At 52.7% G+C, this 57671-nt stretch carries 60 protein-coding genes and 2 tRNA genes (2 of these 62 cut by a window edge); 10 read left to right on the plus strand and 52 right to left on the minus strand.

The genetic code is table 11. The features are described from left to right. Positions 1–618 carry the 5' portion of a M23 family metallopeptidase gene (locus IPJ68_02890; GenBank protein QQR79196.1) on the minus strand. The gene continues 102 nt to the left of window position 1, outside the view, so 618 of the gene's 720 nt are visible here — the first part of the coding sequence; it begins with the start codon at positions 616–618; the stop codon falls past the left edge of the window. A gap of 238 nt (positions 619–856) precedes the next feature. Between IPJ68_02890 and IPJ68_02895 the strand changes: the two genes are divergently transcribed. Next, positions 857–1483, plus strand: coding sequence for a transposase (locus IPJ68_02895; protein ID QQR79197.1), 627 nt, complete (start codon positions 857–859; stop codon positions 1481–1483). Positions 1484–2140: 657 nt separating this feature from the next. Here the strand turns inward: IPJ68_02895 and IPJ68_02900 are convergent. From IPJ68_02900 to IPJ68_02910, 3 genes are all read right to left on the minus strand, one after another. Further along, the gene (locus IPJ68_02900; protein QQR79198.1) at positions 2141–2779 is read right to left on the minus strand and encodes a hypothetical protein; all 639 of its coding nucleotides are present in this window, start codon (positions 2777–2779) and stop codon (positions 2141–2143) included. 155 nt (positions 2780–2934) lie between these two features. Further along, the gene (locus IPJ68_02905; protein ID QQR79199.1) at positions 2935–3123 is read right to left on the minus strand and encodes a hypothetical protein; all 189 of its coding nucleotides are present in this window, start codon (positions 3121–3123) and stop codon (positions 2935–2937) included. A gap of 135 nt (positions 3124–3258) precedes the next feature. After that, complete coding sequence (locus IPJ68_02910) at positions 3259–4455, minus strand: glycosyltransferase (protein ID QQR79200.1); 1197 nt, start codon at positions 4453–4455, stop codon at positions 3259–3261. A 39-nt stretch (positions 4456–4494) separates the two neighbouring features. On the opposite strand from IPJ68_02910, the gene IPJ68_02915 reads away from it, so the two are divergent. Next, positions 4495–5154 (plus strand): methyltransferase domain-containing protein, encoded by a 660-nt coding sequence (locus tag IPJ68_02915; GenBank protein ID QQR79201.1) that lies wholly within the window; start codon positions 4495–4497, stop codon positions 5152–5154. Then, a complete protein-coding gene (locus IPJ68_02920) occupies positions 5136–6536 on the plus strand; it encodes an O-antigen ligase family protein (protein QQR79202.1) in 1401 nt (466 codons plus the stop codon). Before IPJ68_02915 ends, IPJ68_02920 begins: the two co-directional genes overlap by 19 nt. A 155-nt stretch (positions 6537–6691) precedes the next feature. On the opposite strand, the gene IPJ68_02925 is transcribed toward IPJ68_02920, so the two are convergent. From IPJ68_02925 to IPJ68_03055, 27 genes are all read right to left on the minus strand, one after another. Continuing rightward, positions 6692–7435: a hypothetical protein gene (locus IPJ68_02925; protein ID QQR79203.1), complete on the minus strand. Its 744-nt coding sequence runs from the start codon at positions 7433–7435 to the stop codon at positions 6692–6694. 14 nt (positions 7436–7449) lie between these two features. Beyond that, entirely contained in the window at positions 7450–8004 is a 555-nt protein-coding gene (locus IPJ68_02930; protein QQR79204.1) for a hypothetical protein, read from the minus strand. Positions 8005–8254: 250 nt separating this feature from the next. Next, the gene (locus IPJ68_02935; GenBank protein QQR79205.1) at positions 8255–8965 is read right to left on the minus strand and encodes a hypothetical protein; all 711 of its coding nucleotides are present in this window, start codon (positions 8963–8965) and stop codon (positions 8255–8257) included. 235 nt (positions 8966–9200) lie between these two features. After that, a complete protein-coding gene (locus IPJ68_02940; GenBank protein QQR79206.1) occupies positions 9201–11114 on the minus strand; it encodes a LysM peptidoglycan-binding domain-containing protein in 1914 nt (637 codons plus the stop codon). A 147-nt stretch (positions 11115–11261) separates the two neighbouring features. Continuing rightward, entirely contained in the window at positions 11262–12116 is an 855-nt protein-coding gene (locus tag IPJ68_02945; GenBank protein ID QQR79207.1) for a hypothetical protein, read from the minus strand. A gap of 160 nt (positions 12117–12276) precedes the next feature. Then, positions 12277–12924, minus strand: coding sequence for a hypothetical protein (locus IPJ68_02950; protein ID QQR79208.1), 648 nt, complete (start codon positions 12922–12924; stop codon positions 12277–12279). A 235-nt stretch (positions 12925–13159) separates the two neighbouring features. Beyond that, positions 13160–14308, minus strand: a complete 1149-nt coding sequence (gene rseP, locus IPJ68_02955; protein QQR79209.1) for an RIP metalloprotease RseP — start codon at positions 14306–14308, stop codon at positions 13160–13162. Between the two features lie 35 nt (positions 14309–14343). Beyond that, positions 14344–14901, minus strand: a complete 558-nt coding sequence (gene frr / locus IPJ68_02960; GenBank protein ID QQR79210.1) for a ribosome recycling factor — start codon at positions 14899–14901, stop codon at positions 14344–14346. 11 nt (positions 14902–14912) lie between these two features. Further along, the gene (locus tag IPJ68_02965; protein QQR79211.1) at positions 14913–16076 is read right to left on the minus strand and encodes a hypothetical protein; all 1164 of its coding nucleotides are present in this window, start codon (positions 16074–16076) and stop codon (positions 14913–14915) included. A gap of 113 nt (positions 16077–16189) precedes the next feature. Then, positions 16190–16447 carry a hypothetical protein gene (locus tag IPJ68_02970; protein ID QQR79212.1) on the minus strand — a complete coding sequence of 86 codons (258 nt, stop codon included), beginning with the start codon at positions 16445–16447 and terminating at the stop codon, positions 16190–16192. Between the two features lie 50 nt (positions 16448–16497). Then, on the minus strand, positions 16498–17130 hold the full coding sequence (locus IPJ68_02975) for an HAD family hydrolase (GenBank protein QQR79213.1): 633 nt from the start codon (positions 17128–17130) through the stop codon (positions 16498–16500). Between the two features lie 36 nt (positions 17131–17166). Then, positions 17167–17787, minus strand: a complete 621-nt coding sequence (locus IPJ68_02980; GenBank protein QQR79214.1) for an HAD family phosphatase — start codon at positions 17785–17787, stop codon at positions 17167–17169. A gap of 94 nt (positions 17788–17881) precedes the next feature. Next, positions 17882–17957 (minus strand) — tRNA-Lys (locus IPJ68_02985). Beyond that, on the minus strand, positions 17948–18193 hold the full coding sequence (locus IPJ68_02990) for a GIY-YIG nuclease family protein (protein QQR79215.1): 246 nt from the start codon (positions 18191–18193) through the stop codon (positions 17948–17950). The genes IPJ68_02985 and IPJ68_02990 overlap by 10 nt, the downstream gene beginning before the upstream one ends. Before the next feature lie 147 nt (positions 18194–18340). After that, positions 18341–19669, minus strand: coding sequence for a serine--tRNA ligase (serS, locus tag IPJ68_02995; protein QQR79216.1), 1329 nt, complete (start codon positions 19667–19669; stop codon positions 18341–18343). Between the two features lie 120 nt (positions 19670–19789). Next, positions 19790–20365 carry an NUDIX hydrolase gene (locus IPJ68_03000; protein QQR79217.1) on the minus strand — a complete coding sequence of 192 codons (576 nt, stop codon included), beginning with the start codon at positions 20363–20365 and terminating at the stop codon, positions 19790–19792. 138 nt (positions 20366–20503) lie between these two features. Next, a tRNA-Val gene (locus IPJ68_03005) sits at positions 20504–20577 on the minus strand. Positions 20578–20667: 90 nt separating this feature from the next. Beyond that, complete coding sequence (locus IPJ68_03010; GenBank protein QQR79218.1) at positions 20668–20928, minus strand: nicotinamide mononucleotide transporter; 261 nt, start codon at positions 20926–20928, stop codon at positions 20668–20670. A gap of 58 nt (positions 20929–20986) precedes the next feature. Next, on the minus strand, positions 20987–22519 hold the full coding sequence (lysS, locus tag IPJ68_03015; GenBank protein QQR79219.1) for a lysine--tRNA ligase: 1533 nt from the start codon (positions 22517–22519) through the stop codon (positions 20987–20989). A 232-nt stretch (positions 22520–22751) separates the two neighbouring features. Further along, positions 22752–23213, minus strand: a complete 462-nt coding sequence (greA, locus tag IPJ68_03020; protein ID QQR79220.1) for a transcription elongation factor GreA — start codon at positions 23211–23213, stop codon at positions 22752–22754. Between the two features lie 90 nt (positions 23214–23303). Beyond that, positions 23304–25157 (minus strand): penicillin-binding protein 2, encoded by a 1854-nt coding sequence (gene mrdA, locus IPJ68_03025; protein QQR79221.1) that lies wholly within the window; start codon positions 25155–25157, stop codon positions 23304–23306. Positions 25158–25160: 3 nt separating this feature from the next. Continuing rightward, a complete protein-coding gene (locus IPJ68_03030; GenBank protein QQR79222.1) occupies positions 25161–25664 on the minus strand; it encodes a hypothetical protein in 504 nt (167 codons plus the stop codon). Beyond that, on the minus strand, positions 25661–26482 hold the full coding sequence (gene mreC, locus IPJ68_03035; GenBank protein ID QQR79223.1) for a rod shape-determining protein MreC: 822 nt from the start codon (positions 26480–26482) through the stop codon (positions 25661–25663). The genes IPJ68_03030 and mreC overlap by 4 nt, the downstream gene beginning before the upstream one ends. A 6-nt stretch (positions 26483–26488) precedes the next feature. Next, positions 26489–27574, minus strand: a complete 1086-nt coding sequence (locus IPJ68_03040) for a rod shape-determining protein (GenBank protein ID QQR79224.1) — start codon at positions 27572–27574, stop codon at positions 26489–26491. An 83-nt stretch (positions 27575–27657) separates the two neighbouring features. Next, positions 27658–28812 carry a glycosyltransferase family 4 protein gene (locus tag IPJ68_03045; protein ID QQR79225.1) on the minus strand — a complete coding sequence of 385 codons (1155 nt, stop codon included), beginning with the start codon at positions 28810–28812 and terminating at the stop codon, positions 27658–27660. Positions 28813–28872: 60 nt separating this feature from the next. Next, a complete protein-coding gene (locus IPJ68_03050) occupies positions 28873–29493 on the minus strand; it encodes a hypothetical protein (GenBank protein QQR79226.1) in 621 nt (206 codons plus the stop codon). Positions 29494–29502: 9 nt separating this feature from the next. Continuing rightward, entirely contained in the window at positions 29503–30648 is a 1146-nt protein-coding gene (locus IPJ68_03055) for a glycosyltransferase (GenBank protein ID QQR79227.1), read from the minus strand. A 170-nt stretch (positions 30649–30818) separates the two neighbouring features. Between IPJ68_03055 and IPJ68_03060 the strand changes: the two genes are divergently transcribed. Then, positions 30819–31241 (plus strand): hypothetical protein, encoded by a 423-nt coding sequence (locus IPJ68_03060; protein ID QQR79228.1) that lies wholly within the window; start codon positions 30819–30821, stop codon positions 31239–31241. Positions 31242–31318: 77 nt separating this feature from the next. On the opposite strand, the gene IPJ68_03065 is transcribed toward IPJ68_03060, so the two are convergent. Together IPJ68_03065 and IPJ68_03070 are read right to left on the minus strand one after the other, a co-directional pair. Further along, on the minus strand, positions 31319–32269 hold the full coding sequence (locus tag IPJ68_03065; protein QQR79229.1) for a matrixin family metalloprotease: 951 nt from the start codon (positions 32267–32269) through the stop codon (positions 31319–31321). 200 nt (positions 32270–32469) lie between these two features. Next, positions 32470–32688, minus strand: coding sequence for a hypothetical protein (locus tag IPJ68_03070; protein QQR78049.1), 219 nt, complete (start codon positions 32686–32688; stop codon positions 32470–32472). A 48-nt stretch (positions 32689–32736) separates the two neighbouring features. Between IPJ68_03070 and IPJ68_03075 the strand changes: the two genes are divergently transcribed. The 3 genes from IPJ68_03075 to IPJ68_03085 all read left to right on the plus strand — a co-directional run bounded on the left by IPJ68_03075 (position 32737) and on the right by IPJ68_03085 (position 34014). After that, positions 32737–33033, plus strand: a complete 297-nt coding sequence (locus IPJ68_03075; protein QQR78050.1) for a hypothetical protein — start codon at positions 32737–32739, stop codon at positions 33031–33033. An 11-nt stretch (positions 33034–33044) separates the two neighbouring features. Further along, on the plus strand, positions 33045–33335 hold the full coding sequence (locus IPJ68_03080; GenBank protein QQR78051.1) for a hypothetical protein: 291 nt from the start codon (positions 33045–33047) through the stop codon (positions 33333–33335). A gap of 160 nt (positions 33336–33495) precedes the next feature. Continuing rightward, complete coding sequence (locus IPJ68_03085) at positions 33496–34014, plus strand: hypothetical protein (GenBank protein QQR78052.1); 519 nt, start codon at positions 33496–33498, stop codon at positions 34012–34014. Between the two features lie 76 nt (positions 34015–34090). Here IPJ68_03085 and IPJ68_03090 read toward each other — a convergent pair whose 3' ends face one another. From IPJ68_03090 to IPJ68_03120, 7 genes are all read right to left on the minus strand, one after another. Further along, positions 34091–35104, minus strand: coding sequence for a hypothetical protein (locus IPJ68_03090; protein ID QQR78053.1), 1014 nt, complete (start codon positions 35102–35104; stop codon positions 34091–34093). 23 nt (positions 35105–35127) lie between these two features. Then, entirely contained in the window at positions 35128–36180 is a 1053-nt protein-coding gene (locus IPJ68_03095) for a GDP-mannose 4,6-dehydratase (protein ID QQR78054.1), read from the minus strand. Between the two features lie 13 nt (positions 36181–36193). Further along, positions 36194–36985 carry a class I SAM-dependent methyltransferase gene (locus tag IPJ68_03100; protein ID QQR78055.1) on the minus strand — a complete coding sequence of 264 codons (792 nt, stop codon included), beginning with the start codon at positions 36983–36985 and terminating at the stop codon, positions 36194–36196. 7 nt (positions 36986–36992) lie between these two features. Further along, on the minus strand, positions 36993–38171 hold the full coding sequence (locus IPJ68_03105; protein ID QQR78056.1) for a glycosyltransferase family 4 protein: 1179 nt from the start codon (positions 38169–38171) through the stop codon (positions 36993–36995). After that, the gene (locus tag IPJ68_03110; GenBank protein ID QQR78057.1) at positions 38168–39385 is read right to left on the minus strand and encodes a glycosyltransferase family 4 protein; all 1218 of its coding nucleotides are present in this window, start codon (positions 39383–39385) and stop codon (positions 38168–38170) included. The genes IPJ68_03105 and IPJ68_03110 overlap by 4 nt, the downstream gene beginning before the upstream one ends. A 58-nt stretch (positions 39386–39443) precedes the next feature. Further along, on the minus strand, positions 39444–41138 hold the full coding sequence (locus IPJ68_03115; GenBank protein QQR78058.1) for a DKNYY domain-containing protein: 1695 nt from the start codon (positions 41136–41138) through the stop codon (positions 39444–39446). A 249-nt stretch (positions 41139–41387) separates the two neighbouring features. Then, positions 41388–42260 carry a hypothetical protein gene (locus tag IPJ68_03120; GenBank protein ID QQR78059.1) on the minus strand — a complete coding sequence of 291 codons (873 nt, stop codon included), beginning with the start codon at positions 42258–42260 and terminating at the stop codon, positions 41388–41390. Here IPJ68_03120 and IPJ68_03125 point away from each other — a divergent pair. Then, positions 42240–42557 (plus strand): hypothetical protein, encoded by a 318-nt coding sequence (locus IPJ68_03125; GenBank protein QQR78060.1) that lies wholly within the window; start codon positions 42240–42242, stop codon positions 42555–42557. The two genes, IPJ68_03120 and IPJ68_03125, sit on opposite strands and share 21 nt — an antisense overlap. A 55-nt stretch (positions 42558–42612) precedes the next feature. Then, on the plus strand, positions 42613–43356 hold the full coding sequence (locus IPJ68_03130) for a transposase (GenBank protein ID QQR78061.1): 744 nt from the start codon (positions 42613–42615) through the stop codon (positions 43354–43356). Positions 43357–43646: 290 nt separating this feature from the next. Here the strand turns inward: IPJ68_03130 and IPJ68_03135 are convergent, their stop codons facing one another. The 12 genes from IPJ68_03135 to IPJ68_03190 all read right to left on the minus strand — a co-directional run bounded on the left by IPJ68_03135 (position 43647) and on the right by IPJ68_03190 (position 57572). Continuing rightward, positions 43647–44756 carry a M23 family metallopeptidase gene (locus IPJ68_03135; GenBank protein QQR78062.1) on the minus strand — a complete coding sequence of 370 codons (1110 nt, stop codon included), beginning with the start codon at positions 44754–44756 and terminating at the stop codon, positions 43647–43649. A 110-nt stretch (positions 44757–44866) separates the two neighbouring features. Beyond that, entirely contained in the window at positions 44867–45517 is a 651-nt protein-coding gene (locus tag IPJ68_03140) for a hypothetical protein (GenBank protein ID QQR78063.1), read from the minus strand. 147 nt (positions 45518–45664) lie between these two features. After that, entirely contained in the window at positions 45665–47005 is a 1341-nt protein-coding gene (aspS, locus tag IPJ68_03145; GenBank protein ID QQR78064.1) for an aspartate--tRNA(Asn) ligase, read from the minus strand. A gap of 21 nt (positions 47006–47026) precedes the next feature. Then, the gene (locus IPJ68_03150) at positions 47027–47869 is read right to left on the minus strand and encodes a response regulator (protein QQR78065.1); all 843 of its coding nucleotides are present in this window, start codon (positions 47867–47869) and stop codon (positions 47027–47029) included. A gap of 32 nt (positions 47870–47901) precedes the next feature. Next, entirely contained in the window at positions 47902–48987 is a 1086-nt protein-coding gene (locus tag IPJ68_03155) for a HAMP domain-containing histidine kinase (protein ID QQR78066.1), read from the minus strand. Between the two features lie 613 nt (positions 48988–49600). Then, positions 49601–50539: an EamA family transporter gene (locus IPJ68_03160; protein ID QQR78067.1), complete on the minus strand. Its 939-nt coding sequence runs from the start codon at positions 50537–50539 to the stop codon at positions 49601–49603. A gap of 9 nt (positions 50540–50548) precedes the next feature. After that, on the minus strand, positions 50549–51844 hold the full coding sequence (locus tag IPJ68_03165; GenBank protein ID QQR78068.1) for a hypothetical protein: 1296 nt from the start codon (positions 51842–51844) through the stop codon (positions 50549–50551). 8 nt (positions 51845–51852) lie between these two features. Then, on the minus strand, positions 51853–52317 hold the full coding sequence (locus IPJ68_03170) for a hypothetical protein (GenBank protein ID QQR78069.1): 465 nt from the start codon (positions 52315–52317) through the stop codon (positions 51853–51855). Between the two features lie 320 nt (positions 52318–52637). Further along, positions 52638–52784: a hypothetical protein gene (locus IPJ68_03175; GenBank protein QQR78070.1), complete on the minus strand. Its 147-nt coding sequence runs from the start codon at positions 52782–52784 to the stop codon at positions 52638–52640. A 185-nt stretch (positions 52785–52969) separates the two neighbouring features. Further along, positions 52970–53989: a hypothetical protein gene (locus IPJ68_03180; protein QQR78071.1), complete on the minus strand. Its 1020-nt coding sequence runs from the start codon at positions 53987–53989 to the stop codon at positions 52970–52972. 399 nt (positions 53990–54388) lie between these two features. Further along, the gene (locus tag IPJ68_03185) at positions 54389–55069 is read right to left on the minus strand and encodes a hypothetical protein (protein ID QQR78072.1); all 681 of its coding nucleotides are present in this window, start codon (positions 55067–55069) and stop codon (positions 54389–54391) included. Between the two features lie 52 nt (positions 55070–55121). Continuing rightward, complete coding sequence (locus IPJ68_03190; GenBank protein ID QQR78073.1) at positions 55122–57572, minus strand: ATP-dependent Clp protease ATP-binding subunit; 2451 nt, start codon at positions 57570–57572, stop codon at positions 55122–55124. A 96-nt stretch (positions 57573–57668) separates the two neighbouring features. Between IPJ68_03190 and IPJ68_03195 the strand changes: the two genes are divergently transcribed. Continuing rightward, on the plus strand, positions 57669–57671 hold the 5' portion of the coding sequence (locus tag IPJ68_03195; protein ID QQR78074.1) for a hypothetical protein. The gene runs 1737 nt beyond the window's last position; the window shows 3 of its 1740 coding nt (coding positions 1–3); its start codon is at positions 57669–57671; the stop codon falls past the right edge of the window.

Raw genomic sequence — 57671 nt, forward strand, 5'->3', positions numbered from 1 at the left:
ATCTTCAGCTGCAGCTACGGCATTGAACATGGGATGAAGGTCATCACAGATCTCTCTTCCAACTTCGAACATCCACGGGATACCCGCTCGAACGACTGGATCTGATAGGCCCTTGTACCACATCGTCGCAGTTTCACATGCGACAGTCTTGGGCGACCAACACACATGACCCTGACAGGCAACCTGCTTTTCTGTTGAGGGATTGAAGGCGAAGTGCGTTTGGATGAAGGCGACTGGGTTGGTGAAAGTGTTGGTGCAAGTACTATTTCCCTCGCACGGAGTCCTCCATTCTGAGTTTGCCATCATGCCCCAACCACTTTTCGCCATAGTGCGAAACGGTCCGTCATGAATGGCGAAATGCAAATGATCACCATAATCCCAGTGACCAATCTTTCCGATCGACACACCACCTTCTACTTCGGCGTACTTAGCTGGAAGGCTGCTACACTTGAGATGACCATACACAGCAGAAAACACCATGCTTTCGGTAGTTCTGTGCTCGATAACCAGGGCACAATTACCTACACCCCACTTTTTACCATCACCATCATCGTAGCTAATGTAGACTACTTTCCCATCCGCAATGGCATATGCATCTTTTCCAAGACCATGCATCATATCAACACCAACGTGGTAGAAGCCAGCAAAGTAGCTACCATATTTCGGTGCCCCGCCAGCTAACCAACCTGCCCCAGGCTGAAAATGATACCGTTACCTTTTCAGTTGATGGAAAGTGTTGTTCTTGTTAGACTAGAGCCTCAAACCGGCTGTAAAGTTGACTTTAAGCCTTAAATTTCATTCAGCATGTCAAAAAAAATGGTCACGTCACTGTCCCCGCTGCAGCAGTCGTGAGACGGTGAAGAATGGCTCCCAAGGCTACAGCCATCACTACCTGTGTCGTGCTTGTGAACATTCTTTTTCTCGTTACTTCGGGCATGATCCGAGACTGCTGTGGATCGAGCATATTGATGGGGTACCGTTTCGTAAATTAGGAGATGAATATGGTCTCTCGGGAAAACAAGCCTTCGTGAGAGTTACAAGAGAATTAGCACAACTTCCTTCCAATGACGCTCTGACGCAAACCCTCTGTGACCCGAGACGCTTCTCGGGCATCCTTGTCATGGATGGGAAGTATGTGGCGGTCAAAGGCTTTGCGAGAAAGATTCCTTTTCTCTACGGCATTGATTACTTGACCCACGATATTCCCTTCGGGGCTTTGTATACAGCGGAAGATGAGGTGTCCTTCTCACGTTTCTTCCATCAAGTGAAGCAACTTGGCTATGATCTTCAGATCGTGGTCGCCGATGACCGCTCTGGCCTGAAAAAGGCTCTCCTGAAGGTTTTTCCGTCGGCTCGGCTGCAGCTCTGCCACAACCACTACCTGGAGAATATCCGGGTGGCTTTACGGGTGCGGAGTGCAGAGCGAGACCGGCCCTTCTTTTACGCTCTCAAGGAGAGCGTGTTTGAGAACGAGAGGATGTGACGAACGCCATTCGATCTTTGCCGCGAGCATCAAGAGAGAGAAACGTCTGCTCAAAAACATCGTAAGTGAGATAGCGTACCGGCAGGAGGAACTCTTCAATTACTTGCTGCTGCCAGGCTGTCCCAACAACACCAATCTCATTGAACTCTACAATTCCCATCTCAATGGGAGGCTGAAGACGATCAAGGGTTTTCAGAGTTTTGCTTCGGCTCAGTGTTGGTTGAATGCGTGGATGATACGGAGGAGAACCAAGCCTTTTACAGATTGTGAAGCTAAATTTAAATATTTGAACGGTTACCCTTCACTCTCTTTGAGTATCAAAAACAGGCTCGCTGGCCTGAGACATTAGTAAAACTAGGCGTAGAAGCAGTAAAACTTTTTGAAAAAAAGCGCCCTACTATCAACTGAAAAGGTAACGGTAACGCTGAAAATCTGCTTTGCCAGTCGGATAGAAGAACCCGGTTTCCGTCTGATCGAAGGCATATGCCGCATTCGCGGATACGCACAGAACCAGGAGTATGAACCTCATTACTGCCTGCATGCTACTCTCCTTTCAGTGAGAGTTGAGTTGTGAAGGGACTGCGGGCGTAGAGATGAAAAATACCATCCTACAGAATTCACACATTGGGAAATATATGAATTCTGTAGAGCGCTATACTACTTCAGCGTTCTAAAAGACAAAAGAAAACCGTTTAATACATCTCTTTTCACTCCGATAGAACTTGAAATATACCAGCTTTGGGGAATATTTGATATATACCCTACATTATATTTATCGATAACTATAACTACGCTCTGTTCATCAACTGTTGAACGATAGATCTTAGATTTTTCCATTTTATCCAGCTCCAGAACCTCTCTTAATTCACCAATGTTCAAGCCATCGTTATCAGAAAGATTAACTGTGATCACGATCTTATTCTTTAACCTCCCTGCGTAATAAGCTTCTTTTTGAATCTTTTCTAAACAAGCAACACTACGTTTTGAATTTGGATCAAGCGCAATACCCCCACAGAACCAATCTTTCGGAATCTTCACTTCAAATCCAACCTCCTCATTCCGATACGTCTGCCAATCGGAAGTATCAACGGGTGTGAAGGCATATTCACCATCAATGAGATCTTTGATACCCTCGGTCCCTTCAGTTTGTGTCGGCTGTTCAGCCTGAATAGGAGCTTCTTTCACCACCGGCTGATTGACAGTCATGGGTGGGCGGTTTTGTAGGTACCAGAAAGCACCGGCGATAACGAGCAGGGCGATGAGGGTAATGGCGAGTAGGAGGGGTTTCTGATTCATAGATTTGAAGATTGAAAGTAGCAAAAATTGACTGAGACTGTCAAGCCCATGATACTCTGGGCACGAAATATGGTCGAGAGAATGAAAAACGGATCCCGAAGAGCAATGCCCTCGAGACCCTTCCTGCTTCCTCCTTTCTGCTGGCGACCTCGACCTTAGTAAGGTGTCGCCGCCTCACGCGCCTCGGCCGCCCGAAGTTCGGCATCGTGGGACAGTGTCCAAATTATCCCCACGATACATCCCACCAAGACCACGACGAGGATCAGTCCCGTGGCGACCATCGCCCACCGCTCCAGCCGACGAGCCGACCAAGATCTTCTCGGTTTATATTTCCTATCTCTCACGATTCCCCCCTTGGGAAAAAAGTTGCATCGAAAAACTAATTTCCAGTGCCTGAAATGATAGCCGATTTTCACACCAAAGTCAATCCCACATTCGCGGCCTGCCAGCGGACGGTAAGAAAAGTAAAGAGATTATCATCAATTTACCCCTTTGTAGAGCCGTAAAATAGTCTGATAGTACGCTTCCGGCCGGACATCGGCCACGCTCTCATATGCCCGCTTGGACAGAGTGACTGGATCAGGATATTCGATCAGTTTTCGGATTGCCCGGACGAGGTCCTCAGTGTTTCCCGGCTCGAACAAGAAACCATTTTCGCCTTCTTGGATGCGCTCCGGCACACCGCCGAGGTTTGAAGCAATCACCGGGATACCTCGCGACAGGGCTTCGAGAACAACATAGGGCATGTTCTCGTACCAGATCGACGGGATCATAAGGGCGCTTGCTTCTCGGAGTGCCTGTTCCCACACCTCGCCTGTTTGATACCCGAGGAATTCGATGTTCGGAATTCCCTTGGCTTGTTCGCGGAGGAGCATTTCTTCTGGTCCAGTGCCGATGATTTTCAATGGTACCGCACCCAACAAGAGTCGGCTCGCCTCGATGAGCGTCGCCAACCCCTTTTCTTTCGACAGTCGGCCGATGAAGAGAAGGTACTTCCGGACGGCGGGTACTGGTGCGGTCGGAAATGGCTGAATCGGTTGGACGACATGGGTAATCGGATAAGGGAAACCGGCCGCATGAAATTTCTCGATGAGGAAGCGACTCGGGGCGATATAGGCGTCAACGTTTCGATAGCTACCAATCATCGCATGAAACCATTTTTCCATCGCACAAACCAAACTCTTCAGATACGAATCCTGCACCGCCCGATCAGTAATCGCCCTCAGTCCGCTCGTATGGTCCCAGATCCGACCCCGGACGAGCAGGCTATAATTGGGCGATATCAGTTTATAATCATGCAGTGTCATCACGATCCGCACGCCATGTTTCCGAAGTGTCCAAAGAATCGACGGCGAGAGCTGATGATAGGTATTGTGCAGATGGGCGACCTCCGGCTTGAATTCCTCGATGAGTGTGTCGAGCTTGGTCGCAGCCTCATGGTTCCAGAGGATACGCAACGCAGCCCGGAGTTTGGACCAGAGTCCGGCCGCCGCGTCATGATAATCAACATTCGAGACAAAAAATCGGCTCCACGGCGTTTCAAAATTGTCCGGATGCTCCATGGCAAAGAAAGCGACCGAGTGACCGTTTTCTGCTAAAATATGGGCAGTATCAAAATACGCTCGCTCTGCCCCGCCTTTTAGGTAGTGGAATTTGTTGATGAGGAGTACGCGCATAATTACAGTATAGCGCTTTTCCTCCGCCTCCCAGAATCTATGGCTCAATTGGTCGAAACCCTCGCTGGCACCATTTCGAAAAAAAGCCGCGCCCGGAAATGGGCGCAGTTTCTCGCACTCATGACTCCCGGACCCGCTGATCGCATCGTCGATGTCGGCGTGAACACGATCGAGTATTCGGAGTCCGACAATTATCTCGAGCGCCGCTACGCATATCCTGCGAATATCACTGCTATTGGGGTCGAGACCGACTTCACAACGTTCAAAGAGCGCTACCCCGCTGTCACAGTCATCACGAGTGACGGCACCCGACTTCCCTTTTCAGATGATGCGTTTGACATCGGCTATTCCAATGCCGTCATTGAGCATGTCGGCGACCGCGCCAAGCAACTCGCCTTCCTCCGTGAACTCTATCGCGTGGGGAAGCGGGGCTACCTCACCACCCCCAATCGACTCTTCCCCGTCGAAGTCCACACCCGCATCCCGCTCCTCCATATCCTCCTCCCAAAGTCGGCATTTGACCGCGTCGCGACTGCACTCGGCAAAGGCTGGGCCACCGGCGACTACATGCAGCTCCTCTCCCGTCACGAATTGTCCACCCTCGCCACCGAAGCTGGACTGCAGCATTTTGAAATTATCCCGAACCGCTTTCTCGGTTTCACTATGACCTTCACCCTCATATGGAACAAACACGCTTGACCCCGAGTCCCTCCGGACCGTCGCTCTGGACTGATCCCCGTGCCTACGTCATCACCGGCGGCGCCTTTTTCCTGATCGCGCTCTTGGCTGGATTTCTTGGCTTGTCCCTCCTCTGGCCCCTCATCGCCATCCTCGGTGTCATCGCCGTCATCGCTCTCTATCGCGCTCCCCTCTTCCTCCTCGCCGCTCTCATCGTGCTCCGGATGTCACTCGACTACTCGTCACAGTTCATCACCCTCACCCTCTTCGAGCAGACATTTTCGCTCTCACAACTCCTCGGCGTCGGCATCGCCCTCTTCGGCGTCCTCTTCATCGTTGTCCGTTGGTCGACACTCGGCCGCTACCCACTCACGCTCCCCTATGGTCTCATCATCGTCTGGGGACTCGGCACGCTCGCCTATTCGATCGCCCCGTCGATGTCCCTCCAAGAAGTCCTCCGTGTCTTCGATCTCTTCGTCGTCGGCTTCATCGCCTATGCCTCGATCGGACGCTATCGCGACTACCGGCTCCTCCTCATGGCGATCTTCGTCTCGAGCATTCTCCCCATCGTTTTCGGACTCGCGCAGTTCATCCTCGGGATTGGCCTCGCGGATGAAAGTGTCTCGGCCACCCGCATCTTCGGCACCTTCAGTCACCCCAATGTCTTCAGTCTCTACCTCTTCACCGTCGCCGCCGTCGCGAGCATGTACTTCCTCGTCTATGCCAGACAGGATCGCGCGCGCCTCCTGACCGGTGCCTACATCGCCCTCGTGCTCCTCACCCTCCTCCTCACCTATGCCCGGATCGCCTGGGTATCACTCTTCGTCTTCGTCTTTCTCGTTGCCATCTGGCGCTACCGATTCCTCCTCCTGCCACTCATCCTCCTCCCCCTCGTTCTCATGACCTTCGTCCCAGCTGTCAATGAACGCGTCACCGAAGCGCTCCACCCGACACCGGACTCATCCATCGTCTGGCGACAAAACCTCTGGCATGACATGCTCCTCAAAGCCAACCTCGAAGACCGGGTCCTCCTCGGGAGTGGCATGGACACCTTCCGCGTCTCAGCCGAGGCACTGCGCGGAGAACGCTTCGGCTCCAATGAATCCCACAATGACTTCGTGAAGTTCTATATCGACGGCGGCATAGTCGGCCTCACCGTTTTCATTCTCGCTCTCCTCGCGTTCGCTTTCCCGGTGCACCGGGTGCGCCGCCTGACACCGAGTCACAGTCTGAAAAACATGGCGACTCTCCTCGCGCTCCTCATGGTGACACTCGTGATCGCGAGCCTCTCTGACAATGTTTTCAAGAACACGCCCGTCCAGTGGATCCTCGCGATCGTCACCGGCGGCTTCCTCGCCCTGTATCACGCGTCACTTCCGAGCGAGCTCTGCGATCAGTTGTAGTCATTTTTCGTAAACCGCCACACCGATTCTGGTAGCTTGAGCGACAGCGTTCGTGAGTAGAAAATATAATTGGTGTTGCGGTAAAAAAATCGGGTCCCGTCCAGATGCATCGCATCCTTCAGGGACCCTTGTGGATCAGTCGCGGGCGTTGCCGTTTATCGAGCGTTGCCAAGGAGAGACCGCGGTGAGATTACGGTCACGAATTGACCGGCCGTATCGCCGATCCAGTCGCTGAGCCAAGCCTCACAGTGGTTCATACCCTGACAGTCCTCGGCCCAAGGAAGCGGTGGACTATCGCGACCCTTCCAGTAGTCCATGGCGAGTTGCAATCGTGCATCGCCGGTCACTCGGACTTCCGCTCGGATACCGTAGACATGACCTGCAACTGCCGGAATCCTGTCGGTCCACATGTGCAGGATATGCTCCGGAATCGATTTCAGATCAATCAGGAAGCCAGATCTACGCATGGCTACGATCGTCGGTTGTCGTTCGGGTTGACCCGAGATGAACCATTCCGGTAATCGTTTCCACTGCCCGCCACCCGCGAACGACGAACCACCATTCCCATCAAAACGGATCGAAAACTCGGTGATGAGTTTGCCGGTTGCGTGGTCCAAACGCACGATGTCAAACTCTTTGATCTCGATCGTCGCCGGACGACTGCGATCACACGGATAGACCGTGACCGCATTCCACATCCCGAGCAGGTGATCGAAACCACGATTCGCCATCTTTGCTGCAGGACGATATTCGTCCTTGATGGTTTCCTCAGGGAACATCGCAATACCCGTCTCTCCTGCCTGCGGGACAGCACGTTCGGGCAAGCCAGGCGCGCACGGTTGCGCCCAAGCAATTCCTGATACGAGGAGCATGAGCGCTCCGAGGAGTCTTTGCAACATGTGTTCCTCCATTCTCAGTCGGAAAACTGGCCACTGGCTTCGGCAGCTGTCATGAGCACAGCCTTACCGTTCATGGTCCAGCGAATCGGGATGGCACGGTCGGGCTGACCGTTCGCTCGGATGAACTCCACCGAACCGGACGGCTTGTCAGGCCACACCTTGATCACCCCGTCGGCATCAACCCCGATCGGGATATAGCCGATGACGGCACCCTTCGACTCATAGCGCTTGGCCTCGAGGCGAATTGGCACGGTCACCTTATCGCCTACGATTTTGGCACAGCCAACTTTCTCGATATTCACCTTGGCCGCCGTTCCATGCCAGTTACCATGTCCCAGGCCGATGAGACAATAGGACAGGTTGCTGTTGAGTTGGACACCAGTGATGGCAATCTCGGCCTGGCCGGCCGCCTTGGAGACGAAATTCTCTATGGCTGGGCAGCTACTGTAGCCAGCCACCGTCTGAGCCCGGGCCGCCGAAGTGACAGACCAGAGCAGTGCGCCGATGAAAAGCAGCATGGCTACTGCAATGAAGTGACTGATGGGAAACGTTTGCGACTTGGATTGCATTGCAATCTCCTTTCAGTTGGTAGTGGACTTGAAAAACCCGCCAATGCTGGGTTTATTCACGCCCAGAATTGACTAAGTAATCTACTATACTATTCTATTTCTGTCAAGGATTTTTCCTTATGTGGTTTCGGATCTCTCCGCCATCACGGCGAATCCCCCCTATATCTAAAAAATAAGCAAAAAAAAGCCCTCGCAGAACGTAACTTCCGTTCTTTGAGAGCTGAATCTGCCCGATGGGCAGGGAGAGATGTCACTTGGCCGCAGTAGCGACCGGTTTTTCGGCATCGGCCGGCGGCAGGACGATCTTGGCCAGGTCCGTCCGCATCGCTGGCGTGACGGGCACGATATTGCCGGTGCCATCATAGCAGATGACTGTCGCAGGGAACCGCTGATCGTTGTTGGCGAGCACCATGTAGTCCCCGATACCCGACGATGAATTGTCGGTTGCCCAGCCCGGATGCCCGAGCCACGCACGATTGCCATCTGCCTTGGCAAGCAGGAAGTTGACTGGCTGACAGTCGTACTTCACGCCGGCACTAGCCTTGCGACTGGGGAAGGTAAAGACGACTTCGTCTGTGCCGATGGGAGCTTTGGCCAAAATGACCAAGCCATTGTCGGCGGTGAGATTAACGGACGCTGCCGTCTTTCCGCCGCGCCAGTCATTGCCGAGTTTCAGGACATAGACAGTCCCGCCCTTGAAATACTCGGGGTTGGCACCGTGCCACGCCTGACGCTTGCCAGGTTCCAGCCGCTTACTGCCGGCCTCGCCGTAGGCGTAGAGGTTCGCCAGCGACAGCTTGGTTGTACCGCCATCGGAGACAAGCGTCATGCGGGTGTCACCACCAGGAAGTACCTTGCCAACGGCATCGGTATAGCCTGCAACTGCGAGGTCGCCGGCAAGCGCGACGGGGGTTGCCAGGGCGATGAACGTCCCGAAGAGTTGCTTCATGAGTTTCTTCATGCTGTGGCCCCTCCTTGGAGCCGTTGTGTTGCGTTGTTAAGGTTCGTCATTTCCCTGCCGGGAAATGCCGGCAGAAAGATGACACTCCATCCTAACGGTAAATCACTTCTTTGTCAATGCCTGAATTGTGACTTTAACAAGCCGCGAATACAGTAGTTTCCAAATAAGCAAAAGGGGCAGGATCGAATATGATCGACCCTGCCCCTGCGGAGAATTTTCCCCGACTATATGCTACTTACTGCTTGTCGCCCTTCCAGGTGTCACCGAAACGGATGCTCTCGATGTACCCCCGGCGGTTTTCCTCGACAGTGATGCCGCGGTCTGCCGCTTCGACGACCATTTGGTGCTTGCGATGGACTGCTCGTCCGACGCGGATGCCTTTGACGACATCGCACCACCACCCCCAGGCCGCGACATCACCGCCGCGCAAGAGGTCATGGTCGATACCCGCACCGATACCGCAGATGCGGTTCGTGTCAGCGATGCCCAGACGGGCACTCAGCGACTCGGACGACGGAGTTTCGAGGAAGTAGCCAAGCTGCGCATATGGCAACACGACCGAGTCCTCGTCCTCGTACAGCCACACGCGTACACCAGCATTGGCATACACCCCGAACCGAGAAAGCTCCTCGGTATCAGCAATCGCTTGACCGTCCCAGCTATGGTAAACGGCGCGCGACAGTGGTATGGCGAGGGTCCCAAAGACTTGCGTCTCAGGGATCAACGGTTCACCGCGGAGGCGGCGCTCGTAGTTGTTGTACCCCGCCGAGAGACCGACAAGATTGAAGTCCCGGCGGGACTCGTACTTGTCTTGGTGGAACCGCTCATGGAGTTGGCCCACCATCGGGAGAGACACTTCCGTATCCCAACCGTCATCCGAGATGTACTCGTACGCCGGCCCGACTAAGTGCATGTGACCAGTGTACTTTCCAGCCCGTTGGTTCACGGTCCCACTCCAACTCGAAGCGGTCAGCTTGGCACCGAGGCCATGCGTCCCATCGTCATCTTCATTCCGCCAGGTGCAGTACAGCGCGGCGGCGAGGAAGTTCGAGTCAGCTTGGTCACCACCGTCGTGCCGCGGCTCATGCTCTTGGCCAATGACCAAATGCGGGTCGAAGCGGTTACAGAACCCCTTGGGCGCATCGGCCTGAGGAGTGGGAGCCGGTCCTTCTGACGCAACAACGATAGCAGGTTCTGGTGGCGGGGTTTCCGCGACTGGGGGCTCCGCTGGAGGCGGAGGCGGTGCAAAGACCGTCTTCTCCTCGGGGAGGATGACCCAGTTGAAACAGTTCCGCATCCAGACGAGCATCTTGCCCGACGGGAGAACGAACCGCTCACCATAGACCGCCGTCTTCGCATCCCACGCCGTACGCATGGGACCGATGGCGACCACTTTGCCAGCCCGGCAAAAGGTGACTTGTTCCAGTCGGACATTCGTCTCGATCTGGTACAGGCCCTCTTCCACCGTGAAGTGGATACGCGGACCGCCAATGAGGTCAGCGTGTTCACGTAGGTACACCCGGTCGTCATCCGACAGACCGAGGACTTCCCACGCTTCTTCACTGATGCTCGCGATGGTGCGCTTGCCGCAACCATTGAGCGGTGCGGTACCGACGCGACGATACAGGATTTCGCCCGCATCATTCGTCTTCGGTGCAACCACAACTGGCCGATATGTCCGTGTCACGCGCTTGGCGATGACAGGTTTGTCAGCTAGTACAGCAGTCGCAGGCTTTGCGTCTGCAGGCTTGGTAGCCGGCTTCGCTACGACCTCGACCACGGTCTTGGTTTCCCGGGGCGTGATGCCTGCGGGGAGCTTCAAGACTTGGCCCACTTCGATGTGATCGCAGTTGGCAAGCTTGTTTAGTTCACAGACCACCTTGGCCTGTTTACCGAACTTCTTCAACAACTGATCGCCCCGCTGGACCGTATAGGTCTCAGAGGGAACCTTCACTGCTGGAGTCGCAGGAACACTCGGCTTTTCAGCCGCTTTGGCAGTGCCGATCTTCCCTTGCACCTGCTGCTGTGCCATTGCTTCTGGCACCAGCATGTTACTGTACGGCCAGTACTCGAGACCGATGAAGGTCCAGAGTGCCGTCAGCACAATCAATTGCCAGACGGGTGTCCGGCACTTCGATACGTTCTTCATTTTACCGGCCTCCTTCGCCGTTGAATTCAAGTGAGAAATTCAAGAACCAAGGTGGGTCGATCTGAGCGACCCACGCCTGGCACCTGGATAGGTACGAGACAATCGGGTCGCTCATGATGAGCTACTCCTTTCTGCAAACTCGCTTACTTAATGCATGCAGTCGTCTTTCGCGAGCGCCATGCCCGCTTGGACGGCATACATGCCGGCTACCACTGGTGCGGCTGCGACTGATCCGCTCCCGAGCTTCAAGCTCGTGCACGAAATCATCCGATCTGCCGCGTTTTCAACCGAGGTGAACTCGGCGAGGACAGTCGCGATGTCAGGAGTACCGACATAGGCACCGTCCCGGTCCCGCAAGAAGAAGCGAGCGGGGAACATTCCAGCCACACCATCGAGGGCCTGGCGAGCATGCTCATTGTCGATCGGGTTCAGGCGGATCACCTGCGTCACAGCGGACGGATGATCCGTGAAGAACCCAGCCGGGAGCCGATCCGGGGCGAACCCCTTCTCAAACTCCACTTTTCCCCCACGGACCGTCATCCCCCATTTCCCGCCCGAAGACAGGATAAGGAGAGACTTCCCACGGACACGTTCCATGTCGACAATCGGTACGAAGACGGTGAAGCCCTGTACTAAACGGTCGACGACCGCATCATAGGTCTGGATTTCTCCGGGGCCCATGAAGACGATAGCCCGAAACACCAGTCTCACGAGCGGCTTCCGGGACTTGCGTGGACCATCCTTCACTTCATAGGTTCGAGCTGGATCCACAAATTCTTCCCGCCAATACTCCGGCAAAGGTTGTGGCAATGTAACATACACTGCCCCCACACCAGCTGGTGTGAATACCTCTCGACTGATTGAGCGGTTCTGCCATGGCTCTTGGCGGCCGATTGCCTCGACTGTCCGGACCTCGTACCCGCTTTCGCGAGGGAGAGACGAACAGCCACCGAGAAACAACATAGCGAGAAGCATTCCCGCCACAAAAGATTTTTGCAACATGGGAACCTCCCGTACTTGAGTTGAATTCAAAACCTGGTTGTTAAGTGACTTAATCGAAACCTTTCCTCTGGAGTACTTCCCTCAAGTGAGAGAAACGATCCAGAGGAAGCTTCGGTCGGCCCGCTACCGCGGAGTAAAGCCGAAGCCCTCTTTCAAATACTTAGTGTTGTGCGAAAGAAACCGCCTTGCCACCGGGATGGTCCGCTTGCTTCAACACAATCCAGGTCGCGCGGACAAAGACGCCGGCGAGAAAGCCGAGCACCGCGAGGACAAAGAGTTCTTTCGGAGTCGGATTGCGATCAGTGATCGGACCCGAGAGGACACGGACCTCGACAGCTTTCTCCTCGCCACCACGGAACTCCGTGTTGCGATGAATGAGCACATCGGACAAGGCTTCCATCGTCTTGCCGGCCTCGCGCTCCGTGTCGGCCTTCACCGACACTGAGAGCATGCCGAGCTCGATATTCTTTTCGACCGAAACCATCGAGCGCCAAGCCGAGAGCCGTTCCCGTTTGTCGGTCGGGAGGAAACCTTGCGCGCTCACCTTGCCCGTCTCGATGACGGCATTGATGAAGCGTTCGCTGTACATCGACTCAGAGAGCACCTTGCCCAGGTATTCAGACGACTTGAAGAGCGTATAGAAGTCCTGAGAACCTGATAATTGTACCACCATGAAGTCGGTCCGGACTGCATAGCGTGGCGAGATCGCCGTCTCGACGAAAAAGACCGCGGCAGCAATGAAGAACCCGAACAAGAGGATACTCCCCTTCTTTTCCTTAAACAAAGCCACAAAATTGGTCATTGGCATAGCCTTTGAGCGATAAAGAGGTAACGCCCGATAGTAGCGAAAAAGAAGACTTTTGTCAAGCCGGGCGTGATATTCCGATCACTTGGAAACAGCGAAACGAGTTCGTCTCACGGCTTCTGGATATTTCTCGGCCCATCGAAACCGGACGGTCAGAAAAGAAGACCGCCGTTACCAATTGAACGGTAACGGGGTCAATACGGCTCCTGCGTGTCGCACTCCATGGCCTGACGACTATTCAGAACCAACCCGAGAAACGGCTCCAAAATTGCAGCCTTATGATGTCGTTCAAGGTGACGAGCACCATGAGGAGGAGGAGGAGAATGAAGCCGATTTGGTGCACATAGCCTTCGATATGTGTGCTCACCGGTGAGCCTTTGATCTTTTCGATGAGGACGAAGAGGATGCGCCCGCCGTCCAGGGCCGGGATCGGCAAGATGTTGATGATTCCGAGATTGATAGACAGGATCGCCGCGAAATACAGGAGATAGGTGAGGCCAAGCTCCGACATCTGTTTCGTCAAGGTCACGATACCCACCGGTCCGGCGATATCCATCTCTGTCTTGGCCCCCGTAAACACACTTGCGATCATACCACCGAGCGCACCAAGGATTTCGGCCGTCTTCACATACGTCTGTTCGAAGCCGAGCCGAATTGCCTGATACCAGGGGTACCGGACAATCGCTGTCTCAGAGAAACTGATGCCGAGTGCCCCTTCGCCTTCGGGCGTCGACACCCGCGGAGTACCGGAGAGGATTAGCTCTGCGCCACCGCGCCGCACCTTCACCGAGATCTCTTGGCCGCGATGCTCACGGATATAGGTCGAGACAAAATCAAGTGTCGTGACCGGAGTCGTATCCAGGGCGAGGATGATATCACCCGCCTTCAGTCCAATCTCTTCCGCTGGGGTATGCGGCTGCACCTGGAGGATCTGCACATCAGTCCGGGTATATTTCCCCCGGTTCGTCGGGTCGATCTGCTCTGGGAAACCAAGCATCAACACGATGGAGAACAAGAGCCACGCAAGGAGGAAATTCATCGCGACTCCCGCACCGAGCACCTTGATCCGAGTCCACGCACTCCGACTCGCAAAGCTATCCACCTCGGCGGCGCTGTTCCGATCCTCGCCCTTGATCTTTACGAAGCCACCCAAGGGAATCCAGTTGAGCGAATACACCGTATGTGGACTGACGACGTCCGTATTGCCGCGCACGAAACGATAACGGCCAGTCGCATCGTCTTTCACGACGCCGAAGATACGCGGCGGGAAACCGAAACCGAACTCGTCCGCCTTGATACCATTCATCCGAGCGACAACGAAATGACCAAGCTCATGTACGAACACGAGCACACCGAGTACCAAGGCAAAAATCAGAATCGTCAGCATGATAGTAGGCAGTAAGGGTTACGAGGACAGACTCTCTACACGGTCATGATCTCTCCTTCTTTTCTCTCGCGCACGGCTTCCAGCTTTTCATTGAACCCATCGATGACCTTCTGAAGATCATCTTTACCACGAAACTTCTCATCTTCACTGATCGTCCCTCCCTTTTCGGCCTCCTGAATCTCTTTCCAGGCTTCTTCGCGAGCATTGCGGATCGAGATGCGGGCTTCCTCAGCCCGGCTATTGAGCGTCTTGACCAACTCCCGACGCCGTTCCTCGGTCAAAGCCGGTAGTGTGATCCGAATAACGGAACCATCGTTCACCGGGTTCAGACCAAGGTCGGATTCACGAATGGCCGCCTCAACTTGGGTAAGCGCCCCCTTGTCCCAGGGTGAGATGACAATCTGCCGCGGTTCAGGAATCGAAATGCTTGCGATCTGTACGAGCGGCGTCCGCGCATTATAATACTCAACGAGGAGATTTTCGACGATCCCCGGATTAGCCCGACCGGTTCGAAGCGTCCCTGCCTCTTCGGTGAAGTGACTGAGAGCTTTCTCAAACGCTGTCTGCTGACTATCGATGATATCTTTCACCATAGGGATGATAATTATTTGATCTTACGGAGACCGAGATAGAGCACTTCCGGATACACGGGATCATAGGTGATGACCGAGACTTCGCGGTCGACATTGAGCATATTCACGGACCAAGTCTCCCCGCCATTTTGAGACTTGTACAGCGCCCGGCCCGCAACAAAGACGATCTCATTGGAGTTCTTCGGATTGATGGCAAAGGAACGCAGCTGGAATTTTTCGGCGCTTTCGATGATATTCATCTTCTCCCAGTTCTTGCCGAAATCCCGGCTCCGGTACAGCCCATTCTTGGTCCCGGCATAGACAGTCCCCGAGATATTTGGATCGGCCGCCAGCGAGGCAAACCCCTGGATAGCCACGGCGTTCGTCCCCGCGGTATTCGGATTCTTCTTGCGCTCCTCTTGCCGGGCCTTCTCCCAATCGTCCCAGGTTTCGCCCATATCGAGCGAGACATAGACCTTTGCATTGAACGCCAGGAGGTACATGACATTGCGGTCCTTGGCATCGAACGCGATCGCGGTGACCGGGCCACTCACCTTGGTGCCGACATTCTTCCAAGTATCCCCGCCATCTGAGCTCTTCACGACAGTTCCCGTACTTGTCCCAGCAAAGAGGAGATTCACATCCATCGGGTGCTCGGCCAGAGCCGGGAGTGATGACCCTGTGCCTGGTTCGCTATACACGTCCTGCCAGGTCGTCCCACCATCCGTTGTCCGGAAAATCTTGCCGCGTTCCCCAGCGACACCGGTCGCATACATCCGGTCGACGCTCCGATGCGAAGCGATAAAACTGTACACTTTCTGCGGCGGGAAATTCACCGGCTGCCACACTTCGGCGCCGTCTTCGGTTTTGAAAATCATGTCCTCTGCGGTCCCAACATAGACATCGGGCGTACGACGGAGCTCTTGGGCTTTAGCCTGAGCATCATCGCGCTGCAAGAATGAGATAGCCAACACATCCGCCTTGGTGAACTTACGTTTTTCATCGACAAAGGTCTTGGGTGCGAATGTCTTGCCACCATCATCCGATCGCCACACACTCCCCGGCAAAGCTGCCGTATCGAAAGCCGTCGTTTCCCCTCGGTCCACATTACCAATCGTGGGCGGAGTGAGACTGCAACCAGAAAGAGAGATGAGCGTAACCGAAAGGGCACCGAAACGGAGTGCTTTTTTGAGCATAACAAAAATATTGATTCGCCCCCATTATACCATGGCGCAAAAGACAGAAAAGCCGCCCTACAGGCGACCTATCCGAGATCTGATTGAGTAAGGCTCTGGGACAATGTAGGAGCTTATTTTTTGTAATAGCTTTCCATCCACCATTTTTTTAGTAAAGGGAGAGATTGAGTGGAAAGAAAATAGCCGATCACTGGGATAAGAGCATTTCGTAGAGGGTTTTCATTGCCGATGACTATGAACGCTCCATATGCGATCACATATGTCACCAGCATAATACTTGCAATCCTACATAGGCTCGTTTCCCACGCCTTTTCAGCTTCTACACGAGCATTTCTTTTTTCGATTATTTCTAAGCGTTCGTCAATATTCATACAGTTGCGTGCCGAATCTTGGGACAAAGCCAAAACGCCTTATTAGAAAATTAACCCCTTTCGATATAATTACGCAATTCTTCTACCGTGTCTACGATTCCTATGAGATTGTCATGTTTTTCGCGCTCAAAAAAAGTTTTGTCATGGACTCCCCACGTAACGGCTACTGTAGGCACCCCGGCAGTGTCTGCATCTCTTACATCTCCTAGTGCATCCGTCACAAACAGAGCATCCCCCATATTGATGTCATATTTTTCACCTATTAGGTTGAACTTTTCCACCTTATCCTTCGATATCTCTGCGGTAGGGATGAAATCGAACAGCGATCTTATGCCGGCGCGTTCGAGCAGGGGCAAACAATTTCTTTCGAACGCGTTTGTATTGAGCACGAGCAGATAACCCGCGCTATGCAAAGCCTTTAGAAAGTTGTCTATTCCTTCAAACAACGGGGCTTCTTTTTTCTTCTCAGCATACGCAAGATTGCGGCGTACCACTTCTTCCTCAGTTTCCTCTTTCTTGAGGTGCGAGTATTTTTTTATCTCTTCGTGAAAATTGCCACTATGCAATTCCTTATACATTTCGCTCGTCACACCGAGATGACCCCCTAGAAAAGTTTCCTCTGCATATGGAATAGTGTCAAACAACACCCCATCCATATCAAAGATAATCACCTTTTTTCGCATAGTATATAATTCACTGGCTAAACTTATGGTACGAGACTAGGGCTTACATTGAGCATCCGTGTCAATGGTAATACCGGAAAGGTAGTCTGCAAACGAGGCGCAATCGCTATAAACGAAGCCTTTTATACCGAGTGCAATCGCGGCGTCTACATTGGGTTCACTGTCATCAATAAACAACGATTCTTCTGGTTTCGACTTCGCAAGATCAAGGGCGTGTAAATATATTTCTGAATCAGGCTTGACCATCCCCACCGCCGAAGAGATTATTACCTCTGTAAAAAGACTTTTAAATTCAGGGTACTGGGTATAGACTTTTCTTTCAAAGAAAGCGTTGTTAGCGTTAGAGAGAAGAATAGTCTTGGAACCATCCCGCTTTAACTTTTTGATTATTTCTACGAGGTCCTTATCTATTGTGAGGTAGCTGTCAATTTCTCGGCGAAGTTGTGCTTTGTCTGAAATTATATTTGGGTACTGTAAGAAGTAATCAAGCATATCATCTTCAGATAAAAAACCGAGATCAAACTGCTTGAAAGTCTCTTGTAAATTCTCATCTATAAAATCGTACTTTGTGCTGTGCTCTCTGTACCAAGTATTGAGTACGGGACTGCATACGACACCGAAGCAGTCGAAAATAAAAGTCGTGATGCGTGTAGACATACATTACTAGGTGAGAGATCGAGCTCTCGACCGTTGGCATACAAGCCCGCCAGTTGGCAGGCCTACTGCCTGAGGCGGGAGCGATGAATAAATTTGGTGGGTGCGGGGGGGATCGAACCCTCGACCGTTGGCTTAAAAGGCCACTGCTCTACCGACTGAGCTACGCACCCATGTTTAGAACATTTTTTAAGAACTTTCTCCCAGCTGCCGATTTTAGATACTTTTCTCTTTTTCTCGCTGATAGTCTATCTGACAGCTCTTCGGAGTATACTACACGCAGTCCACTCATGAAACGCGTGGTTTTAGTACCGCCTGCTGTATGTTCCGCAAGGCGCCTTGAAAGGTCATTTGTCATGCCTTTATAAAGCTTTCCTAGACTATCTTGGAGGACATAGACAGTATACATACAACTTTACCGACTGAGCCCCGCCCGTACCGAACGCTAGCCCGACAGACTACTGTCATTCTGGCGGGGTACGTTCGGGTGGGTACGCACCCGAACATGTTCATCCAAAACACAAGCATTGTACCAAAACCACCCCTTCGGTCAATGCTACGCCACTTTTTTCCGAATTATATCCGTCCCGACGAATGGCTGCAGCACTTTCGGAACGCGGACATTACCATCGACATCCTGATGATTCTCGAGGATAGCGATAAGGATACGCGGAGTCGGTAGTGCTGTGTTGTTCAGCATATAGACGAACCGCTTCTCGCCGGTCTTTGCGTCGTTGTACTTCACATTGAGCCGACGCGCCTGCCAATCGAGAAAATTCGAGGCTGAACCGGTTTCTCCGTAGCGGTTCATGCCCGGCATCCACGCCTCGAGATCGAAGGCGCGATACTTACCGGCGCTCATGTCGCCCGTGCAGATCTGAATCTTGCGATACGGGAGCCCGAGCTCTTCGTGCATCTCCTGCGATAGGCCAATCATCTCTTCCTGCAGGGCATCCGAGAGATCGATATCCGCTGGTGCGATCACGACCTGCTCGACCTTCATGAATTCATGGACACGATACATACCTTTCGTATCCTTGCCATACGAGCCGATCTCGCTCCGATAGCACTGGCTGAACCCGGCAAGACGCAGCGGCAAGACCGCTCCATCGAGCACCTCACCACTATAATACGCGAGGAGCGACGGTTCCGCCGTCCCGACGAGGAACTTCTGTTCTTTGGAAACGCGGCCATCGCTTTCCTTGTCAGTCGAAGCGATTTCGTATACCTCATCCACCGACCCGTCATATTCGAGCCCTTTGAAATAGCCGGAACCGAAGAGCGGAAAGCCCTTTACGAGGGTTGGCGGGATCATCGGCTGATAGCCTTTGGCCGCGAGCTTCTGAAGCGCATACATCATGAGTCCCATGACGAGGGGGACCCCTTCATTCTTCACATAGTAGCCACGGTAACCGCCGACTTTCGCCCCACGCTCGAGATCGAGGATATCAAGGTCGCGGCCAAGCTCGATATGTGTTTTCGGCGTAAAATCAAACACTGGCTTTTCACCGGAAACATAAACCTCCTTATTTTCGGCATCGCTTTTCCCAACCGGTGTATCCGGTGAGACGATATTTGGCACCATGGCCATCAACTTACGAAACTCGTCCTTGGTACGACGGTAAGACACATCCTTTTCCTCAAGCCTCACTTTGATCTCTTTCCCATTGGCGATGATTTCGGCTTTCTCCGTATCGCCAGCAGCCTTCTGAATCAATTCATTAAGATCATTTTTGAGCGAACGCAGCCCCTCCACTTCCTGGATGATCGAAGTATAATCGTCATGTTTAGCCAAGAGTGCATCAAGGTCGAGCGACAAATTCTTGTTCGTGATCGCTGTACGAATGGCCGCCTCATTGTCCCGGATAAATGCGATATCAAGCATATGGGTAGCCTGCTAGCTTATTAGCTTTAATCTTCGTTAGCTTTCTTAGGTATAAGAGATTCTCACCTAACAGCCTTCAGTGTACCGTTTTCACAAAAAACAGGAAGGATCTCATATTACTCATTTGCTTTTCTCATTCTTCAGATATTCGTTCGCTTTCAAAATAAGAACGCATGTTGGGCCATGCGTGATTGCTCCAGTCATAACCATATTCAAAACTTCTTGAAATGGCATCTTTATTAACTCTATCTGTTCCGTACCTTCTGGTAAAGCACTTCCCCCTACAACCAGTTCTCGTGCGAGAAAAAGAGCAGAGGGACAATTAACAACCGATGTGAAGGGATCAACACTGCCCAAAGGAACCCATTCAGAAGCTGTAATGCCCAGTTCTTCTTGCAGCTCGCGTTTGGCAGCAGTGAGAACATCTTCATTCTTGTCGATACCGCCACTCACCGATTCTATACTTTCCCTGTTGATTGCAAAACGAAACTCCTTGGTCAGATATACCGTTCTGTCGGAATCCATCGGCAACACAGAAACACCCGCTATCATTTCTACAATTCCGAATATGCCATCTTTCCCATCGGGGCGTATGACCTGATGTTCAGTAACAGCGATCCACTTGTTCTTGTACTTTTCAATACTCTCTTTGATTTTCCAGGGTCCGTGAGTTCGCATATAATCAAAGTTCTTCATTTTTTTGTGGTCGCTGGTGGATTCCCCGCCTGCCGGACGGGCAGGGAACCAGGGACCCTTGCAATGTGAATGCTGTGCTCCCCGCCCGTACCGAACGCGGTACGTTCGGGCGGGTAACCTTTATCCCGTCACCTTTTGTGGATGATACTGGATTCGAACCAGTGACCCCAGCAATGTGAATGCTGTGCTCTAACCAACTGAGCTAATCATCCGCCGAAAGGTGACGGGACAAGCCTGAGCCCCGCCTGCAAAGCCTGTGCGTAGCACTACGGGCAGGGATGCGACCATATACAGCTCTCAATTTAGCGTGTTTCCTCAGGCTTGTCTATCGCCTTTTCTCCCCAAAACCACTTGTAGATCCCATAGACCCAAATCGCCGAATAAACGATAGAGTTCAGGAAGATCCCCCACTGGTCATGCGTGTAAGCCGTGAAAAACCAGAACGGCTGAGCGAGCAGACCCAGCACAAACCCCCATTTATTCTTCCGGGCGACGAGAAACATCGCCGAGAATCCGAAGATGGGTATACCAACCTGAGCGATCACATCGGCATTGATACTCATAGAGCTACTCCTTCGTCTTCATCTCAGCACCAAAATATAAGACTGCACCCTGAATTTCTTATCTCGTTCCTGCCTGGGACAACGGGTCATCTGTCGTCTTTCCCGATTGCTTTGGTGCGGGACGAGTCGGTGGAAAGATGACCGTCTCGCGTATGCCCTTGTCCATGAGGACGGCAAAGAGCCGTTCACTCATGCCAAACCCAAACGCCGGTGGCATCCCGTACTCGAGCGCCTGGAGGAAATCCTCATCGAGCATCTGTGCCTCGGCATCCCCGGCCTCACGGAGCTTCATCTGCGCTTCGAAACGCGCGCGCTGGTCAATCGGGTCGTTCAATTCAGCGAAGCCGTTGCCGAGCTCACTGCGTCCCGCGATCGGCTGCATCCGGAGCGTTCTCTTTGAATTTTTCGGATCGAGTTTAGCCAAGGGCGACACCTCGACCGGATGACCGACCAGGATGCAGGGCTGGATCAATTTCTGTCGTACGGTTTTCTTGTAAATCGTATCGATGAGCCGACCCTTACCGGCTGCTGATTCATACTTGATGCCGAGCTCGTCTGCCTTGGCACGCAGCATCTCGACCGTCACTTCGCTCGAAAGATCAATACCGGTCTCAGTCTTGAAGGCTTCGAAGTAATCAATCCGCGGGAACGGCTTCGACCAATCGAGTGTCTCGCCCTCATGCGTTGTCGTGAGACTATCGCCCGCCACCGCCCGGACGATTTCACGGTACAGTTCCTCTACCATGGCACAGCCCGCCTCAAAATCAGTATAGGCGCTGTAGAACTCGATATGATCGAATTCCTGAAGATGTTCACGATCAATGCCCTCGTTCCGGAATACGCGACCGATTTCAAACACGCGTTCATAGCCGCCGACGAGGAGCCGCTTCAGTGGCAGTTCAAGCGAGATGCGCAGATAGAAATCCTGATCCAGTGCATGGTGATGCGTGACAAATGGCTCTGCCTCAGCCCCGCCTGGTACATGCTCCAAAACCGGTGTCTGTACCTCGAGAAAACCACGGGTCGCGAGAAAGGTGCGGACTGTCTGCCAAAATGTGTTCTTCTTCACAAACAACTCTCGCGTCTCAGGATTCATCACCAGGTCAAGATAGCGTTGCCGGAGCAGCGCCTCTTCATCTTTCAGTCCGTAGAACTCCGTCGGAAGCGGGAGGAGCGACTTCGACAACATCTGCCAACTTTCGACCCGGACGCTCTTCTCATTCTGTTTCGTCAGAAACACCGTACCAGTCATCGAAATGAAGTCACCCAGCTCGACCGTTTCTTTAAAAAGAGCAAACTTACTATTGTCTTGTGGTGCGTCAACTGGAGCAAGTAATTCCTGTGAAAAGAATCCTTGAATTTTTCCACTCCCATCTTCGATGTGACAGAACGCGATCTTGCCCATAGTCCGAAGCGAGCGCACCCGACCGACCACCGAGACCTGCGTGGCCGTGCCGTTCAGCTCATCAAAACGATCAAGGACCGCCTGGTTCGTATCTGTCCGACGGGCTTTTTCCGGATACGCCGAACCGAGCGCGGTGACGATCTTCGCGAGTTTTTCATGTTTTGCGGTGAGAATATCTTCGCGCATACCCGGTCAGTAGAATCTCGACATTTCTTCTGCGAAGAAACATCAATAAATGTATAAATAGATCGTTAAGCCGGGGAAAGTTATTGTCTATTGTCCTCCGAACTCAAAGTGTAGCCTGGTCGAGATTTCACTGCCGGGCATATAGTCCACTCTATCGGTTTCTTTGACTCAAAGCAAGCCTGAACAAAAGGAAAACCCGCCCTTTCGGAGCGGGAGCAGTCATCCAAGAGAATTATTTCACGGCGAGGATTTCGTACTTGATATTCCCGGCCGGGGCCATGACCGTGATGGTCTCGCCTTTCTCTTTGCCCATGAATTCGCGGCCAAGCGGCGACTCACTCGAAATCTTACCATGCTCCGGGTCGACTTCGTTCGCACCGACGATCTCAAAATCCATCTCCTTCCCATGGAGCTTCACCGAAAGCTTCGAACCAACCTGGACCTTCGATGATTTCTTGTGCGGGGCGGCCACGACGGATTCCTTCAAGAGCGCCTCAAGTTCCGCGATGCGCGTCTCGTTTTCATTCTGATGATGCTTGGCTTCGGTGTACTCGGCATTTTCCGACAAGTCACCCTGCTCCTTGGCCTCTTTGATCGAATGCGCGATCTCTTGCCGGACACGCGACTTGCGGTCCTCAAGTTCTGATTGCAATTTCTTCAATCCTTCTTCCGTGAAAATTCTCGACATAGTCATGAAATGAATATTTGTATCCTGCCACATGCACGATGCCACCCATGCTACTATACGCAACTCCCCCTGTCAACTGCCATGTTTGAGGCTCTATCAAGGCCTTTTTTCACGGGAGAAATACCAATCATAAACGGCTTTCGTAATCGGCACCGCATGATAGGTACTGTCTTTCGACTGACCCTCGACGAGGACGATCATTACAAGCTCCGGATTCTCATATGGTGCAAAAGATACGAACCAGCCGTGTGTCTTGTCTCCCGTGCCGTACTGTGCTGTCCCCGTCTTGCCCGCCGCGGCCACGGAGAGCGTCTGAAGTGACTGTGCTGTCCCTTCGGTCACCGTCTCACGCATCCCTTCTCGGACGACCTGCAGGATATCAGGTGAGACTGATACGGGCTTCGAAGCCGTCGCTATTCCATCGCGAACATGTGGGACATAGAGCGTGCCACCATTGGCGATCGCGGCGATTGCATTTACGATCTGGAGCGGCGTAGCCGTCACGAAACCCTGACCGATAGCCGCATGATAATCATCGCCGATATACCAACGCTCACCGATTTTCTCTTTTTTCCAGTCTGGATCTGGGAGGAAGCCATTCGCTTCGCCTGGCAAATCGATGCCCGAGACTGCCCCATAGCCGAACACCTGCTCATAGCGCTTCATCCGCTCCATCCCGAGCCCACCGATACCACCATAGCCCCCACCGAGAGTATAAAAATACACATCACTCGAGACAGCGATCGCACGGCGGAGATCGGTAAATCCATGTACCTTCCAATCACCGAAGAAAAAATTTCCCACGCTGATACCGCCCCGGCTTTCGATCCTCGTCTCGGGCGTGATGATATGTTCTGCGAGCGCGGCCGTTGCGATGACTGGCTTGATGGTTGAACCCGGTGGATATTCACCCGCGATGGCCCGATTGAAAAGTGGCATCGCTGGATTCTCGATCAAGGCCGCATACTCATCGCTCTGAATGCCGCACGAAAAGAGGTTGTTGTCATAGCCCGGATAGGAAACGAGAGCTCGGATCGCGCCGGAGCGTGGGTCGATCGCGATCGCTGCTCCCACCGACAGCCCGTTGGTCATGAACCAATCAGCCATGGTCGTGTAGAGTTTCTCCGTTAGCGCCTTGTCGATCGTGAGGGTGATGTCCTGACCCGGCTTCGGCGGAATGACGCCGAGCTCTTTCTTCACCCGGCCGAGCGAATCGACCTCCACCACTTCCCGCCCGTGAACACCGCGAAGCGTTGACTCATATGCCTTCTCAACTCCCTGTTTCCCGATCGAGTCCGTGAAAAGGTATTCGGGATGCTCCGCGAGTTCTTCTTTTTTTATTTTCCCTTCGTACCCGAGAATGTGAGAAAAGATCGTCCCATTCACATACTCACGCCGAGCTGATTTTTGAATGCCGATACCGGGCAGAGTATTCGCCTGGCTGTAATACCTGATCGCCTCTTCCTGTGTCAGGTCTTCCTTGATGAGTACCGCTTCATTCGGCCCAAACACCCGCGTCTCGACCGACAGACGCCACTCCGGTGACTCGAGAGGGAACAATTGTTCAGCTGCATCCAAGACGCGCCGGCGCTCGGTAGGGTCTTCTGGTAGCACGGTGGGGATGATGATGCTATCGAGGCTCGGAGTATTCTTCACGAGCGGTTCACCGAAACGATCTCTAATGATACCCCGTGGGGCCGCCAAGAGGATGGAACGCAAACTATTGTCCCGCGCCAATTGTTCATAATATGCACCCTTCCAGATATTCATGTAAGCGAAACGCCCGCCAAGCAAGAGGAGTGCGAACATAACCGCGATAAAATATATCCCTACTGGGCGACGATCGAGCGTCCACTCAATACGCGCTGCTTCCTGCTTGGTCAGTGTCAACACCGCGTCGTCGATTTCGCTCAGGGACGGAGGCTGTTGGCGTTGTGATCTGAATAGCATAGGCTAAGAACGTACCCCTCGGAACTCAGACATGAGGCTTGTTTCGATCTGTTCCTCATGCCAGCGGAAGACACCGAAGATGATCGGAAAAACTGCGAGGGCCACCAGCGCATTCCCGAGAACAAGCCAGGGCGAGAGGCCGGTTCCCTGGAGGAATGTGAGGGAGAGCATATAGATACTAGCGGAAAACGCCGCGACCAGCGAGAGGGCGAAGACATTTTGGACCCGATGTTCGATCCGGAGACGACGCGACAGAAAGCTGGCGCCATACGCGATGCCGACCGCAAAGACCGGGAAGACACTGACTTCACCGATAAGGAGAGACAGCCACGCCACGAGGAGTACCCAGCCGATACTCCGTTTGAAGCCCAGGAGAAATACGTAAGAAATGATAACCGCGATGAGAATACTCGGCGTCTCGAGATTCGGCCAGAGGATATCGAGGAATGAGTGTTGGAGAACGACCGCCAACAGGAGCATGAAAAAACGTTGAAAGAAGAAGCTCATGATGCTGGCACAATGACGATAGTCACGAAACGGATATCACTCTCGGCGGCTGGGGTCACGACGACGGCCTGCTGGAAAAGCCGATCAGCGGATGGCCGCACCGCACCGATCTCACCAATGGAAAGTTCTTTTGGCAATTCATCATCCAATCCCGATGTCACAAGCCGAGCACCTGGTTCCAATTTTTCCCCAGAAAGTGCCATATCAAAGATAAGCCCGAGGCCATGATCGCCCCGGATCACCCCTTGAATCGATGTCCCTGCAATTCGGGCCGCGATCGTGCTCTCGGGATGAGAGAGCAGAAACACCGTACAGCTCGTCAAGTGGACTGCCGCAACGCGTCCAACGAGCTGACCGGTACCGACAATCACTGGTAGCCCGCTCCGGACTCCATCCAGACTGCCCCGATTGAGTGTAAGTGAAAAAGAAGTCCCGGATGTATCGCGGCTGATGACTTCAGCCGAGAGTGATTGCCCCGCTTCGGTCTTAGGCAACTGAAAGGCTTCGCGTAGCCGCCGATTCTCTTCTCTCACTTCGGACAAGAGTGTCGCCTCATGGACGAGTACCTGATTCTCACGGGCCAGGCGTTCGTTTTCTTGTTTCAGGCCGCTGACCGAAGAAAAAAATTGGAAAAAATTACTCGTCTCGAATGCAACCCATGAAAAAAATCCCTGAAAGGGTGCCACGACTGGAGCGAGCACGGCTTGGGCGGGGGCAAAGAATCCAGACGGCAGAAATGTCACACACCCCCAAACGAGCCCTGCCGCAATGAGCGCCCGAATACTATTCCTCTGGAGAAATGTGTGTTGGGTATTCATGGCACACTAGCCTAGCGGTCGATTTTGTTCGTCTTCAATGAGCACCTCTTTGAGTGTATCCATATCATCGAGGACGATCCCTGTCCCGCGAACCACAGCCGTCAGCGGATCTTCTACTCGATTCACGGGCATCCCTGTCTGGCTCGCGAGGAGCCGGTCCAGTCCGCGGATGAGACTGCCGCCACCCGAGATCGAAATGCCGCGCTGCATAATATCAGAAATGAGTTCGGGCGGTGTCTCCTCGATAAGCGTCTTGATATTGTTCACGATGATGCGAATCGAACGCGACAGTGCTTCACGCACATGTTCATCAGTGATGACCACTTCTTTCGGTAAACCCGAGACCAGGTCCCGGCCACGGATCGAGTACTGCAGGCGTTCTTTCAGTGGAAAAGCACTCCCGATCGCGATCTTTACGTCCTCAGCCGTCCGCTCCCCGACGAGCAGATTGAACTCATCACGACAAAAACGGATGATATCCTCATTCATCTCATCACCCGCGATCCGCAGACTGCGCGAGATGACCACCCCCCCGAGCGAAATGACAGCCACTTCGGTCGTCCCACCACCGATGTCGACGACCATATTGCCAGCGGCATCGATAACCGGAAGTCGTCCGCCGATCGCCGCTGCCATCGGTTCGTCGATAAGGAAGGCTTGTCGAGCACCCGCGTTCATCGCAGCCTCGATGACCGCGCGCTTCTCGACCTCGGTCACACCCGACGGGATACCGATCAAGACTCGCGGGCGACGCAGGAACTTGAAGCTCCCCTCAGTCACCTTGCCGATGAAGAAGCGGAGCATCTGCTGGGTGATCTCGAAATCAGACACAACGCCATCCACCAAGGGCCGCGTCGCGACGATGTGCCCCGGAGTCTTACCGACCATTTTCTTGGCCTCACGACCGATAGCGAGGATCTGCCCCGTGCGCTGATTGACCGCTACGACGGACGGCTCATTGATGACGATGCCCCGGCCTCGCACGTAGACGAGCGTGTTGGCTGTGCCGAGATCGATGCCGATATCCTGAGTAAAATTACCGAAAAACCGCTCAGTGAGACGCTTCCAGAAGGTGTTCCAGGAGAAAGGCATAACAAAAGAATGGCTAAAGGATTCCCTCATTATAGCGGAAAATAGTCGCTCCTTCAAGGAAAGCTGTCCGTAACCATTCGTAGCTAGAGTCCGACGAGCAGCTCCAGAAAGGTCCGTCCCACGCGTCCCCAGGTGAAGTCTGAACGTCGGGCAAGAGCTCGTTCGCGGAGTTTCATCTGATACGATTTGTCGCCGAGAATGCCCCGGAAGGCCTGGAGAATCTCGTCGGGACGATAGGGATCGATGAGTACGCCGGCCTCCCCGACGACCTCCGGCAGAGAAGCCGAATGCGAAGGAATCACTGGCACGCCACAAGCAAGTGCTTCGAGTGGAGGAAACCCGAACCCTTCATAGAAGGACGGGTAGACGAACACGCTAGCGAGATTGTAGAGGGCGGGCTTGTCTCTATCCTCGACAAATCCAATCAGCCGGATCTTGTCCCGGACCGGTGACTGGTCGATCGCCTGAAAGAGCTCTTCGTATTTCCAGCCGGGCCGGCCTGCGAGAACAAGTTCGTAGCGCGACATCTCCTCGCCGACCGCCTCCCGCTGAAATGCCTCGAAGGCCGACAGGAGCGCGCCGAGATTTTTCCGCGGTTCGATGGTGCCGAGATAGAGGATAAATTTGTAGGGCAATTGGTACTTCTCTTGGACCGCGAGGAGTGACACATCATTGCGATCCGCGGGTGCGAAACGCGCATCGATGCCGCTCAGGATGACATGGATCTTCGAAGCAGCAATCCCATAGCGAGTCACGAGGTCGTCCTTGGTTGATGCAGAAACTGCGATGACCGCATCCGCTCGACGAAGCAGCGATCGGAAATTGACCGCAAAGTGCCAGAGCCGCTGTCTCCACGCAAACATCTCAGGGAAAAATTCAAACGACAAATCATGCGCCGTGACGATGAGCTTTACCTCCCGCGAGAGGGCCGCGAAATTCAGATTGGGCATGAAGAACACATCCACGCCGCCGATAAGCCGATCGAGTCTCGGACGCTTCAGATACCAGAGGCACAGATTGAGGAGCTTATTCGGAATCCGAAAACGTTTGATCGTGACATGAGGGAAACGCTGCGCCCAGGAGAGGTCCGGTTCACCCCTCCCCCACGCATTGAAAAAGAGCACGTAGGTATGCTCTGACCCGATCCGAAAGAGCTCTTGCAAGAGCCCGATTGTATATTCTTCCACGCCGGTTCGCCGCCCCGCGGCGAGCGAACGGATGTCGATGCCGATGCGCATGCGTCGTTCCGTTAATCCATCTTCACCGTCACACAGTATCCCGTTTCTCCCTAATACCGGTTACCTACCACGCGGCTGCCCTCGCCAGTACCACAAGCCAAGCACCGTCCAGAACGCGACGCCGAGTCCTGCTGCCCCACCAATACCGAGCGCTATCGGCAAGGTGAAACGTCCATCCCGCAAGAGAGCTTCGGTCGCGACGAGCGTAAACCAATTCCGATCCCCTGCCTGTTCATTCAGACCAGCGATGTACCGCTCCCCCGCCTCGGACAACGCCCCCGCGATCCGTTCGGCTTCGGTCGGCGTCTTCGCCCGATACGTCACCTCTACCAAGTTCGAAGCGAGCACGAGGGCCGTGACTTGGCCTTTGATAAATTCGGCCTCCCGAGCCCCGGACAAGAGCGCGCGACGAGCGGTATCACGGCGACCGATCGCTGTCTCGAGGTAACGCGCTACGGTATTGGCCATCCGCTCATCGGCTTGGAGACGGTAGTATTGGTCATACTGATAGTCTGTGGCCGCCTCGGTCCCCTGTCGTGTCACGGAGAGGAGCACGGTGCCCTGGTACCACTGGGTTTGGAGCCGATACGTGAGAAAGCCGACGAGGAGCGAAACCACGACCACCCCGAAAATGAGATTACCCCGGCGGATGAACAGTTCGAGAAAGGCGCGCAGTTCCATAGTCATGTCTCATGAGTATATCGTCGGCCCCGGTCCAAGACCAGCGCCCCGCCTGGCGAGATGCCCTTGGACGAGTGCCTCCACCGAGTCCCGTATTGTAGCCTGAAAGAGCGCCTTGTCAAACCGTTCGGCCTTGGCGCGGATGTACGCCCCGTCATAGTGCTGCCCCTGAAACCGCTCGACCGCCGCCACGAGTGAATCAGCCGACTGAACATCAAAAAACTCTCCCATCGTGCCCGCTTCGAGATGCTCGACGATGTCACCACCACGGTAGGCGATCACCGGCCGGCCAGACGCAAAGGCTTCCTCCGCGACGATACCAAAGTCCTCCTCCTGCGGGAAAACGAATGCGCGGCACTCGGCATAGTACTTCGGGAGTTCACTGTCTGGTACGCGCCCGAGGAACTCAATCGTCGGACCAGCGAGTCGCTTCAGTCGCTCAAACTCTGGGCCACGGCCGATGATCTTGAGCGGCAGCTTCAGTCGATTGAAGGCCTCAATCGCGATATCGTGCCGCTTGTAGGCGATGAGCCGCCCCACCATGAGGAAATACTCCCGCTGTTCGCTCTCCGGTGCCACTTGGAAGCGCGCGACATCGACGGGCGGATGGATGACGACCGACTCCTTGCGATAGTACTTGGCGATACGAGCGCGGACAAATTCGGAATTCGCGATGAAGGAGTCGACCCGGTCCGCCGAGGCCTTGTCCCACAGTCGGATTGGATTCATGAAAAACGGCACGAGTTGCCGGATGAAACGCGGGAAGCCAAAATCCTGCGTATATTTCTGGCAATCATCCCAGGCATAGCGCATCGGCGTATGGACATAGGAGATATGGAGTGTCTCGGGCCGCGTGATGATGCCTTTGGCATAGCTCGATGAATCCGACAAGACGACATCATACTGAGAGAAATCAAAGCTCTCAATCGCGACCGGCATGAGCGGGGGAAAAAGTCGGTGGTGTTTGCGCGCAAACCGCGAACGCTGGAGGAAGGAGGTATAAATCCGCTTGTCGGCGAACTTACCATGCATGGCCTCGGGGTCATGAAGGAGCGTATAGATCGGCGCATACGGCCAGATCTCGGTGAACGCCTCGAGCACACGCTCGGCGCCACCGTACTGCACCAGATAGTCATGGACGAGTGCGATTTTCATATCAGGTATTTCCTACAATCAGGGTACGTATGCTTATAATACTACCCTATTTCCGGCATCACCCGCGAGGCTCGACAGAAACAGTATTTTGTGCAATAATCGCAATCCCTCGTCTCGAGACGATACTGCCGGAATTGGTCCGACGGTATCCACCTCGAAAGGAGAACGCTATGCCGCAAGTTGTCATTCGGTTCAATGAGCAGTTGCCACATGCCCCGATGGATCATCCGAGGTGGGAAGATCTTGAAAGACAGATCGCGGTGATTGTCGCAACTGCCCTCAATGTCGAAGGGTCAGCGTCATTCAAACTCCATCCCGATGATGTTGAAGTCTTCATCGAGCCTATCTTGGAGCGGCGGAGCTATTTGGATCGCAACGCAGCACCCATCACGATCCTCGTGACCGCAAACAAGTGCCCTGAACGTGTGGCTAACTTGACTGAACGAAACGACCAAATTATCGATGGGGTTCTCGAATACTCGTGGGCTCTGGCAGAGGTTCTACTGCAACCAGATATGCCTCCCACGGGAAAATCAAGGAAATTACTCGGTGTCTGGACCCAGCTCGTCGACGGCGCCTACGCCACCCGGTAACATGTACATCTCTGCTCAACTGAGCACTCGCCGCCCCTGATTCAGTTCACGGGCGGCCCATTTTTTTATTATGCTCGCTACGTCGTCAAAAGCGACCAAGCCTCGCGTGAATCACGGAGTAAAAGATCCCAGGCCGTGACCGAACACACGCCGTCGAGCGCCGCTCGGTCCTCGGTCGTGAGCGTGAGATGCTTCACGTCCTGCGCACCCATGATCGGATACATGATCGAAGCCGGATTCACCACATGTGCGATGCCGAGTGCGTGCCCCAGCTCATGGATCAGCACCATGCGGAGGTGTTCGCGGTCGTCGAATTGATAGATGTCGATACCGGTACCCTCATACACTCCCTGGTCGAATGAGCCCTCGGTGCCATAGGTCGCAGTGAAGTCATTCACCCGCTCATTATAGCGGTCGACCACTTTCTCCCCCTCCTTGGCATAGCGGTTCACTTCCGTCACCAGCGCATTCACTCTGTCCCGCTCCTTTTCCAGTGCCGTTTGGTCCTGTCGCAGCCGCTTCTCTTCACTTTGGATACCCTCGAGCTCATCTTGGTCCGTCCGCGCGCTCCGATTCCAAGCATCGACACGCGCATTGTACCGCCCGAGCCGAGTGTCAAAAGTGGCGGCTGATGCATCGTACTTCTGGCGGGCCTTGGCCAGTTCGGCTGAAAACGCATCATATTTCCCCTTGATCGTCGTCTGCTGGGATTGGACTGCTGCCCATTCATGGTCGAGCGCCTGGCCATCGATCGTCCGCGCCTGCCGCTCGTCAAAGATGAGATTCACCGGAAAGAGCGCCCCGGCTTCATAGCGGAAGAGGTCCCGACCAAGCGCTTCCTCCCATGGCTGTTCGGCACTGGCAATGGCCTGTCGGAATTCATCCTCCGAGATCCCGAAGCGCGGATCAAACTGGCCCACCGAGTAGGCGAGCGCCTGTTGGCAAGGCACGCGTGTCGACTCGAACGCGTAGAGCGTCCCGATACCCGCGCCGAGGATGATGATCCAGATGATGATGCGTTTCAGCATAGTCCCCTCCATGATAGCACTCTGGGCTTTGACAAGCCGGCCAGCGGATTGCTAGTATCGACGGGTTCCCATCCCTTACATTAACAACCCAAACCCAGAGGTACCCCATGGTAATAGCGCATATCCTGTATGCTCCACCCGAACTGGACGGTCTCCTCGCTGCTGCACTCGTCGGCTGTGTCGCCTGCATCCGTCCAGAGCTAGCTACCCTGTCCGATGACCCGGCGATTGGTCGGGATGCCGAGTTCGTCTGGTTCGACAACACCGATCTCCTGACCGGCCTCGTTCTTTGCCGAGGAGATGAGATGGCCGCTCGGCTCGTCCCCTTTCTCCCCATTGGCCGTGCAACCCGAATTCCTCGCGATTGCCTCGAGTGTTCTGAGGAAACCGAAAGTCCCGACATTATTCCGGGAAGTCAACCAAAACGCCCACCGAGGGCTCGTCCCTCTCATCACTAGGAGCACACCATGGCAAAGGAAATCCTGATTATCTCCACTCCGAACGGCCCAGCCACACCGGCTTTCCGTCAACCGCTCGTCGGCTGCATAATCGAGATCGATGAAGATGCGATACGATCAGCACTCAATGAAACATCGGGTGGCCGATGCATCACAACTGACCAGACCGGTTACCTCGTGATGGTGAGTGCGATCGTCGCTGCCCTCAGAAAAGCCGGTTCGGATGCTGCCGCAACATACTGGAATGGCTTACCGGCAGGAGTATTCCGCTTCAACCGACAGTTCTGCCAGCCCATCAATGACTGAGGGAGACCAACATGCCCAAGAAACTTCGCATCACCGCGGTCCCGCCCGGTCCGGCACCACTCGCCATCCGCAAGCAGTGGGTCGGCATCGATATCCCGATCGACGAAGCTGCTGTGGAGCACGAGCTCCGAACTGACCCCGCCTGGGCATACTCCAAAGTCGACGGCTACTATGTCATGGCTCTCGATGCCATTCAGGCGCTCACCGAGGCCGAGCGATTCGCAGCGGCATTCTTTTGGGACGGTATGCCCGTAACCATGTACCGCTTCAATAAGAATTGCGGCGAGATCATCGAAGCCTGAATCCACCTGCGCGCTGCGCAGATTCATCGGACGACCTCTCAAGGCCGTCCGTTTTCATTGACGGTAACCTGGATAACTGGTAGAGTGAGGTGTCCCAAAAGACATTTACCTAGAATCTTAGGTAAGCCGTTATCCCTTAACAATATATTTTGGAGGGCATATGCCCACGCTCGAACAAGAATCAAACATCGCAGCCGCCATCGCTGATGCTGCGGTCCATGCAAACCGACGACCCAGCCCGCTCAAGAAAGTGTATCTCCTCATCGCAGGCGGACCCGCGAACCGAGTCGAGATCATCCTCGAGGTCAAACTGGATGCCTATGACAGTTACCGCATGGACTGCCGATTTGTCCCAAACTATTCTGTTCGACCGTTTTCAAGGGATACGCTGTACGACCAGTCCCGCCGATCAGAGGAATGGGCCCAACATGCGTGGGCTCGTCGAACCAACATGGCGCTCAAGCTCATCGGTGTCAGACTAGAGACACTCGATCTGTCGGAAATCTCAGCCGCTACCGATGGATACCCCCTCGACGTCACCTGTCTTCCAATAGGCTGGGGCGATGAGAATTCCTGGGTATATCGGCACCTCCTCGAGGATGTACAAGGCAGTCAGGATCCAGGCTTCCTCGTCCGCGCCCGGGAACACCGGCTACGGTTCTTTCCTCTACCAGCCTGACGCCCCCCTGCGCACTGCGCAAAACAAGAGACGACCCCGCAAAGGCCGTCTCACTTTTTTGTATACACTATAATCTTTACTTTTTTTCTTTCGCTTTCAAGAAACTCAATCGCTTCTTTTTGAGCGCTTCGAGCGTTTGTACAGCTGAATTATCATCCTTGCCCATATCGCCCAACCTTCGAAAGGCTCCCTCTCCAAAAGTTCCTTCAACGAGCTTCGCGATAGTCGGGAGCCGCCCACTAAAATGACCTTTGAGAAATTCAAAATAAACTTCATTATCCGTACTCCCCTGTTCATCAGCAATCTCCCGACACAGGTAGCGTAGTACTTTCCTCTGCCCAGGATATCCGACCATTTCGTATTCTCCGGATTCGGAATCAAACCAGGACAAATCATCTTCAACCAATCCGGTACGGGTCAATATTTCTCGCTTCGTCTGCTGGCCGGATTCAGAATCCATTCTCTCTTTCAGTTCGCGGAATTCTGGACGTCTCAATAAATCGAACGAGAAATAGACCTCTTCCTGGGCGACAACGGCCTCTTCTAAGCCAATCAGATGCGTATGTTTTTCACCCTCGCGATTCTTCTTATTCGTTGACCCCACAACAAGACCTGATCGAAGCACGTTCTCGTGGATGTCTCCCTCGTGTTGAGACAGCTCTATGACGATCTTCCCCTTACAATGCATGATCTCATGAAAGACGAAGGCCGTAAGCCTAAACGTATTCGCCCGATCGATTGCGACTACTCTCTGAGATTCGACATACGCCGCTCCACTTCCTCGACCCCGGACCATTTCTCGATAACCCTCCTCCGTAAGTAGAAAGATATTCCGCGGAGGAAAGTCATAAGTCTGCACTCCGCAGATTTTCTGCCGCTCTTGAGCCCAGGTATCGGCATGCTCAAATAGCTGTACATTTTTGGGTGATTTCGGAACTTCGTACTGATTGAGTTTTGCTTCTATCTCCGGCGTCAGATTGAGCCGGTGATCCTCGGTCACCTGCTGCTCATATTCCAGGGCCTTTTTCTCAACCGACTCCGCCGATACTCTTCCCACAAAGGAGATATTTGGGAATTTTTCCATGGGCATACAGAAGTCTCTTAATAACCAAACTACACTTTGAAATACTCCTTGTACCACTCGACAAAATTCTTGATACCGACTTCGATGCGGGTCGTCGGCTTCCAACCGAGCTTGCGGAGCCGGCGGATATCCGCGACAGTACTTGGTACATCGCCGGGCTGGATGGGCATCATTTTTTTCTTTGCTTTCTTCCCCACATTCTCCTCGATCACTTCGATGAAACGGGTGAGCTTTTCTTCTTTGTCACCACCAATATTCATCACCGCGCAGGCGAGGTTGGCGTCGAGGCAGGTCAAGATGCCCGACACAATGTCGTCGATATAAGTAAAGTTCCGCGTCATCAACCCATAGTTATAGACCTTGATCGGCCGTCCCGCGATGATGTCCTGGGTAAAGGTGAAGAGGGCCATGTCTGGCCGGCCCCAGGGACCATAGACCGTGAAGAAGCGCAAACCCGTCGTCGGCATGCCGTGGATATGGCTGTAGACATGGGCCATGAGTTCGGTCGCTTTCTTCGTCGCAGCATAGGGTGAGATGGGCGTATCGACCGAGTCAGTCTCAGCAAACGGGAGTTTCTTGTTATTGCCGTAGACAGATGATGACGAGGCGTAGAGGAAATTCTTCACCCCGTACTTCACCGCCAGGTCGAGGAGATAGGTGGTCCCCATCACGTTCACATCGGCGTAGAGCGCGGGGTCGCGCAGACTGTTCCGCACCCCCGCCATCGCCGCGAGGTGGACAACTTTGTCGGGCCGTTCTTTCTTGTAAAGTTTCTCCAGAAATGCGCGGTCGCGGATATCGCCGCGATAGAGCTTGAACCCGCCCACGGCTCGCTTGTCGCTCGCAATGTTTCGGACAGGCTGTCCCTTGTAATTCTTCAAAAATTTCTTGATGCGGTCCTCCTTGATCTGCGGATCATAGTAATCATTGAAATTGTCGATGAGGACTACTGTGTCGCCGCGCTCCATGAGGGCCTTCGCCGTCGCGCTCCCGATGAAGCCTGCCCCGCCGGTGATGAGAATCTTTATCCCTTCAAACTGCGCTTTCTTCGTCGTTTTCTTCGCTGTCTTTTCAACTGTCATACGGTTAAAGAAATTATTTACGGATGAATTCACGAATGCGTTTCACGAGCCCGAGCGGCCCGCCGCGGAGGAGTTCGCGGTACGCGTTTCCGGCAAGCTCCAACGCTCGCCCGACCGTCGAACCGGGGCGGAAGAACGACTGCTCAAGCGCCTGCCGCTTTTCGAGATACGCGGCCCATTTCGCATCGATGTGGCGCCGCTCATCATCCGAGAGGATCCCCTTCCGGAGGACGACCGCAAAGCCGTTCCCTATCTTATCATCCGTGTCCTGAAAATCAACCAGCTCCCAGCCCTGGCCGATACTTCGGACGAGTTCGACGATATCCTCGGTTACCCAGTAGTTGCAGTGCCCGGTCTCGGGATCGGGCGTCGCGACCGAAGTCCCAGTATGCCGCGCCTGGAGGCTCGCCAACGTCGTCCGCTCCCGGCCCCGATCGAACGTCCGCTCCATATGCGGCACGATCATATAGATGTAGCCGTCCGGCCGGACGATGCGGTACCACTCGAGGAGCGCAGCAATCGGATCAGCGAAATGCTCGAGCACATGCGACGAGATGATGAAATCAGCCGATGCATCCGGCACCGGAATCCTATCACCCGGCGCGACGATATCAATCGGTGCCACTTCGCCCGAGATCTGGAGCTCGCGCTTCTTGTAGGTGCTCCGGTTGAATTCGTCGGCGATGTCGACATTCTTCGTATCGAGCCCAAAAGGGTTGTGTGCCGAAGCGCCGATCTCGAGGCCAGTGAGCCCGTCGAGATAGCGGTGCGCCAACTTGCTTTCGGGGAAAATACGTTTCACCATAAGTCCTCTATCGCTTTTCCTTCAATACAGAACGCAAGTATGCGTAGTACGTTTCATTCCTTGCATTCGCATTCGTATACTTTTCCAACGCCGTCTCCCGGGCCGCCTGGCCCAGCCGGACGCGCAGTTCAGAGTCGGTGATGAGGCGGTTCAGCTTCTCCGTCCATTCCTCGGTCGTCGCCGCGACGAAGCCATCGGTGCCGTCCGTGATCGCCTCACGAAATGTCTGTGTCGCCGCTGCCACGGTCGGCACCCCGACGATCCCCGCTTCAAAAAACTTCAGCTCGGATTTGGACTCTGGGTACGGATCACCTATCACCAGAGGTGCGAGATTGATATCGGCTCGGGCGATATTGGCAAAATGCTGACTCCGAGACGCAAACGGGAGCCGTTCAATCTGACTTTTCACCGATTCAAATTCCTCGCCCAGCTCTAACATACCAACAATCATCAGCCGCGTCTGGGGATGTGTACTTAGGAGCGAGGTGAGCACCGGTACGATCGTGGCAAAGTCCTCAGAATGTGTCGGGGACCCGCTGAAGTATGCGAGTCGGATCAGACCATCACCCGGACGCCCGGTGTGGACGAGTTTTTCAGCGACTGCAACGTCGTGCTGCGAGAGTCGGTTCGGGACGATGATGACGTGCTTCTTTTCTCGGAGTTTTTCAGCGAGGAAACTGGTCGTCGTTGTCGCGACCGCAACATACGGGTCATTGAAGAGACCGCCCCCGACCCCGTTCTTGTAGAGTTCTTTCTCCAAAAGATTGAGATCCTGAAAGTACTTCATGTGGAAAAGATATTTCGGATCAAAAACCAAATCATCAGTCTCGAAAATGATCGTCTTGTTCCCCTCTTTGAGTCCGGTAATGAATTTTTGAATCGCTGGAACTTCGAGTACGCGATGGAAGACAAATACCTGGAATTTGTCCGTATACGTTGGGAGAAAGGGGTTATCTGGAATCGTCACTGCTGTCTTGAAGCCATGCAAGGTGAGCTCCTCGGCAACGTGCGTGGTCCGATAACGCGCACTGTCCCCCACTCCGCTGGCGATGAACAAGATGTCTCCGGGCTCGACCCGACGAAACTGTGCGAGGAATGCACGGAGGATGCGCCGTCCGCCATGAACCAGCCCTTCTCTTCGTAGGGCTCCCCAGGCCTTCCCAATTTTGATGAACAACAGTTTCATATCGAGAGAGTTTTCCGATACACCCCTTCCAAAATTTCTCCCGCCCGGTCCCAAGAGAATTTCTCTTTAGCCCGCGCCTGATTCGCCACGCCCTTGCGCCGGCGCAATTCGGGATCACGGAGGAGTCGGAGCACCGCAGCGGCCAGTCCTGAGCCCGAGAGGTCCCGCGCGTACTCACCGCCGTCCGCCAGATACTCACGGTTGTTCTCAGTATCAAAGCATGCAACCGGCAACCCGGCCCCCATATATTGGAGCATTTTCCCGCTTGCCTGACCCACCCCCTCTTCCTTTGGGTCGATGCCGACATCACTCATGGCGAGAATTTCACGCAGTGAGAAATATGGGAGCGGTGTGATTGGCGTCACCCGATCCATCCAATGCTTGCCTTCGAAATACGGCGCGACTTCATTCCAGGGAAATCCCGCGACCACGACATGCGCCCGCGGATCACCTGCGAGGATCGCTGGGATCGCGTTCACGAAATGCCGGATGCCTTTGTTGGCGACCAGGGCACCGGTATACGTCACGACCAATGCGTCCTCTGAGATCCCATATTTATGCCGGAGTGCCGCGCGGGGAAACTCGATCGATGCCTCATCATCCGTCCCGACACCATCCGGTACCGTGATCGGGGTGCTCTTCTTCCGGAGTGCCGCGATCTCACGCGTATTCCGCCACGAACTGGTCACGGCCTGGTCGCCGAGATCATCGACGACTCGCTCCACCCACTCAAAGAGGCGGCGGAGCAACCCCGCGCGGAGATACGCATGCGAGACCATTTCCTTCGTCAGACTGCCATGGAAGTCGCCCACGAGTTTCATACCTCGCCAGAACAGAACCTTCTGCACGATCCAACCGATGAGGACACCCTCGTGGAGGTGCCCATGCAAGATGTCTGGCCGTGTGGTCCGCGCGAGGAAGAACACTTTCCGGATCAGCATCAAGTCGAGGACGAGCTTCTGCCAGTCCGGCCCGGCTTCGAGTTTCTGGTACCAAAAAAGGAGTCGACGGATCCGGCGGACTTCCACCTGGGCCGCCAATGGCTCGGGCAAATCCTGACCGATATGGTAGGTCGCGATCGTGACGGCAAAACCACGTCGGATCAAAGCCAACGCTTCCTCCAAAATGCGAATATGCGTCCCCCGATCCGAAAAGAACGGAGTCGGCGCGATCATCAGCACTTTCCGTTTTGTCTCCTTGGATGTTTCGGTCATAGCCCTTTCAGTATACCCTAGGCGCTATTTCGTAGGAAAAAGCTATCAGATACCACGTTTACTCGAGAGAATCACACCAGTTGTACCGGTGAAACTTGTCCTGCGGCATGCCATTTTTCCCTTTCAATACAAAGGTCTCTACATCAGCGCCAGAAAGAATGCTCCCTTCACAAAATACATTATCTTTATCTCTCGCATAGCTATAGTAGATGAAATCACCATAGCCTTCATCAGAACTCAGCCCACGTCCCAAAACTCTGAAAGAATCATGGTCTGCACCACCTATTTTTTCCCCATTATGATAGATGGATTCCTTATCCTTTCCATATACTCCACTACCCTCTGGTATCAACTGGAATGTAGAGACATCAGCCCCGATCTTTCTTGCTGGATGATCAAAGTAGTAGACCGAATTTTTATCTTTGCTGTAACGAGATTTTTGAATTACCGTAAATGACACTGGATCAGCCCCGTCTATCACCTCATTTTCGTAGTAAACCTTACTACTGTCTTTCGAGTAGGGATATTCGAGCGGAGTAAAACTTTGAGCAGGGTCCCGCGTAAGAAGGTATTCGCGTAAATAGACATTTTCTTTATCGCGAGCATACCCATTGTTCAACACTCGAAATGTAGGAGCATCCGCGTATGCTGGAGACTCGGAGAAAGAGTTCGCACGCACACGAACAAGATATGGAGGTTCATGACCACCAGGAGGAGATTGGTAGTAAATTGCTTCTTGATAAAGGTAGTAATTTTCCCCCAGGCTCTTAGCGCTTGTTGGCAGCTTCCCGCGCTTAAGGAAAGCAAGGTCCTGTTTCGGGAAAACCTGACCATCTTTGTAGGCTCTATTCTTGTCTTCTCCAAAACTACTGAAGAGTAATTGGACATCCTCGACTATATGGAAGGTTTCTGGATCAGCCCCCTCTATTCGCTTGTGAGTGTGGTATACACTGTTCTTATCTTTCGCATACATGTTTGAATGTGGACCGTCGTCGTTGGCTCCTAAGATCTCAAGCGTAGCTGGGTCAGAACCCTCAATCAGGTGCGTCCCATAGTAAGTGTTCGTCCTATCCCTTGCCCACGCGCCTCTTATGACTTCGAAAGTGGTCGGATCTGCGTCTAACACCTGCCTCATTTCATGTGCATCTGAATCAGAAAACCAAGCCTGCAGCAGCACCTTCTTGTCATCGACAAGATAGGTCATCACAGGACTGCTCCCCTGGAGAATCCGAAAGCTACTCGCGTCAATATCGGTTAGTCTTTCTGCTTTGTAGAAAGCAAAGTTCTTGTCTTTAGCATAGAAAACAAAAGGTAAATCAGTTACCCAAAAAGTCTCAGGATCAGCCCCGTCAATCTCTTCGCCGCTAAAGTAAGCATTGTTTTTATCAGCTGCATACCCATTTCCCAATATTCGGAATGTTGCAACATCTACCCCCTGAATCTGATACAACTTCCTCGTACTCCCGTCCTTTACATAGCCGTTAACATAAACAGCTCTATTATCGTGTGCGTACTCATTATTGTAGATTTGGAATGAATTCACGTCAGCATCAGCTATCACGTAAGAATCTAACCAGTAGACAGCCTCTTCATCTTTGGAAAAGTCTTCGGACAATTCTACTTTCCTATTAATATCATCCCAAGTTTCAACAAGGGATGCACGAGTTGGTGTTGAAACCTCCACTAAACTCGTGCTTCCAACCTGCTCTACTGCAGGAGATGTTTCTTTCTTTACGCCGCGAGAATACACCATACTTGCCGTGATGACAATCACAAGCGTAAGGAGCGCAACAATGATAATTGATCGATAATTCATGTCCCCAGTATACCCTAGGGATATTGCAGAGGAAAAAAGAAAAAGCGCCCAGGATCCATTCGGACCCCAGGCACTCAAGACCTCGTTTGTTTTGAAATCAAGTCCAGACTCCCTCAATAGACCGTGATGGGACTACTCACCGTGCAATTGTTGGCTTCATTTGACTCTGTGACCGCACTTTGATAATCAGCGCAGCCCTTGAAGTAGTACGTGCCACGGGCACCAGATCTTCATGCCGCCATCGTACTGCTCGCGTTCTTCACAACCGACGCAGAGTTTGGAAGCCTCGGTCCCATCATCGGTAATGTACGTCCAGGTACCGCCCGTGCCCGGACCCATGAACCAGTACGAGCTCCGGATTGCTGCTGGTGAGGGAGCGGTGCCGACGTTTTTCACGTACATCGCTGGATAGAACTTGCTCCCCGCCTTGATCGACGCTGACCCACCCGCTGGACCAACCGCTCTCACGATGAAGTCGGGTTGGGGTGGTGGTTTGGGCGCCAACGTCACCGTCAGGCTGGCTGAGTTGTTGGTCTCATCTGTTTCCGGTTGTGTTCCCTGGTAGTCGGTGAAAAAAGAGAGGGTGCAGGTTCCGACCACATTCGGCAATTGAACCGGGGTAAGAGTCTCTTCCCAAGCACTCGCACCAGCCGTGAGGCTGCTGGCCATGGTGCCATCGTCAGTGAGCAGTATGTTCGATCCCCCATTGCAGGAAACCGTGTAGGCACTGCGGATGTCAGCTGTGGCATTGACCGTGCCTTGATTGGTGATGGTGGCGCCGAGACGGACGAAGTCGCCAGCGTAGGTAGGGGCTTGGAGGAGGGTGAAGCCGCTCGGGGTGAGGTCGACATCGGGGACGTTGACTGTCCCTTCGACGACTTCAATCACTGCTTCGGTACTGCAGTTGTTGGACTCGTGCTTTTCGTCGTGCTCGCCGCCGTTGTTGTGATCGTCCTGGGGATGATCGATACAGGCGACAATATTGTAAATGCCGGGTTCCGTGATCCACTCCCGGATGACCGTATTCTTGGTCTCGGTATGCGTATCGCCTGGCTTCAAGCTGTCGCACTGGGTCGTCGTGCTATCGATCCTGCGCCGCGCACCGTCACCACTAGAAGAATCCTTCTTGTAGCCCTTGGAGAGGTAGAAGTGGCCGGTAATGGTCTGCGTGGTATCGTCTGGATTGCAGGGGCCGTCACCGATATTCTTGGTTTGGGCTTTGGTATCGAAGGATTCATCCAGGCCGAACGTGTTGACTCTGGTACCCCAGGGGGTTTCGAGCCAGGTCTTGGTGGTAACGAAGTCGGGTGGGATACCGTTACCTTTTCAGTTGATGGAAAGTGTTGTTCTTGTTAGACTAGAGCCTCAAACCGGCTGTAAAGTTGACTTTAAGCCTTAAATTTCATTCAGCATGTCAAAAAAATGGTCACGTCACTGTCCCCGCTGCAGCAGTCGTGAGACGGTGAAGAATGGCTCCCAAGGCTACAGCCATCACTACCTGTGTCGTGCTTGTGAACATTCTTTTTCTCGTTACTTCGGGCATGATCCGAGACTGCTGTGGATCGAGCATATTGATGGGGTACCGTTTCGTAAATTAGGAGATGAATATGGTCTCTCGGGAAAACAAGCCTTCGTGAGAGTTACAAGAGAATTAGCACAACTTCCTTCCAATGACGCTCTGACGCAAACCCTCTGTGACCCGAGACGCTTCTCGGGCATCCTTGTCATGGATGGGAAGTATGTGGCGGTCAAAGGCTTTGCGAGAAAGATTCCTTTTCTCTACGGCATTGATTACTTGACCCACGATATTCCCTTCGGGGCTTTGTATACAGCGGAAGATGAGGTGTCCTTCTCACGTTTCTTCCATCAAGTGAAGCAACTTGGCTATGATCTTCAGATCGTGGTCGCCGATGACCGCTCTGGCCTGAAAAAGGCTCTCCTGAAGGTTTTTCCGTCGGCTCGGCTGCAGCTCTGCCACAACCACTACCTGGAGAATATCCGGGTGGCTTTACGGGTGCGGAGTGAAGAGCGATACCGGCCCTTCTTTTACGCTCTCAAGGAGAGCGTGTTTGGAGAACGAGAGGATGTGACGAACGCCATTCGATCTTTGCCGCGAGCATCAAGAGAGAGAAACGTCTGCTCAAAAACATCGTAAGTGAGATAGCGTACCGGCAGGAGGAACTCTTCAATTACTTGCTGCTGCCAGGCTGTCCCAACAACACCAATCTCATTGAACTCTACAATTCCCATCTCAATGGGAGGCTGAAGACGATCAAGGGTTTTCAGAGTTTTGCTTCGGCTCAGTGTTGGTTGAATGCGTGGATGATACGGAGGAGAACCAAGCCTTTTACAGATTGTGAAGCTAAATTTAAATATTTGAACGGTTACCCTTCACTCTCTTTGAGTATCAAAAAACAGGCTCGCTGGCCTGAGACATTAGTAAAACTAGGCGTAGAAGCAGTAAAACTTTTTGAAAAAAAGCGCCCTACTATCAACTGAAAAGGTAACGGTAACGTCGGGTGGCTCGGGAGCGGGCGGGGCGATAGCTTGGATGGGATAGCCCTGACCGGTACCGTACACTGCTTTGGAAGCATTGCCCGCGACCACGTTGCCTGTGTAGACATTGATGGTGTTGATGGTCCCGAAAGCACGAATATCAGCTGCGCTGACTGTTTCCCCGAAGAAGTTACGAATGGCACGCCAGAACCTCTGCCACAGTGGATCTTCTGGTACTTGCTCTTGCGGATCCTGACTGTCCGCAATCGAAAAGAGTTGATTCTGGGCTTCGACACAGGCGTCCATACCAGCCGGTTGAGCAAACATATTGGTGCCCAGACGGTAACGAGTATCTGCGCCTTCACAAGAACTGGTGGTCGGTGTCCAACAGACTGTGCCCTGACAGCGCGCTTGGACTTCGGTAGATTGGTTGTAGGCAGAGTGGGTTTGAATGAAGCGGATGGGATCCTCGAATGAATTCGTACAGGTGTTATCCCCTTCGCACGGAGTCCTCCATTCGGTATTTGCCATCATCCCCCAACCCTTTACACCCTTAACGGTAGCGGGAGGCGTACTTCCGAAGAAGATACCGAAATGCAAGTGGATGCCGCAACACCAGTCTCCGGTTTTCCCTATGGGTCTTCCAGCATAAACATCGTTTCCTGCCGGCAGACTTTCTTTCGAGAGATGCCCGTACAACGCAGTAAATACCTTCCCATCATACATTTTGTGTCGGATGAACAAGGCACAATTTCCGGGGCCCCATGCAGCATCATCACAATGACGCTTGTAGATCGTACCATCTGCAATGGCATAGACATTGGCGTCCAGCCTGCGCGTCATCATATCCACGCCATTATGGTAGAAGCCATCGAAATAGTGCGGGGCTTCCGATGCGCTTTCATGTGCGTCATCCCTTCCTAACCATGTACCTCCCCCGCTCTCAAACGTTGCTTTTCCAATTGGATAGAAGAATCCCGTCTCCGTCTGGTCAATAGCATATACCGCATGCGCAAACAGACACAGCACTACCAGGATGAACATCGTTACTGCTTTCATGTTGCTCTCCTTTCTGAGAGACTGATTGTAAAGGGACTGCTGGTGTAGAGATAAAAAATACTATCCTACAGAATCTACGCATCATCTGATGTGTAGATTATTGTAAGACACTATCTAACAAGCCTGATCGAGGAGAGAAATTGCTTTTTTATATTCTCATCCAATTGTTTTTGTACCCACGGGAAACTTATTCGGTAATATCCGCCATTGTATTCGAACATTATCGCTTCATAACCCATTTCGCCAGGCATTGAGAGGATGTATGCCTTTGTTCCATCTATTGTTGTCTCACCAGTTACATTAATGTATGTGTGTTCGCTATCTGCAAGAAAATCCTCAAAATTCTCATACTTTTTCTCTTCTTCCCAACTACCCCCTTTCAATTCCGGATTATTTATGTCTTCCCATCGATTAATTGAAATAACCAGGAAATAGCCTGGGATCTTCTGACCAGTTAAATCCTTTGCGTCTCCATCAAACTCCATGAACATAACCACACAACCGATATCTGTTGACTCGCTATCTACCTTGAATGCTGTCGGATATTTAACGCTGAGCTTTAGTGTATCATTTCGATAGGTTTTCCAGTCGGAAGTATCGATCGGGTTCGCTGGTTCAGTCTGTGTCACTGGCTCGACGACGGGCTCAGTGGTCACAGGTGGATGAATGACTGCCTGCCGCTTTTGCATCATCCAAAAGGCGCCAGCAATGACGAGCAGGGCGATAAGGGCGGTAGCGAGGAAGAGGGGTTTATGATTCATAGATTTGGAAATTGAAAGTAGCAAAAAGGGACTGAGACTGTCAAGCCCAGAATACTTGATTCCGAACGGACGGTCGAGAAGCGTGAACAGTCCCGCAAGGATTCCGACCAGGTGATCAGGAATTAGCCATTGACTCGAGGAAATTCTTTACGGTGTGAGGCGCTTGACGTCGCGCGGATAGAGGATGGCTTCCTTGATAGAGCCGAGGCCGAGGAGCTTCTGGACGATACGTTCGCTGCCGAGCCCCCAACCACCGTGCGGGGGTGTCCCGTACTTGAAGATGTCGAGATAATCCTTGAAGGCTTCCGGATCGAGTCCTCGTTGTTCAAGTGTTTCTCTCAGTTGGGCATAGTCATGAATCCGTTCGGCACCTGACGCGATCTCCACACCGCGGAAAACGAGGTCGAAGGTTTCACTCTGCTTCGGGTCCCCAGGACTCGGCAGGCTATAAAAAGCGCGAGCCGCCGTCGGGTAATGCGTCAGGAATACCAGATCAGAATTGTACTTCTGCTTGACGTATTCGCCGATCAGCCGTTCCCCTTCACTGTCGATATCCTCTGCCTCCAATTCCTTGCCATATTCTTTCTTCAGAATTTCAAACGCCTCGGCAAGACGCATACGCGGAATAGCCACTGGCTCGGGGACCGTCGCTCCATACTGGGCAAGTGCACCGGCACACGTCGCGCCGATATGACGGAACATGTGGTGTATGGTCTTTTCTAGCATCGCCATCACGTCTTCCATGCTGTCGATGAACCCCATCTCGGCATCAAGTCCTGTAAACTCCGTCACGTGGCGGGTGGTATAGCTGGGCTCCGCGCGGAACACGCTGCCGATCTCGAAGACACGCTCGAATGCGCTCATCCCCGCCTGTTTGTAGAACTGCGGACTCTGGGCCAGGTACGCATCCCGATCAAAGTACTTGATCTTGAAAAAGTTCGCCCCACCTTCGGTCGCGGCCGAAAGGATCTTCGGTGTCTTGATCTCCATAAATCCCTCGCTCCGCATATAACCCTCGTAGGATTCGAGGAGCACATCATACACCTGAAATATCGCCTGCACTTTCGGATTGCGCAGGGTCGCTGTCCGATGATTCAACAATGTCTCGAGCTGAAGATGCATCTCGGGCTGTGAGACGTCAATCGGCAAGTCCTCGACTGGCTGCCCAACAATCGTAAGCGCAGTGACTTCGATTTCGATCCGATCTTCCGGCCGAACCGAAACTCCTTCTCCATCGCTCCCCTTTTTCAGCGGACGCTCCTTGACCAGCCCCTCAACAGTCACCGCATACTCCGCGCGAACCTCTCTGGCAGCCTCGATAACCGTCGACTTCTCTGGTGTCACGACGAGCTGCACCGCGCCGCTCCGATCACGCAGGACAAAGAAGATAAGCTTGCCATGGTCTCGGCGCTCCATTATCCAACCCGAGAGTCGGACCGTCTCACCGCCATTCCCCGCCGCGTCATGAATCAGTGTCCGTGCCAGCATATGTTTCCGTTCTCAGTCAGATTATTTCTCAGAAAAAAATTCCTTCGCGATTGAGGTGAGTTCACTCGGCGTCACCTGAGTCTTCAGAAACGAACGATCCACCGCTCCCGATGCTTCAAGCGCTTTCACTTCTTCTTCCTCGAGTGAAGCGGTAAGGAGGAATATCGGTGTATGTTTCGTCTGCTCATCGGCCCGCAACGTCTCGATGATGGCTTTACCGTTCATCGTTGGCAGTAGATGGTCAGTAATGACGAGATCGAATCCCCCCGTCCGGGCCTGCTCCAACCCTGCCCGGCCATCGCTCTCGACCACGACATCATAGCCATCATCCCGGAGCGGCTTTCCAAACATCTCGGCGAACACCGGCTCGTCCTCGAGAAGCAGGATACGCTTCTTCATCCCCGGTTCCAGCACTGTCTCAGCAGACGAATTGACCTCGGCATGAATCGAGTCAGCCGCCGCCAGGAGGCTCGCATGCCTTTGTTGGGAAGCAAATTGATCGAGATACCGCTGAACCTCAACAACGACTTCCGAAGGAGTGAAATCCGTTTTCGAAATGAAACCGTCCGCCCCGGCGGCGAGGGCCTCTTGCCGCTCCTGCGGACCAGACAGGTTGCTGAAGATGACGATCTTCAGACCAGTATCGAAGTCCCTATCCGTACGGAGCTCATGCAAGACCTCCATACCGGACAGCTCCGGGAGGACCATGTCGAGCAGAACGAGGTCGAAAGTGCCCTCACGAACCTTCTTCAATGCATCGCGACCAGACAACGCCGGCACGACCTCGAACCCCGACGATTGAAATTTCTTGGTATAGATCTCGGATATGAACGGGTCATCTTCGACGAACAGGAGGGTGGCCATAGGGGTGATTCATTTCTATCTTCTGCAGAGTATCAGTGTTCGGATTCCTTTTCAAGCGGCGGATGACCAATTGGCAGACTAATCGTGAAGCACGTCCCCTTCCCACGTCCCGCTGACTCCACGCTGATCGTGCCGCCGTGTGCCTCGATGAAGCTCTTACCTACATAAAGACCGAGTCCCGTACTTGAGACGTTTACCTTGGCGGCATCCTTACCCCGTTCGAATTTTTTGAAGAGGTGCGGCAGATCATCAGCATCAACTCCGACACCTGTGTCCGACACTGTCACCACGACCCGATCCCCCGCTTTCCCCGCCTTTACAGCGACCTCGCCCTTTTCAGTATATTTGATGGAATTATCAATGATGTTGGAGATCGCCTCCCGGATCTTTGCACTGTCAATCTGGAGCATCGGCAGCGGGTCCTTGGGGAGCGTAATCCCTAGCTTCAAGCCCTTCGCATGGGCCGCAAGAACAAAGACATCTCGCAGCTCGGTGAGAATATCCTCGATGTGTGCAGAGGCGAACTGATATTGGATCCGTCCCGCCTCGATGCGCGAGATATTGAGCAGGTTTTCCACCAGGTTCATGAGTCGATTGTTGGCGAGATACACTTTGTTCAAAGTATCCGAGACGCTTGGTTCGAGCCGACCATACGCGCCTTCGAGGAGGAGTGAAACGAAACCCTTGATCGCCGTCAGTGGCGTCCGGAGCTGATGCGAAGCAATCGAGATGAACTCGCTCTTGGCATTGTCCAGCCGCCGCAGCTCAGCATTGGCGATCGCGAGACTATCGCTGATTTTCTGTAATTCTTCCTTGCGTTTAATCTCCTCCTTCACTGAACGGATGAGGAAATAGGCAAATATAATTGCTATGAAAAGTGTGATTGTTGTGAGAATAAGTCCTGAAGTCGAAACGATAAAGAAATATTCTGTCCCGATGAGTATGATGAAAGCCCCCATGAGTGCTTGAGCAGCCAGTATCTTTATGTTGAACGCTTCATACTTAACGATCATTACAACGAGGAAAGCCATGAACACAAACATACCGAAAAGGCCATATTGTTCATACTCCCATGTCCCAAGGACATCCGCGACTAAATTCCCTGTGTAGAAACTCATTATAAAGAAACCAGTACCCAAAGAAAGGAGGAGGGCCTGTCTCCTGTTTAACCACCAATTCTTTCGACACTCATAGAGAAGGAATAGCGTAAGCCAAACAAAATATACTGCTTGGAGACCACGGAAATAGACGGTAAGCCCACCTTCATTCGCCTCACAGATTGACAAGTCGAAGCCTGTGAGATTTAGATTCGTAGGAAGTAATAGTAAAAAAGGGAAAAGCGGCAAGACCCCCAGAGAAAAAAGCCATGCGCGAGGGTCCTTTCGTTCTAAAAATACATAAGAAAAATATAGCGTTAATGCTGGAACGAGAATATAGGTAAAATTCATGAAGGACCATGAGACCATGATGATCCGACTATCAACGTTGGTCCAATTAATCAGATCGATGAAATTCCAGAGAGAGAATATGGAAACGACCGATAAAAGCAGTTTACTCTCAAGGCTCTTGTTCTTTGAAAAGACTAGCAGTCCGATAAGGATTGCTGTGAAAATGACTGGAATATGAGAGTAATAAAGAAGAGTCGGAGTGGAGTTCGAGAAAATCAGCGCTATCGGTGATGGAATGTCAGTACAAAACATAATATATTTTCACTATAGCAATATATCGGCGTTACGTGGAGAGGAAGAATACACCGGTGCTAATTATAATGGAGCAAAAAATCTTAATTTTATACCCGACAAGCTGCTGACCATACATCGCCACCCTAGCCTTAAGGGATGAAGAAAACTCAGAGGATAAGACAATAAAAACGCTAAACAGCATGACAATTATCGGACTCAGACTTTCTATTGTTGCCACCAGCGCAGATGAGGGGCTTAAGTCTAGCGCTCGCTGAGAAAACATGGTCCCCACCAACGCTAGGGCCTCAGCTGAGAAGAATACAAGAAAGTAACTTCTTGAAAGAGTGAAAATTCTCGCGAGATTTCCACTACCATGACGCAGGCGTCGGAATGCCACAAGAAATAACGTCCCAGCTATGGCTCCAGATGAGAACAATAGATAACCGTCGAAAAAAATTCCATCGGAGAGACTATAGCCATGGCTAGCCAATAACATACTGACTGAGAGAAAAACAACCGCTGACCCCATAGGTGCAAGGAGCGGAGTGAGTTGGTTCAAGCTAAAAGATTTACTTAAATGGAGTGCTGATACACCTAAGAACACAAGGAGACAACCGATATATTGATTTGCATGTAATACATCTCGATACATTACCCATGAGAGTAGCATCGTCATAGGGACTGTAAAATTCCAAAGGAGCTGAACCAATGAGGCATCGTTTTTTGCGAATAGAGCCTTGAAGTAGAAAAAATTTGCCCAGACGAACAGTGCACCAGACAGAGCCAGACTTAAAACCCCCGCATTTGGTAGCGAAAATCTCCAGGCACCAACAAGAACAGTGAGCCAGGGCAATAGTTGAAAAGCTCCAGAGACAATGGCGCCATCGTACTCGTCTGAATAGATAGAATCAACAAAGTAAACATCTATCAAATTCACGATTGCCCACAGCAACGGAGCGACTAGGGCGATAAACAGCCAGGATTCCATATGATTCCACTAATCTAACCAACCCCAATTTTTCAGCTGATTTCGGCTACTCAATTCAAAAGAAACACCGATATCATCACGGTAAAACGCCTTTGGAATAATGAGGTTTTTAACCCGTGTATATGCTTCGTCCCGCGCCAGTTCTATTGTCTTCCCGGAGCCACAGACATGAGCGACACAACCACGATTCCCAGCTATGTACAACTCCCCCATATCTTTGCAAGCCGCCTCTTCGAATCCGTAATGCTGCAACCCATCTAATGAAACCTTCTCTCTGAAAAGAATTGGTAGACCATTCGATGTTTCTGCAGTATGAACGTTCACATAGTAAGGATAGGGCGGGACAGCTACCGTCACGACGATGCCATACCCAGTCTTGTATTTCAGATCATATGTCTCTCCATCTGCAATCGCTGATAGAAACTCGATCCACGGAGACTCGTGTAACTCGATTTGAAGAGCTGTCGATGGGTTACCAAAACGAGCAGTGAACTCTAGTGGCCATGCTCCGTCTTGATTGACAATACAATTAATATCCACATCTCCGCGGAAATCAATGTCTCTGAGATAATCAGCAACTTTCGCAAGTGTAGAAGAAAACAAGTGATTCTTCTCATTTCCGTCATACCACATCAAAGTACCCATCTCCGCCGTTTTTGGCCCAATCTCACCAGACATTAAGGCCTTGTGCTCAACATTCATTTCGATCGGACCAACCCAATCCTTACCGTTGAAATAACGTGCGACGCCAACCTCCACTCCGTCTACGCGCTGTTGCAGGTTTACTGCGGTTACGCCTTGATCCCGATAGTGCTCCAGCATGCCAATAAGGTCAGACTGATCCTGGCTCTCGCCGACGAAGCAGAGCGAACTAATGTGCCCCCCATTCACCTTTGCCACCCAGCGATTCTCCGTATGTGTCTCAAGAAATCTCACCGCGTCCAAGAGATTCGAGAAGGTATAAGCCGGAAGTACATTCATTCCCGCCATTTCAAAGATCTGCTTCCCTACCAATCTATCAGTTTCGATGCGATCACCCTCCCGACTACCGCCAACTACTCGATACCCTTCCTTACGTAGGCTTGACTGTTCTACTCCGAAACCAATATCATCAAAAATGATAAGACCTTGCTTTCCAACCCACGTCAATTCGCCCTTCCAGTCAGTAGTCTTCTGAACAAACCCGTCTAGACCAGAGGCAACTTCCGGATCTTGGATATACATCTTTACCTCACACTGCTCACTGATAAGTTTAAATACAAGCTCAGACGCACCGAGTTCTCGGGATATAAAAAGTACTCGCATATTTTTCATTAATCTCCATCGTTCTTCCCCTCACCCTCAACCATATCCGAAACCGAGTCCGATTCCAATTCTGATACTAAGCCTGATTCACTCTCCTCGTCGACAGAAATCTGGCTACACTGCTCATTCTCCGGAACATTATTTTCACCACAGAACTCCTCTCTACAAGTGGCTACTTCTGAGCAAAGAATCTCCGGGCACGCACCTTCATTCGGACTACACAAAGGAACCTCTGCTGCCGAGACTGTTCTTATCTTATAGTAGTCAACTTCGCCCTCTTCACAATCTTCCTCACAAACGCGAACAAAACACGCCTCAATATCTGGATCACACACAACTTCGCTCACTAGTAAATAATTCCTATCAATGTAAACCCTCTTCACGACAAGTCCGAAGGAAACCATAAAAAAAAGGAGAAAAGCAAGAATAATAGAAAACTGTATCTTGCCCCCCCTTACATCCTGGCTCTGCATAGATTCAATCAAACTTTACTCTGCTTATATTCTACCAGATTATTCCTAAACCACTATAGAAAGTGCCGAATGTTTAGAATATTCTCACTATGGACACAACTAAAATAGAATCTGCTTGTTGTTAGTACTGCTCGTTGATATTTACCCCGAACGATACGAGAAGTGGGGATCTATCCTGAAATATCAATAGAAAGAAACACTCAAAGAAGAAAAAGGATTCGTCTCGGAGATGGAGTAATGTCACAACACCTGAAAGCCCCCACTGACTTATACCTGGGGTTAGATTCCCTTCGGACTTGGCTTACCTGTGCACGACCTAGTCACCGCTGTCCAGCCGAGATCGGCTGCACCAGCGGCAGTGAGGCTGGCAGCCCGGTCAAAAACGCCGCCAGAACGAAATACCCACCAAATAATAGAAAGACAATGGAAGAAAACACTACTGCCCGGTGAGACCCTTCAGTACGCATAAATTTTTTGTTTCGTGAGTTCAGTATAGTCCTCTCCATCCAAAAGGCGCAAGCAATCTCGCGACACTTAAGTGTGCTTGAGACTTTCCAGGTGTTTATCTATTGCAAAAGAAAAAGCGCCCAGGATCCAGTCGGACCCCAGGCACTCAAGACCTCGTTTGTTTTGAAAAAGCTCCACCGTGCCCTCAGTTCGTGACCGTAATGGTCAGGCCTAAGGGTACTCCAGGGACGTTGTTGACGACTGAAAACGTCTGGATCTCCGTCCAGCTATCACCTTCATTGCTCTCAAAGGCTTCGTCCTCGGCATCGATCTTGGCTTTGAACGAAATGGTCGAGACCCCGAGTGGGACCGTGTAGTCGATGTGCTCGGTATGCGTAGCACCACTGGGGAGGTTGGTGGCCTGGATGTATTCGCGCTTGAGGAAGAACCAATCACCGAGGTCCAGACGAGCGTAGAGATCGACTTCGATTCGGTTCTTGCCGGGACGCATGTGGTCATGGGTGTCGCCGTCCTTGGCTTTGACTTGGATCCGGGGTTGAATAACCTGACCAACTCGGACAGTTGATGTGGCCGGGTCAAGATCGGTACCCGATGCCACGTCCCGCACCCAGAAACGGTTGACTTTCAGGTTAAAGGGGTCAGTACCGGCACCACCAAACACGCCATAGTGCTTGGTATCACTCGTTGCAACCCGACCAGAGATCCGAGAACAGAGTCCCATAGTTGGATTGGAGAGACAGTAGGTCCTGTCCTGAGTGATATGGATGAAGTAATGTGGAAACTTAACGTCATTCGGATCAGCGCTCTTGCACACCTTTCTCGCCCCAGTCCGACGGCCAAAGTTAAGTTCGTTGTCCCAGTTGTACTCAGAGACCTGCACGCACTTCACCCCGTTGTCTGCTCCGTCTGGTTCACCGTCTTCCTCTACTAGGGCAACATGGCCGTACTTATTGGCAGCGCGAATGATATTACCTTTCACATCTTTTTTCGCATCCCAGGCTTCCCAGACTGCGATATCTCCCTCGAATGCCCCGTTGAGACGGCTCTTTTCGAATGTGAACCTGTCTCGAGCGCCAGTGATTCCGATTTCGGATACTCGAGCAGCATCGAACCAGTGATACCCACTCCCCCATGTCTGGCCGTAGTAGCTGTTCTTGAACTCGGGAGTTGTATTCCCCCAAGCCTCGTTCAGTTTACTGGCCACATAAGAGGTACAGTTGCACTGGGCAAAACTCCATTTGTCGATGAAGTAACTCAGGTTATCCCACCGATATCTTGAGGTGCTGGCTATGTACTTGAAAGAATCAGCACTAGAGAGCACTCCTCCAGCCACCTGCTTTGTCTCATTTTCTCGTGTGACTTCGTCACCTTCATCTTTTGGACACTTGTCACGATAGAGGTATGTATCGTTTGTGTCTTCAGCAAAAGATGGAGATGGGGCAAACTGAAACATCAATGTACATAAGAAACACAGGAAAACTCGCATTCTATCACCTCCTTCGGTTGGAAAAGGACCACTCGCCAATGATACTGACGAGTCCTGAAACGATTATAGGTAAGTCGTTTCAAGACTAGCCACCATAAAGTATGGATCTTTGAATAGCTACCGAATCTCTTCCACTGAGGCGAAGACTTTCTTTAGGACTACAGATTGCGTTTCAATAAAATTCCCAATCCTGTTCTTTTCTTCACTCGAAATCTCTGATCGCAACCATTTACTATCATCGCTGTGGAAGCACATTGGAACTGTGGGGACATCTTCACCCGTTGGGATACCAAACGCAATAAAGAAGTCAGTGAACTGCAAACGTCCAATGAAGAAATCGGAAGGGGTCGACCATTCTTTCATGTCGCCTGCTTCTTTAGTAAAGTATCCGATAGCCCGCGTCCCTGGCTCACAAGCGGGCTCGAGCCCTAAGAGTGAATGAGAAGAAAAATGCACAGTTTCATGAAATGGCGTAGAGAATTTTTTTTCACCTTCAGTAATTTTCCCGTCTGACTTCGAATAAATGTATATCAAATCCTCTGCAAACTCTCTGTTTAACTTCATCCGGATACCCATCTCCGGGATGTTGTACCAGACCTCATCGGCATTCCCAGGGATAGTCTCGATGTGCTGGGGATACTTCTCTGTTTCAGCTTGGATGGGAGCCTGAGCGACTGGTTCAGACACGATTGGTTGATTCATCGCTCCCGGGCGGTTTTGGAGACACCAAAAGGCGCCAGCAATGACGGCGAGGAGAGTGATAAGGATGATCGTGAGGAAGAGGGGTTTCTGATGCATAGAAATTAAAGGTGGAGATTAGCAAAAAAAAAATACAAGTTGTCAAATTCTTCTACCCGCCCAGGTCCGCCTCGGTGAAGGTGATTTCGGCCCCTTCGGCGAGCGTGCCTTCGAGGAGACGCTTCACGATCGTGTCTTCCACGACATCGGCGATATAGCGGTTGATCGAGCGCGCACCGAACTCGCGTTCGTAGCCATGTGCGACGACCGCGCGGATCGCGTCGGGTGTGAATGCGAGTTTCACTTTCTTTTCCTTATAGAGCTTGTCGGCAAAGGCCTGCAGCCGAAGAGTGGTCACCTGTTCCATCTCCTCCGTCGTGAGTGAATTAAAGAGGATGACTCCATCGAAACGGTTCAGGAATTCCGGCCGGAACGTACCTTTGGCGATGATCGCATCCATGAGTTCGTCTTTGATCTCGACCATCGAGCGGCCCGCCCCGGTTGCTTCGTGAATCATGTCCGCGCCGGCATTTGAGGTCGCGATGACGATCGTGTTCCGGAAGTTCACCTTGTGACCAAAGCCATCCGTAACATAGCCTTCATCGAGGATCTGGAGGAAGAGATCAAGTGCCCGTGGGTATGCCTTCTCCAGTTCATCGAGGAGGAGGATGGAATACGGTCGTTCTTTGATGAGGGACGTCATCCGGCCTTGGACATTCATCTCGGCTGAGCCAATGAGCTCATCGATTGATTGCGGTGTCTGAAATTCGCTCATGTCGAGTCGGACCATCCGGTTCTCGTCCCCGAAATACACCGCTGCTAGGGCTTTGGCGGTTTCCGTCTTGCCGACACCGGTCGGACCGAGGAAGAGGAAGGAGCCAATCGGTTTCTTGTCGTTCCCGAGTCCCGCGCGCGCCTTGCGGAAGGCCTCGGACATTTGTTTGATGGCTTCCTCTTGCCCGATGACTCGCTCATGGAGGAGTGCTTCCAAATTGAGCAGTTTCTGCCGCTCCTCTTCATTCGCTTCGCCCATCGGGATACCAGATTTCGCTTCGAGGAAATCCTCGACGGTTGTCCGTTCGATAAAAGCGAGATCGGGATGCTTCTCCCAATAGATAAGCACTTCCTGAGCGAGATCGATGGCCCGCTCCGGAAATGGCATCTCCCAATTGTAACGCTCGGAACCATCAACGATCGCCTGAAGCGCCTGGATGGTGAAGACCGGACGATTTTTCTCAAGCGTCTTGAAGGTATCGACGAGAATGGTGATCGTCTCTTCTTGCGTCGGTTCGGGTACTTGAATGGCCTCGAAGTACTTGAGCGCGGGGATCTGACGCTGACCCAAGGTGTGATAGGCCTCAGCCGTCATCAGCCCGATGATGCGGCAGGTCGGCAGCGAGAGGTAATCGTTCAGGACATCACTGACCGCCATATCGCTCTCGGGATCGAGGAAGAGGTTGATGTTTTCGATGACCAGAACGACATTACCAGCATAGACCGCGCCGTTCAAGAGATCACGCAAGAGTCCTTTGGGGTCAATCCCCTGCGACCGACCGTCCGAGATGACCTGTCCCATGTCAAAGATGACCACGCGTGCCTCATCGATGATTTTGTCGGTGAAGGAATTTTCCCGGATGCGACGAGCGAAGGCATGGACGAGCGAACGTTTGCCGATACCAGGGTCACCCACGAGGAGCGCACTATTGTCCGTCGGTCGCGACAAGGTGAGCGTGAGCATCTCCATCACTGGTTCGCGCCCAACAAGCTCTTGATGCGCATAGTTACTGAAATCATGCTCGGACAGATCGCTGATGTAGTGATCAAGGCGCGGTGTATAGGCATAGGCCCAGTACTTGCCGATGCGGGTCGCCTGGCGAAGTTCGGTCCATTCCCAGAATCGGCTCTGACGTTCTTTCGCGGCATAGGCGGCACCCTCGATCGCCCAGGCCAGGTCGAATAGTTCCGGCGTGAGGTGATGAGCCGAGAGAAAAGCTGTGCGCTGCTCTGGCACGGCGATCACCTCTGCCCGCGCCTCTTTGGCGGCGAGTCCCAATCGCATCATCGCCCGACCGCGCCACGGTGCGTGCTCGGGCTGTACCGTATAGTCGATCCGGCCGCGTTCATACTCATGCCACGCGAGCACCGCAACGATTGTCACGACAATCGCGACGACGAAAGCAGCGATACCGGCGAACGTCCCAAAGAGCCCGCCGATGATGACACTGCCCCCGATGAGGATGAGCGGGGCGAGAGCCGCGAAGAGGGACAGGGCGATGACGGCGACCGCCATGAGCACGATGGCACCGAAACCCCAGGCCAAGACGACCGAACGGACAATCGCACCGAGAAAACGGGTGATCAGGTTATTCGCGAGGGCCTGGACAAAGAGAATCGGGTGCAGCCCCTGCCAAGTATGAAAGCTGATGTCACGCTTCCACGGCGAGATGAGCGTCCGGAAGAGACCGACGACATTGAAGCGGTGCAAAACATAACGGACATAATTGCCCGCAATCCTCGCAATCGAGAGGATCCCGACGGAATAGTACCAAAGGAAGAAATTCATCTCAGAACGTTTTTGTCTGTTTTCTCTATTGTACCGTTTCGATACCCTTTCGTAAATTGAAGCCAGGCCTGTTTTTGCGTATACTAGAGCCATACTATG

The organism is Candidatus Moraniibacteriota bacterium (assembly GCA_016699425.1).
Taxonomy (GTDB): domain Bacteria; phylum Patescibacteriota; class Minisyncoccia; order Moranbacterales; family UBA1568; genus SSEF01.

Excerpts from the sequence above, each read along its gene's own strand:
- IPJ68_03110 (QQR78057.1), bottom strand. The coding sequence starts at position 39,385 with ATGACCGAAACATCCAAGGAGACAAAACGGAAAGTGCTGATGATCGCG.
- IPJ68_03085 (QQR78052.1), top strand. The coding sequence starts at position 33,496 with ATGCCCACGCTCGAACAAGAATCAAACATCGCAGCCGCCATCGCTGAT.
- IPJ68_02915 (QQR79201.1), top strand. The coding sequence starts at position 4,495 with ATGGCTCAATTGGTCGAAACCCTCGCTGGCACCATTTCGAAAAAAAGC.
- IPJ68_03040 (QQR79224.1), bottom strand. The coding sequence starts at position 27,574 with ATGCCTTTCTCCTGGAACACCTTCTGGAAGCGTCTCACTGAGCGGTTT.
- IPJ68_03150 (QQR78065.1), bottom strand. The coding sequence starts at position 47,869 with ATGGCCACCCTCCTGTTCGTCGAAGATGACCCGTTCATATCCGAGATC.
- IPJ68_03140 (QQR78063.1), bottom strand. The coding sequence starts at position 45,517 with ATGAATCATAAACCCCTCTTCCTCGCTACCGCCCTTATCGCCCTGCTC.
- IPJ68_03175 (QQR78070.1), bottom strand. The coding sequence starts at position 52,784 with ATGCGTACTGAAGGGTCTCACCGGGCAGTAGTGTTTTCTTCCATTGTC.
- IPJ68_02950 (QQR79208.1), bottom strand. The coding sequence starts at position 12,924 with ATGCCAATGACCAATTTTGTGGCTTTGTTTAAGGAAAAGAAGGGGAGT.
- IPJ68_03100 (QQR78055.1), bottom strand. The coding sequence starts at position 36,985 with ATGGTGAAACGTATTTTCCCCGAAAGCAAGTTGGCGCACCGCTATCTC.
- IPJ68_02970 (QQR79212.1), bottom strand. The coding sequence starts at position 16,447 with ATGAATATTGACGAACGCTTAGAAATAATCGAAAAAAGAAATGCTCGT.
- greA (QQR79220.1), bottom strand. The coding sequence starts at position 23,213 with ATGACTATGTCGAGAATTTTCACGGAAGAAGGATTGAAGAAATTGCAA.
- rseP (QQR79209.1), bottom strand. The coding sequence starts at position 14,308 with ATGCTGACGATTCTGATTTTTGCCTTGGTACTCGGTGTGCTCGTGTTC.
- IPJ68_03055 (QQR79227.1), bottom strand. The coding sequence starts at position 30,648 with ATGAAAATCGCACTCGTCCATGACTATCTGGTGCAGTACGGTGGCGCC.
- IPJ68_03135 (QQR78062.1), bottom strand. The coding sequence starts at position 44,756 with ATGAAAGCAGTAACGATGTTCATCCTGGTAGTGCTGTGTCTGTTTGCG.
- IPJ68_03010 (QQR79218.1), bottom strand. The coding sequence starts at position 20,928 with ATGAGTATCAATGCCGATGTGATCGCTCAGGTTGGTATACCCATCTTC.
- IPJ68_03090 (QQR78053.1), bottom strand. The coding sequence starts at position 35,104 with ATGCCCATGGAAAAATTCCCAAATATCTCCTTTGTGGGAAGAGTATCG.
- IPJ68_02990 (QQR79215.1), bottom strand. The coding sequence starts at position 18,193 with ATGTATACTGTCTATGTCCTCCAAGATAGTCTAGGAAAGCTTTATAAA.
- IPJ68_03045 (QQR79225.1), bottom strand. The coding sequence starts at position 28,812 with ATGCGCATCGGCATCGACATCCGTTCGCTCGCCGCGGGGCGGCGAACC.
- IPJ68_03080 (QQR78051.1), top strand. The coding sequence starts at position 33,045 with ATGCCCAAGAAACTTCGCATCACCGCGGTCCCGCCCGGTCCGGCACCA.
- IPJ68_03190 (QQR78073.1), bottom strand. The coding sequence starts at position 57,572 with ATGAATTTCTTCCTTTGGTACTATTCCGTCGGGATCCTCTCGATTGCG.
- IPJ68_02920 (QQR79202.1), top strand. The coding sequence starts at position 5,136 with ATGGAACAAACACGCTTGACCCCGAGTCCCTCCGGACCGTCGCTCTGG.
- IPJ68_03165 (QQR78068.1), bottom strand. The coding sequence starts at position 51,844 with ATGCGAGTACTTTTTATATCCCGAGAACTCGGTGCGTCTGAGCTTGTA.
- IPJ68_02935 (QQR79205.1), bottom strand. The coding sequence starts at position 8,965 with ATGAAGAAACTCATGAAGCAACTCTTCGGGACGTTCATCGCCCTGGCA.
- serS (QQR79216.1), bottom strand. The coding sequence starts at position 19,669 with ATGCTTGATATCGCATTTATCCGGGACAATGAGGCGGCCATTCGTACA.
- IPJ68_02925 (QQR79203.1), bottom strand. The coding sequence starts at position 7,435 with ATGTTGCAAAGACTCCTCGGAGCGCTCATGCTCCTCGTATCAGGAATT.
- aspS (QQR78064.1), bottom strand. The coding sequence starts at position 47,005 with ATGCTGGCACGGACACTGATTCATGACGCGGCGGGGAATGGCGGTGAG.
- IPJ68_02900 (QQR79198.1), bottom strand. The coding sequence starts at position 2,779 with ATGAATCAGAAACCCCTCCTACTCGCCATTACCCTCATCGCCCTGCTC.
- IPJ68_03060 (QQR79228.1), top strand. The coding sequence starts at position 30,819 with ATGCCGCAAGTTGTCATTCGGTTCAATGAGCAGTTGCCACATGCCCCG.
- IPJ68_03125 (QQR78060.1), top strand. The coding sequence starts at position 42,240 with ATGCGTATCGCCTGGCTTCAAGCTGTCGCACTGGGTCGTCGTGCTATC.
- IPJ68_02910 (QQR79200.1), bottom strand. The coding sequence starts at position 4,455 with ATGCGCGTACTCCTCATCAACAAATTCCACTACCTAAAAGGCGGGGCA.
- IPJ68_03155 (QQR78066.1), bottom strand. The coding sequence starts at position 48,987 with ATGAGTTTCTACACAGGGAATTTAGTCGCGGATGTCCTTGGGACATGG.
- IPJ68_02930 (QQR79204.1), bottom strand. The coding sequence starts at position 8,004 with ATGCAATCCAAGTCGCAAACGTTTCCCATCAGTCACTTCATTGCAGTA.
- IPJ68_03185 (QQR78072.1), bottom strand. The coding sequence starts at position 55,069 with ATGCATCAGAAACCCCTCTTCCTCACGATCATCCTTATCACTCTCCTC.
- IPJ68_03075 (QQR78050.1), top strand. The coding sequence starts at position 32,737 with ATGGCAAAGGAAATCCTGATTATCTCCACTCCGAACGGCCCAGCCACA.
- IPJ68_03170 (QQR78069.1), bottom strand. The coding sequence starts at position 52,317 with ATGCAGAGCCAGGATGTAAGGGGGGGCAAGATACAGTTTTCTATTATT.
- IPJ68_03000 (QQR79217.1), bottom strand. The coding sequence starts at position 20,365 with ATGAAGAACTTTGATTATATGCGAACTCACGGACCCTGGAAAATCAAA.
- frr (QQR79210.1), bottom strand. The coding sequence starts at position 14,901 with ATGGTGAAAGATATCATCGATAGTCAGCAGACAGCGTTTGAGAAAGCT.
- IPJ68_03095 (QQR78054.1), bottom strand. The coding sequence starts at position 36,180 with ATGACAGTTGAAAAGACAGCGAAGAAAACGACGAAGAAAGCGCAGTTT.
- IPJ68_03160 (QQR78067.1), bottom strand. The coding sequence starts at position 50,539 with ATGGAATCCTGGCTGTTTATCGCCCTAGTCGCTCCGTTGCTGTGGGCA.
- IPJ68_02980 (QQR79214.1), bottom strand. The coding sequence starts at position 17,787 with ATGTCTACACGCATCACGACTTTTATTTTCGACTGCTTCGGTGTCGTA.
- IPJ68_02945 (QQR79207.1), bottom strand. The coding sequence starts at position 12,116 with ATGTTGCAAAAATCTTTTGTGGCGGGAATGCTTCTCGCTATGTTGTTT.
- IPJ68_03050 (QQR79226.1), bottom strand. The coding sequence starts at position 29,493 with ATGGAACTGCGCGCCTTTCTCGAACTGTTCATCCGCCGGGGTAATCTC.
- mreC (QQR79223.1), bottom strand. The coding sequence starts at position 26,482 with ATGAATACCCAACACACATTTCTCCAGAGGAATAGTATTCGGGCGCTC.
- IPJ68_02975 (QQR79213.1), bottom strand. The coding sequence starts at position 17,130 with ATGCGAAAAAAGGTGATTATCTTTGATATGGATGGGGTGTTGTTTGAC.
- IPJ68_03105 (QQR78056.1), bottom strand. The coding sequence starts at position 38,171 with ATGAAACTGTTGTTCATCAAAATTGGGAAGGCCTGGGGAGCCCTACGA.
- IPJ68_03115 (QQR78058.1), bottom strand. The coding sequence starts at position 41,138 with ATGGTGTATTCTCGCGGCGTAAAGAAAGAAACATCTCCTGCAGTAGAG.
- IPJ68_03030 (QQR79222.1), bottom strand. The coding sequence starts at position 25,664 with ATGAGCTTCTTCTTTCAACGTTTTTTCATGCTCCTGTTGGCGGTCGTT.
- IPJ68_03065 (QQR79229.1), bottom strand. The coding sequence starts at position 32,269 with ATGCTGAAACGCATCATCATCTGGATCATCATCCTCGGCGCGGGTATC.
- lysS (QQR79219.1), bottom strand. The coding sequence starts at position 22,519 with ATGCGCGAAGATATTCTCACCGCAAAACATGAAAAACTCGCGAAGATC.
- IPJ68_03130 (QQR78061.1), top strand. The coding sequence starts at position 42,613 with ATGTCAAAAAAATGGTCACGTCACTGTCCCCGCTGCAGCAGTCGTGAG.
- IPJ68_02965 (QQR79211.1), bottom strand. The coding sequence starts at position 16,076 with ATGCTCAAAAAAGCACTCCGTTTCGGTGCCCTTTCGGTTACGCTCATC.
- IPJ68_02940 (QQR79206.1), bottom strand. The coding sequence starts at position 11,114 with ATGAAGAACGTATCGAAGTGCCGGACACCCGTCTGGCAATTGATTGTG.
- mrdA (QQR79221.1), bottom strand. The coding sequence starts at position 25,157 with ATGCTATTCAGATCACAACGCCAACAGCCTCCGTCCCTGAGCGAAATC.